Origin of the sequence: Haloplanus vescus (assembly GCF_900107665.1) — an archaeon.
In the GTDB taxonomy this organism is placed as follows: domain Archaea; phylum Halobacteriota; class Halobacteria; order Halobacteriales; family Haloferacaceae; genus Haloplanus; species Haloplanus vescus.
This window is the reverse complement of the sequence record NZ_FNQT01000003.1, coordinates 272,098-326,475: the sequence shown is the minus strand read 5'-3', so window position 1 is coordinate 326,475 and position 54,378 is coordinate 272,098. Positions and strand designations below refer to the sequence as shown.

Below are 54,378 nucleotides of genomic sequence, written 5' to 3'. Positions count from 1 at the left end.
TCGAGCGCGCCGTGGCGAAGCTGACACTCCTCCTCGACTTCGAGGCTGATGTGAACCTCGTAGTCCTCGGGGTCGGCCTGGAGGTCGCCCATGTTGTGCTGTGCAATCTTGGAACCGGGAACGCCCGTGATGTACTCTCGTCGCGTGTACGAGGGCTTGTCGATCTCCCGGTACATGGAGGCAGGCTTGTCGGACATGGTTACTTGTCAGAATCGAAGCCGAGGCGGTGAATAAAGCCTTCGATGCCGTACGGCGGCTGTAGCGCCCGTACGCCCACCGACGCCGTTGCGTTCGCGTCGGCGAATCACCCGGTGCTCTTCATCCCCGCTGCGATGCCCTTGACCGTCAGGCGGAGCGTCCGCTCCTCGGAGGGCGACCGCCCGTCGCGGTCCAGCAGCCGTATCTGGAGGAGGTTCAGCGGGTCGACGTACGGATTCCGCCGCTCAAGGCTCTCGCGGAGCCACTGACGCTGGAGGGGGTCCTCACGCTCCGTGATGTCGAGGACGAGGTCGACGGCGCGAGCGTGTTCATCGCGGATACGTGGGAAGAACCGCTCGCGGAGGTCCTCCGGCGCGAGCGACGCGTACTCCGCGGCGATTTCCATGTCCGTCCGCGTCATCGCCTGCGCGGCGTTGTCGAGGGTCGTCCGGAAGAAGGGCCACCGCTCGTACATCCGCTGGAGGGTGTCCATCGACCCACCGTCGTCGAGGTAGGCGTCGATGCCCGTCGCCACGCCGTACCACCCGGGGATGATACACCGGGACTGCGTCCACGAGAACACCCACGGGATGGCGCGGAGGTCCTCGACGGTGCGCTCGCCGGACCGCGAGGCGGGACGCGAGCCGAGGTTGAGGTCCTCGATGACCGTAATCGGCGTCGCCGTCTCGAAGTAGGGGATGAATCCCTCCGTTTCGAGGAGGTCCTGATACGCCGTCCGTGCCGCCGCCGACATCGTCTCCATGGCCTCGGTCCACGCGTCGGGCGTCTCCTTGATCGGCCCCTCCATCGACTGGTAGCGCGCGCGAGTCTGCGCGTCCAGCATCCGTTCGAGGTTGCGTTCGGCGATGCGTGGGTTGCCGTACTTCTCCGCGATGGCCTCGCCCTGTTCGGTGAACTTGATCTGTCCGTTGACCGTCTCGATGGGGAGCGCGAGCATCGCCTCGTGCATCGGGCCGCCGCCCCGCGAGATGGAGCCACCGCGGCCGTGGAACAGGCGCATCTGCACGTCGAACTCGTCGGTGATACGGGCGAGACGACGCTGGTTCCGGTAGAGACTCCAGTTCGCGGCGAGGAAGCCGTTCTCCTTGTTGGAGTCGGAGTAGCCCAGCATGATCTCCTGGGTGTTGTCGCGGCAGTCGAGCGCCGCCGCGTACGCGTCGTTCTCGAACAGCGTCCCCATGATGCGTCGAGCACCGTCGAGGGCGCGTTCGGTCTCCAGCAATGGCACCACGTCGAGCCCGCTGTGCTCGGGGAGAGAAACGACGCCCGCCTGATCGGCGAGGAAGAGGACTTCGAGCACGTGGCTCGGCTCCTCGGTCATGCTGATGCAGTAGGTGTCGATGGCGTCGGTGCCGTATTCGCGCTGCCAGCGCCGGAGCGCCTCGAAGCGCTCACAGACCCGCGCCGTCGTGTCGCTCACGTCGCCCGGGCTGGCGATGTCGACCACGTCGGCATCTTGCATGATGGCCTCCGTGAGTACCTCGACGCGTTCGTCCTCGTCTCGGTCGCGGTAGTCGATGCCCTGTGCCGACAGCAACTCGTCGACTGCTTCGGTGTGGTTTTTCTGGTGGTCGCGCAGGTCGAGGCTGGCGAGCGAGAAGCCGAACGTCTCCACCTTCCGCACGAGGGGGTGGACGTAGGCGTCGGCGATGGATTCGGCGTCGTTGAGGCGGAGGCTCTCGTCGATGGCTTCGAGGTCGTCGACCAGTTCGTCGGGGTCGTCGTAGCCGCCGGGGCGAACGTCGTCGACCCGTTCCAGTCGCTCGCGCATCAGTTTCAGCTTCTGTCGGTAGAACTCGTGGGGGTAACGCTCCTGGGCCTCGCTGGAGACTTCCGGGAAGCGCTCGCGGTCGGCGAGCAGGGACGACTCGAACCGCTCGCCGGGCGTAATCCACGCTGCGTCCTGGCTCAGGATGCCCGAGAGCCGCTTCAGTTCGGCGCGGTAGCGGTCGAGGACGACCGACCGCTGGCGGTCGAGCGTCTCGGTCGTCACGTCGACGGTGACCGCCGGGTTGCCGTCGCGGTCGCTGCCCGCCCACGAGCGGAACTCGAAGAGTTTGGGCACGTCCACCTCGGGGTAGGCCTCCGAGAGCGTCTCCTCCAAGTCGGCGTACACCTCACCCACCACGTCGAAGAGGGTGTTCTCCAGATACCACTGGACGTTGCGCGCCTCGTCCTGGGGTTCGGGAGCGCGGTCACGGACGTGGGGCGTCTGCCAGAGACTCGTCACCTCGGCCTCCAACTGGTCCCACGACTTCCGGCGCTCGGAGTCGGTCAACCGCCGTTCGTCGAGCGATTCGAGGAGCGTGGTGATGGTCCGGAGTTTGGCCTTGATGGTCTTGCGGTTGGCCTCCGTCGGGTGCGCGGTGAACGTCGGCTGGATGAGCACGTCGTCGAGGACGCGCTGGACCGTCTCGGCGTCCGCGTCGCGTTCGACCAGCGAGGCGACCGTCTCGGTCTGACTGTCCTCGATGCGGCCCTCCTGTTCGTCACGGCGGATGGCGCGGACGCGTTCGCGCTCCTCCGCGAGGTTGATGAGTTCGAAGTAGGCCGTGAACGCACGCGCCGTCGCGCCTTCGAGTTCGGGGTCGAGCGAGTCGAGCGTCTCGCGAAGTGGTTCGCGCGACGGGAGCGAGCCGTCGCGGTAGTCGATGGCTGCCGTGCGGAGGTCCTCGACGGCCTCGAAGGCCTCCGTGGAGGATTGCGCCTCCAGTACGTCACCGAGAAGGGTGCCGAGTTCGCGGACGTCCTGACGGACGGTCCGGTGATGGAGAGTCATGTAGTCATGTGTGCCCGTACCACGTACATTAAACGAACGGATAGCGCAGGACGGGGGGACTAGCCAGCGTCCGTCGCGTCGGCCGGCGGCCGGCCCGTCGTGGGGTCAAGCGCGACGAACTCCAGACCCTCCTCGTCGAGCAACGACTTGGCGCGGTCGGTGACGGAGGGCGCGACGAGGACGCCCCGAATCTCGCGTCCCGATCCGAACTCGCGTTCGAGAGCGTCGACGTACCGCCGGAGCTGGCCGACGGCGTCCGGCCCGACGCGCCGCCGCTTCAACTCGACGACGACCGGCCGGCCGGCGTCGTCCTCGCCGAAGATGTCCATCGGCCCGGCGTCCGTCTCGCGTTCGGTGGCGAGCGGTTCGAATCCGGGTTCGATGCGACTCGGAGTGGCGAGGATGTGCTCTTTCAGGTCGGCCTCGCTCCCCTGCAAATCGAGTTCGTCGGGGTCGGTCACGTCGTAGGCGGCGAGGTGGTGGACGCGTTCGAAGCGCACGTCGAGGAGTTCCTCCGGCGACCGACGGACGCTCCGGACGCGCAGGCGGCCGTCGCGGACGCTGGCGAAGTGGTCACAGCCGGGCGGTTGCCAGTTGACGGGGGTCCGCCCCTCGTCGGTGTGGACGAGCGCCGAGCCGTCGGGTTTGAGGAGGAGGAGCCGGTCACCGGGGCCGAGGCTGCTCGACGCGCGCCCGTCGTACTCGACGGTGCACCGACCGAAGACGGTGACGAGGTCACCGCGCTGGAAGGCGTCGTCGAGGTGGGTGAGCGCGTCCCGATGGGCGGGCCGGTGAAGCGTCGTGACCGACATCGATTGCCCGCCCCTACGCCGTCGGTGCACAAAAGGGGCGCGTCGCGGAAACGACCGTCACGGCATAAAAGCACAAATAGTCGCCACCCGTGTATCCGTCGAATGGGGCTGTTCGAACTCATCGCGGACGTCGACGACGAGGAGAAGACGCTGACGGTCTTCAACCCCGACGCGGGCGTGCCAGCGGCGCTTCGCGAACACTTCGCCGACCGCAACATCACCATCGAGCGCGCCGCGTCCGAGGCCGGGCCGCGGAACTACGCAGTGTTGAGCCGCGGCGACGAGTTTCTGGCCGCGCTCGACGTGAGCGACGTGCTCGCCGAGCGACCAGGCGTCGAACCGGGGTTCACCCGCGAGACGTACGACGTGGTCCTCGACGAGCTCGACGAGACGATGTTCACCTCCTACGACACCCAGCGGATGGTGGCGGCGTCGAAGGAAATCGAGGACCGGGCGTGGCGCGGGGCCGCGGGTGAACTCCACGCCGGCTTCCAGACCTGCGGCCGGTTCGCCTCGCAGGCCGAGGCGTACGACGACATCGCTCGGCACGGCACGCTCTCGGTCCACGTCTACGCCCACCCGGAGGGGAGCGAGGGCGTCGACCTCCCGACGAGGCCGACGCTCCACAAATCGACCGCGACGGAGATACGAGACACGTGGTTCGTCGCGTACGACGGCGGCGGCGTCGACACCGCGAAGTGTGCGCTCCTCGCGGAGGAACGTGCCGAGGGGTCGTTCTACGGCTTCTGGACGTACGACCCCGAGACGGTCGACGCCATCATCGACCACCTCCGGCACACGTATGCGTGCCCGGAAGGTGCGGCGACGGACGGCGGCGCAGACGACCCGCGTGACGACGACTGACCGACCCCCGTTCTCGGAAGGATTTTACCCGATTCGGTCGAGGGTGGGCGTATGGACACGCGCGTTCTCGACGACATCACCGTCGTCGACCTGACGACGTTCGTCACCGGCGGATTCGCGACGCTGATGCTCGCCAACCAGGGTGCGGAAGTCATCAAGGTGGAACGCCCCGAGGCGGGCGACGACAACCGACACTCCGGCCCGCCCTTCGTCGAACCCGACGCCGACTACGACGGGCCGGGGAAGACAGCCGACGAAAACGGCGAATCCCCCTACTTCTGGACGATAAACTACGACAAGTTGAGCGTCGAGTTCAACCTCAAGACCGAGTCGGGGCTGGAGGCCCTGTACGACCTCGTCGCCGAGGCGGACGTGGTCATCGAGAACTTCCGGCCCGGAACCGCCGAGCGACTCGGCGTCGGCTACGACGACCTGCGGGACGTGAACGACGACCTCATCTACTGCTCCATCTCCGCGTTCGGCGAGACGGGGCCGTGGAGCAGTCGCCCGGGCTACGACCTGCTGGTGCAGGGGACCAGCGGCATCATGAGCGTCACCGGCCCGGAGGACGGCGACCCGGTGAAGGTTGGCCTGCCACAGACCGACCTCATCACCGCCATGTGGGCGGCCTTTGGCGTCGTCGGCGCGCTCTTCCGCCGCGAGCGCACCGGCGAGGGCGACCGAATCGAACTCGGGATGCACGACGCCGCGCTCCCGTGGCTGACCAAACAGGCGGGCAAGGCGTTCGTCGGCGAGGAACCGACGCGGATGGGGACCAAAGACCCCGTCCTCGCGCCGTACCAGACCTACCCGACCGCCGACGGCTACCTCAACGTCGGCTGTGCGAACCAGAAGCTGTGGGGCGAACTCTGCGAGGCGGTCGGGCGCCCGGACCTCGCCGACGACGACCGCTTCGCGTCGAACCCCGACCGCGTCGAACACATGGACGAACTCGAAGACGAACTCTCGGAGGTGTTCCGCGAGCGCACCACCGACGAGTGGGTCGAACTGCTGGCCGAGGACCACGGCCTCCCCGTCGCGCCCGTCTACGACGTGCCGACGGCCCTCGACAACGAACAGACCGACGCCCGGGGCGTCGTGCGCGAAATCGAACACCCGGCGCTCGGCACCGTGCCGGTCATCGAACACCCGCTCAACTACGAGAACGCGTCCGCTGGCTTCGACGGCGCACCGCCGCTTCTCGGCGAGGACACCGAGGCGATTCTGGGCGAACTCGGCTACGACGAGGGTGACATCGACCGCCTCCGAGCGGACGGCGCGATTCCGGACCGCTAGAGTCGGTCAGCGAGGTCCGACGCGACGGTTTTCGTCGTGGAGTCGCCGCCCAGGTCGGGCGTCCGCGGCGCGTCGTCGTCGGCCAACTGCTCTGTCACGGCGTCCCACAGGTCCGCGGCGGCGGCGTCCTCGCCGAGGTGGTCAATCATAAGCGACCCGGAGAGGACGGTCGCGAGCGGGTTGGCGACGCCCTCGCCCATGATGTCGAACGCGCTGCCGTGGACGGGTTCGAACATCGACGGGTGGTCGCGGCCGGGGTCGATGTTCGCGGAGGGGGCGAGGCCCATACTCCCCGTGACGATGGCGCCGATGTCGGTGAGGATGTCGCCGAAGAGGTTCGAGCAGACGACCACATCGAAGTCGTCCGGGCGGCGCACCATGTCCATGCTCGCGGCGTCGACGAGGAGGCGTTCGACCTCTACGTCGGGGTATTCCTCGCTCACCTCGTCGACGATGTCGTCCCAGAAGACCATCCCGTGCGCTTGGGCATTCGACTTCGTGACGTTCGTCAGATGCCCGGAACGCTCCGTGGCGGCCTCGAAGGCGGCGCGGACGATGCGCTCGGTGCTCCGACGGGTGTAGACCGCACTCTGGACCGCCACCTCGTTCTCGAAGCCGGCGTGTTCGCGGCCGCCGATGTCGGCGTACTCGCCCTCGGTGTTCTCCCGGAAGACGAGGATGTCGATGTCGCCGCCCGAATACCCCTTCAGCGGGCTATCGACGCCGTCGAAGAGGACGGCGGGACGCTTGCAGATGGACTGGTCGAAGCCCTTGCGGATGGGGAGCAAGAGGCCGTTGAGCGTGACGTGGTCCGGCACCTCGGGGTGGCCGACCGCGCCGAGGAGGATGGCGTCGTGGGATTCGAGCGTCTCGAGGCCGTCGTCGGGCATCATCGCACCCGCGTCGAGGTAGCGTTCGGTCCCCCAGTCGTAGCGGGTGGTCTCGATATCGAATCCGTGTTCGGTGGCGACGTCGTCGAGGAGCGGCAGCGCCGCGTCCACGACTGTCGGTCCAATCCCGTCGCCAGGGATGAGCGCGATGTCGTACGACATGCCCGAGGCGTCACAGGACGCACACAAAAAGGTGCAATACTCGACTCGTCGACGCGCCGGTGGGGTCAGTCGTCGCCGCCGCCGGCGCCCGAATCGTCGGGCGGCCCGGCCGAGTCACTCGACCCGCCCGCGTTCCCGGAGCCGTCGGATTGGCTGCCGTCGGCGCCGTTCGACTCGTCGGCGTCGTCCGACTGCCCCGGGGCGTCGTCCGCGCCGTTTCCGGACCCGCTGGCGTCGTTACTGTCAGCGCCGTTTTCAGCGCCATCAGCGTCGTTTCCGTCGCTAGCGCCGTCTCCGCCGCCGGCGTTGTCGGCGCCGTCACCGTTCCCAGACCCACGTTCCGTCGTATTGCCGTTCGCCTCGTCACTCGAATTGCCGTCGGGGCCGTTCGACCGGTCTGTCGGGCGCTCGTCCGCGTTGCCCGACGCCGACCCGTTCGACGAGCGGTTGGCGGGGCCTCGGTCCTCGGGCGCAGAGCGAGTGGCGTTGCTGGCGTTCTCGGGTCTTGATCCGGCGTCCTCGGGCGGGCCGCGTGTGGACTCGTTCGCTGCGGGCGATGCTCGACTGCCGTTGCCGGCGTCACGCTGGGCGTCACCGCGCCCGGGTGCCTCGGAGCGGTTCGCCGGGCCGCGTGCGCTCCCGTTACCCGCTATCTCGCGGGCGATTTCGGCGACCTCCGGGCCGTCGAGTTCGCTCGCGTTCTGTCGGAGGCGGTCTATCTCCGTTCGGTTCACGCCCTGGGATTCGAGCGCTTCGTCTGGCAAGTCCCGCGCGAGTCGTTCGTTCGAGTCGAGCTGGCGCTGGAGGGACTGCACCTGCGTGGCGGTGACGGCCATCCGCGCTCGGTACTCGCCGCGAGAGATGTTGCCGGCCTCGCGGGCCTCGCGGAGCTCGGCGCGCGTCTCGCGGAGCGTCTGGAGGCGCTCCCGGGCGGCGTTGAGGTCCGTCGCCACGACGGCCGCCTTCGACGCGTTGGAGTCGGCGCGAGCGACACGGGACTGGAACGTCCGCTGGTCCATTTCACCGTCGAGTTCGGCGCCTTGGACGCCGACGACGCCAGCGAGTCGCTGTCCGGGGGCGAGCGACTCGTTCGCTTCCGAGTCGTTCGACGCCGAATCGTTCACCGTCGCGCCATCACTCGTCTGCTGCCCGACGTACGCTCCGTCCTCGCCAGTCGTCGCCGCTGGCGCACCGAGTGCCGACGCGGGAACCGCCACCGCGCCGACGACGACGGCGACGACGAGGGCGAACACGAGAGCGTCCGGAGGGTCTCGTCTCATCATGAACGCTCTAGGTGTGACGACCCAATAAACTACGACGAATCTCAAGCTGGTTTAATCCGGATTAAGCCGGTACAAGGCGTGCCTGAAGGCCCGATGGCGGTCGGTCGCTACTCGTCCTCGTCGTCGGGGAGTTTCAGCACGTTCTCGCGGCCCAGTCGGAAGCCTTCGAGGTCACCCTGGTCGCGCAGGTCACGGAGGATTTGACTCGTGCGCGCCTCCGTCCAGTCGAACGCCTCGACGATTTCCTGTTGCTTGACCCGCCCGCCCTGCTCGCGGACGAACCGGAGGACGCGCTCCTCGTTGCTCAGGAGGTCCTCGCGAGCCTCGGGCGGCGCCTCGTCTGGGTCGGGGGAGCTCGACTCCGGTTCGGTGTCGGCGGTCGGCGCGGCCGCATCGTCGGCGCTCTCGCCGTTGGATCCGAACCGGCCGCGGTAGCGCCACGCGACGGCGCTGCCGACGAGGAGGAGGAGGCCGACGCCGACGAGGGGAAGGAGCGACCCGGGGCTGGACGGGCCCTCGGGACTCGCCGCCGAGGCGGGGCGGAGGACGACGCTCGGCTCACCGGAGACGAAACTCGTCTCGGCGCCGCGCCAGACGACGGCGCCGTCCCGGCGCTCGTCTGGCTCTGGTGTCGCGTCGGCCAGCGCGTACGAACTCTGCCACTCGACGACGAGCCGGGTCCGCTGGTCGAGGAAGAGCCCCTCGATGGCGTCGCCGACGCGGAGGGTGTCGCCGTCGACGGCGGCGAACTGCTGCCACTGGAACGAGTAGACGACGACGCCGTACTCCGGCGGCGTTCGGGTCTCCGCGCGCACCTCGAAGTCGGTGGCGGACATCTCGCGCTCGGTGGCGTTCTCCGCCGCGGTGACCGTCGACTGCATCCGCGCGGCGAAGCGGTCGGAGAAGTTCGACGGGCTCGACTGGATGTCCGACTGGAGCGACTCGAACGCGTCGGTCGTGTTCTCGTCGTCGAGGCGGGTCCAGTACTGGACGGTCCACGTCGCGGACCCGTTCTCCTCGACGGAGACGATGAGGCGGACGGAGTCCGTCTCGACGTCTTGCTGGTGGACGCCCCCACCGCCGAACTGCGCCGGCGACGACGGCGACGACGCGAGCGACCCGACCGCCGACGTCGCGACCAACAGAAGCACCGCGACGGCCGTGGCAGTCACGAGCCGACCTGGCGAAGGCGTCGACATCTGAGTGGGCGTGCATTTTCCCCCGTCGTAGATAGGTCTTGCCGCTCGGAACAGTCCCGAGTCCCACCACCGATAAATATCAGCTGCTTGTACGCACGAACGTGACACACGCTTCGACTCCGTCGCCGAACCGTACCGCCCACGCGCCGCACCCTGTGGAGGTGAGCGACGCGTGAGCCGCAAACGCGCGCCCGTCTCGCCGCCGGTCGGACTGACGGTCGCCGGGAGCGACTCGGGTGGCGGGGCCGGCATCCAGGCCGACCTGAAGACGATGGAGGCCCACGGCGTCTTCGGCACGTCCGTCGTCACCGCCATTACCGCCCAGAACACCGTCGGCGTCGAACGCTCGCACACCCTCCCGGTCGACGAGATTGCGGCGCAGTTCGGCGCCGTGCAGGCCGACTTCGACATCGGCGCGGTCAAGACCGGGATGCTCGCGACGGCGCCCGTCATCGAACTCGTGACGGACCGCGTGTCGTCGGTCGAGGCGCCGGTAATCGTCGACCCGGTGATGGTGGCCGCGAGCGGCGACCGACTACTCGACCCCGCCGCCGAGGACGCCTATGCGGACCTGATTTCCGAGGCGACGCTCGTCACGCCGAACGCCGACGAGGCCGCGGTGCTGACGGGCGTCGATATCTCGGCGGAGACTGACGCTAATCCCGCCCGCGAGGCCGGCGAGGAACTGGTCGAGATGGGCGCCGACGCAGCGCTCATCAAGGGCGGCCACGTCGAGAACGACGACGACTGGGTCGTCGACACGCTAGTGCTGTCGGAGGGAAGCGACGAACCCCTCGTTCGCACCTTCGAACACCCGCGGGTCGACACGGACGCCACCCACGGCTCGGGGTGTACGCTCTCCAGCGCCATCGCCGCGCACCTCGCGCACGGCGAGACGCTGAACTACGCCGTCGACGCCGGCACGTCGTTCATGCAGCGAGCGATTCGGTACAGCTACGACGTGGGCGACGGCCCGGGCGCGGTACAGCACCTCGCGGCGCTCCGGGAGGCGGCCGACCGCCACCGGACGATGACGGACGTAGCGGAAGTCGTCGAGGCACTCGTCGACCGCGACGTGTCTCGGCTCGTCCCCGAGGTGGGGATGAACGTCGTCGGCGCGACGGCGTACGCGGAGGCAGTCGGCGAAACCGCCGCCGTCGAGGGGCGAATCACGCGCACCCTCTCGGGGGTCGCTCCCAACGGCGGCGTCCGCCTCGGCGCCTCCTCGCACGTCGCTCGCTTCCTCCTCGCGGCCCGGGAGTTCGACCCCGACCTCCGTTTCGCCATCAACTGCCGGTTCGACGACGAGACGGAGGCGGCGACGGCCGCGCTCGACGGCCCGGTGACTGAGTACGACCGCGCGGACGAACCGGAGGACGCGAGTGGAACCATGGGCTGGGGCGCCCGGCAGGCGTTCGGCGAGGTGGCCGACGACGACCCCACGTCCGTCGCGGTGCTCGACCGGGGCGACGTGGGCAAGGAAGCCATCGTGAAACTCGTCGCCGAGACGCCCGAGGAGTTGGGTGAGCGCGTATTCACGCTCCTCGACGCGGTCGAAGACGCGTAACGGCGGACCCACAGCGTTTTACTCGCCGACAGCCCGGGTGTGGATATGAGCGCCGATGGCATCGTGGGGGAGTTTCTCGCCCTGAAATCCGAGACGGACGCGGACCTGCTGGCGATGCAGTGTGGCGATTTCTACGAGTTCTTCGCGGAGGACGCCGAGTTCGTGGGTGACGAACTCGACCTGAAGGTGTCGGAGAAGTCCTCCCACGGGTCGACGTATCCGATGGCTGGCGTGCCCGTCGACGACCTGACGCCCTACCTCAAGGCACTGGTCGAACGCGGCTACCGCGTCGCAGTGGCCGACCAGTACGAGACCGAGGACGGCCACGCCCGCGAAATCACGCGCGTCGTCACGCCCGGCACCCTACTCGAGACGACCGACCCGGCGGCGCAGTTCCTGGCGACGATAACCCGCGTCGACGGGCGCTACGGTCTCGCCCTCGCCGACGTGACGACCGGGGAGTTCCTCGTGACGACCGCGACGGCCGAGAGCGACGTGGTGGCCGAGTGTCACCGCTTCGACCCGGTCGAGGTGGTGCCGGGCCCGACAGTCGACGCGGACCTCCTGGACCAGATTCGCGAGGGCACCGACGCGACGGTGACCGACCACGACGACTCGGCGTTCGCCCCCGGGCGCGCCGAGCGAACCCTGCGCGAGCAGTTCGGCGAGGCCGCCCTCGACAGCGTCGGCCTCGACGACCGGGCGGGCGTCGCCGCCGCGGGTGCGCTCCTCACCTACGTCGAGGAGACGGGCGTGGGCGTCCTCGACGCGATGACGCGCCTGCGTGCTTACGACACCGACGACCACCTCAATCTCGACGCGACGACCCAGCGAAATCTCGAACTCACGGAGACGATGCACGGCGGCAGCGACGGGTCCCTGCTCGGCACGATAGACCACACCGTCACCAGCGCCGGGCGGCGTCGCCTCCGCGAGTGGCTGACGCGCCCGAGTCGAAACCGGGCCGTCATCGACCGCCGCCTCGACAGCGTGGCGGCGTTCACCGAGGCGGCACTCGCCCGTGACCGCGTGCGTGAGATTCTGGACGACGCCTACGACCTAGAGCGACTCGCGGCGCGGGCGACGAGTGGGAGCGCGGACGCCTCGGACCTGCTCGCGGTCCGGGAGACGCTGGCGCTACTTCCGGCGCTCGCCGAGGCAATCGAGGACTCCCGCCTCGCCGACTCGCCGCTTGCGGACATCGTCGCCGACCCGGACCGGGAGGCGGCCGCGAGCCTGCGGGCGGAACTGGACGAGGCCCTCGCTGAGGACCCGCCGGGGACGGTGACCGAGGGCGGCCTCATTCGGCGCGGCTACGACGCGGAGCTCGACGACTTGCTCGACCGCTACGAATCGGCCCAGGAGTGGCTGGACAATCTCGCGGGGAGAGAAAAGGAGCGGACGGGCATCACCCACCTGCAGGTCGACCGCAACAAGACCGACGGCTACTACATCCAGGTGGGGAAGTCGGAAACCGGCGCCGTCCCCGACGACTACCGCGAAATCAAGACGCTGAAGAACTCGCGGCGGTACACGACCGAGGAACTCGACGACCGGGAACGCGAGGTGTTGCGACTGGAGGAGGCCCGCGGCGAGTTGGAGTACGACCTCTTCACAGAGTTGCGCGAACGCGTCGCGGCCCACGCCGACCTGTTGCAGGCGGTGGGGCGGACGCTGGCGACGGTGGACGCGCTGGCGTCGCTGGCGACGCACGCGGCGAGTCAGGACTGGTGTCGACCAGCGGTGGTCGAACCCGGACCACTGGTCGTCGAGGCGGGGCGCCATCCGGTCGTCGAGACGACGACTGACTTCGTGCCCAACGACGTGGACCTGCGCGAGGACCGCGGATTCTTGCTCGTCACCGGCCCGAACATGAGCGGGAAATCGACGTACATGCGACAGGCGGCGCTCATCGTCCTCCTCGCGCAGGCGGGGAGTTTCGTCCCCGCGCGGTCGGCGACGGTGGGCGTCGTCGACGGCATCTACACCCGGGTAGGTGCGCTCGACGAGCTCGCCGGCGGCCGGTCAACGTTCATGGTCGAGATGAGCGAGTTGAGCAACATCCTCCACTCGGCGACCGAGGACTCGCTGGTCGTCTTGGACGAGGTGGGGCGGGGCACCGCCACCTACGACGGCATCTCCATCGCGTGGGCGACGACCGAGTACATCCACAACGAAATCGGCTGCAAGTGTCTCTTTGCCACTCACTACCACGAACTGACGGCGCTGGCGGACCACCTGCCGCGGGTGGAGAACGTCCACGTCGCCGTGGCGGGCGACGGGGACGACGAGGACATCACGTTCCTCCGCACCATCGAGGACGGGCCGACCGACCGGAGTTACGGCGTCCACGTCGCGGACCTCGCGGGCGTGCCGTCACCGGTTGTCGACCGCTCGCGCGACGTGTTAGACCGCCTCCGCGAGGACCGCGCTATCGAAGCGCGCGGCGCGGAGTCGGGCGGCGAGACGAAACAGGCCGTCTTCGACCTGAGTTCGGGGGGATTCCGCGAGGGGTCGGAGGCAGAACCCACGGAATCCGACGGCGGCGAACTCGACCCGGCCACGGAGTCGGTGCTCGACGAACTCGAGGGCACGTCGGTCGCCGAGACATCGCCGGTCGACCTCATGGCGCGGGTTCGGGAGTGGCAGGAGCGTCTGGAGGAAGGGGAAAAGTAGTCCGGAAGGCCACAGACATATTCCGGAGGCGGCCGACATGTCGCCTATGGCATCAGTTGCAGTAGTCGGTGGCGGCCCTGCGGGACTGAGCGCTGCGCTCTTCGCGGCGAAAAACGGCCTCGATGCGACCGTCTTCGACACGGACGAGACGTGGATGCACAAGGCCCACCTGTTCAACTACCCCGGCGTCGGCTCCATCGGCGGCAGCGAGTTCATGGGCGTCCTGCGCCAGCAAGTCGACGACTTCGGCGTCGAGCGCGAACAAGGGACGGAGGTCACGAGTGTCTCGACCGACGGCGACGGCTTCACCGTCGCCACCGAAGACGGCGACCACGACGCCGACTACCTCGTGTTGGCGACGGGCGCCGACCGGAGTCTCGCCGGGGACCTCGGCTGTGAGATGACCGACGACGGCGTGGTGGACGTGAGCGTCGAGATGGAGACGAGCGTCGACGACGCCTACGCGACGGGCGCGATGGGCCGGAGTGAGGAGTGGCAGGCCGTCATCGCCGCGGGCGACGGCGCCGCCGCCGCGCTCAACATCCTGACCAAGGAGAAAGGCGAGCACTACCACGACTTCGACGTGCCGGCGGACGCGTCGGAGACGTTCGGTGCGATGGCCGACGACGAAGCATAAGCCGACCACGTCTCCGTCGCGGACCGAACCTACAAACCCTCCGCGCCCGTACGGACGGGTATGACTCTCGCCGACGAGCCGTGTGAAGCGTGTTCGAGCGACGACGACCCGCTCACGCCCGAGGAGTACGAACCGTATCTGGCCGACGTGCGCTCGGACGTGTGGCAGGTCGTCGATGCCCACCACCTGACCGGCAACTACGAGTTCGACGACTTCCGGGATGCGTTGGAGTTCACCTACGAAGTGGGCGAACTCGCCGAAGAGGAGTGGCACCACCCCGATATCGAGCTCTCGTGGGGCGCGGTGGAGATACGGATGTGGACCCACAAAATCGACGGCCTCCACAAGACGGACTTCGTGATGGCGGCCCGGATGGACCGCATCTACGAGGCGTACGAACCCGAGGACTGACCGCGCCATCCCAGCCCTTTTCCCTTTAACAGCCGACAAACAGACATGGCTATTACTGAAGGTGACACCGTCACCATCACGTACACCGGTCGACTCGACGACGGAACCGTCTTCGACACCACGGAGGAGTCCGTCGCCGAAGAAGCGGGGATGCTGGAGGAGCAGCCCGAGCGCGAGTTCGAGCCCATGCAGATCGAGGTGGGCGCGGGCAACCTCATCGAAGGGTTCGAGGCGGCGCTCATCGGGATGGACGTAGACGAGGAGAAGACGGTCACCATCCCGCCGGAGGAGGCCTATGGCGAGGCGGAAGGCGACCGAGTCCGCGAGTTCCCGCGTAGCGACTTCGAGGAGATGGTCGGGCAGGAGCCCGCCGAAGGGATGCAGGTTCGAGCGCAGGGCGGCGCGTCGGGCACCGTCGTGAGCGTGAGCGACGACACGGTCGAAGTCGACTTCGAACACCCGCTGGCTGGCGAGACGCTGACGTTCGACATCGAAGTCCACGACATCGAGTAGCGACCCGACCGTGGCGTTGATGGTGGGTCCCGTCATCGTGTGAGTCGTGAGCGAGACGCCGACCATCCACGCCTTAGACGACGCGACGGTCCGCCGAATCGCCGCCGGTGAGGTGGTCGAACGCCCCGCCAGCGTCGTGAAGGAACTCCTCGAGAACAGTCTCGACGCCGACGCCTCCCGCGTCACCGTCGCCGTCGAGGGCGGCGGCATCGAGGGGATTCGCGTCCGCGACGACGGGGTGGGCATGACGGCCGACGACCTCGAACGCGCCGTCGAGGAACACACCACGAGCAAGATCAGTTCTGGCGACGACTTGGCGGCGGTTGGCACCCTCGGCTTCCGAGGCGAGGCGCTCCACACCATCAGCGCGGTGTCCCACATGACCATCCGGTCGCGCCCCCGCGACGGTGGACGGGGCCACGAACTCACCGTCGAGGGCGGCGACGCGGGCGAAGTGACGCCCTCGGGGTGTCCGCCCGGGACCGTCGTCGAGGTGACGGACCTGTTCTACAACACGCCGGCCCGCGAAAAGTTTCTCAAGACGCCGGCGACGGAGTTCGACCACGTCAACCGCGTGGTCACGCAGTACGCCCTCGCCAACCCCGACGTGGCGACGACGCTCGAACACGACGGCCGCGAGGTGTTCGCCACGGAGGGGACCGGCGACCTCCAATCGACCGTGCTCGCCGTCTACGGCCGCGAAGTGGCGTCCTCGATGGTCGAAGTGGACGCCGACGATGCGGCCGGACCAGTCACGTCGATTTCGGGGCTGGTGAGCCACCCCGAGACGACGCGCGCGGGCCGGGAGTACCTCTCGACGTTCGTCAACGGGCGCTACGTCACGGCGGGGACGCTCCGCGAGGCGGTGCTCGACGCCTACGGCGGCCAACTCGCGCCGGACCGCTACCCCTTCGCCGTCCTCTTCGTCGAGGTGCCGCCAGACGCCGTCGACGTGAACGTCCACCCCCGGAAGATGGAGGTGCGCTTCGACGACGAATCGGGAGTCAAATCGGCCCTCACCGACGCGGTGCGGTCGGCGCTCCTCGACGACGGACTGGTTCGCTCCTCGGCCCCGCGCGGGCGGTCCGCACCCGCGGAGACGGAAATCGACCCCGAGACGCCGGCACGGGAAGCGGTGGGCGGCGAGGGCGTGAGCGTCGACGAGGAGAGGGATGTGGACGACGAGAGCGAAACCAGCAGGGACGCAACTGACGAAAACGGAACCAGCGAAGACAGCGAGGATGACGATTCGACGACCCGACCGACGGCGACGAGCGCCGACGCGTCGGCGAGCGAATCGACGACACAGACGCTGGACGAGGCAGTCGGCGAGTCGGACGCGTCGCCGACGGTCGATACCGGGCCAGAGGTGTCGACGACGGCCGAGCGAGTTCGGTCGGCGAGTGAGAGCGATACGAGCGGGGACGGAAGCGAGATAAGCGCAATCGAACGCGACGCGGACGCGACTGCCGAGGACTGGCACGCCGGCAGCGTCACCGGCCCGACGGACCAGCGGACGCTCGACGGCGAGACGGCGACGCCGGACCGCGGCTTCGACCGCCTGCCCTCGATGCGGGTGCTCGGCCAGTTCGACGACACCTACGTCGTCGCGGAGACGCCCGAGGGCCTCGTGTTGGTCGACCAGCACGCGGCGGACGAGCGAATCAACTACGAGCGATTGCGCGAGGCGATGAGCGGCGATACGCCGACCCAAGCGCTGGCGGAGCCGGTCGAAATCGAACTCACCGCGCGGGAGGGGGCGCTGTTCGACCGCTTCCGCGACGCGCTGGCCGAACTGGGCTTTCACGCCGACCGAATCGACGACCGGACCGTCGAGGTGCGGACGGTGCCGACGGTGTTCGACGCGACGCTCGACCCGTCGCTGCTTCGCGACGCGCTGACGGAGTTCGCGGAGGGTGCGGCCGGCGAGACGGTCGACGCCGTCGCCGACGAACTCCTCGCGGACCTCGCCTGTTACCCGTCGATTACGGGCAACACGTCGCTCACTGAGGGGTCGGTCGTCGACCTGCTGGACGCCCTCGACGACTGCGAGAATCCCTTCGCCTGCCCGCACGGGCGCCCGGTCGTCGTCGCTTTCGACCGCGACGAAATCGCCGACCGGTTCGAGCGCGACTACCCCGGGCACGCCGGGCGACGGGCCGAGTGACCCGGAGGCGCACCTTTTTGCGCCGGTCGGACGAACGGCGACCGTGACCGATTTGGTGACCGTCGGCGAAGCGACGCTTCGGTTCTCGCCGCCGCGGGGCGAGCGCATCCAGACCGCACGGGAGTTCGCAGCCCACGTCGACGGGCCGGAGAGCAACGTCGCGGCGGCGGCAGCGACGCTTGGCCTCGACGCCGCGTGGCTCTCGAAACTGCCCGACACCGCGCTCGGTCAACGCGTCGTCGGTGACCTGCGCCGCCACGGCGTCCGGACGGGCGTCGCGTGGACCGAGGAAGGGCGGACCTCGACGGCCTTCGTCGAACGCGGGGCGACGGCCGGGGGGACGACCGTCGCGGACCGCGAGGACGCCGCCGTCACGAGCATGACGCCCGCGGACGTCCCGCTGGGCGTGGCCCGCGAGGCCGAGACGCTGTTCGTCAGCGGTGCCACCCCCACGCGCTCCGAAGCCCTCTTCGAGACGACGGCGCGACTCCTCGACGTGGCGGGCGACGCAGACACGACGCGGGCGTTCGACACCCGATTCGGGGCGACCGACCTCAAACCCGACGCGGCCCGAGACGTGTACGACCGACTGCTCGAGGACGTGGAGGTCTTGGTCGTCGACGAGTCGGACGCCGACGCGGTGTTCGGCCTCGACGGCGACGTGGTACCGGCGGCACACAGCCTGCGGACGCGCTACGACTGTGAGACGGTGGTAATCACCCGCGACGGCACGGACCACCCCACCGTCGGCGTCGCGGGCGAGTCGATATACGAGGTGCCGCCGTTCGAGAGCCAGACGCGCGACCCGGCTGGCGTCCACGACGCGTTCGTCGGCGGCTTTCTCGCCGGCCGCCACCGCGGCGCGAACGTCCGCGAGGCGTTGCGCGACGGCGCGGCCACCGCGGCGCTCAAGCGCACCGTCGTCGGCGACGCCGTCGTCGGGTCGCGCCGCGACGTAGAGGAGATTCGCGAGGAGTGAGACCTATGCGTACGGAGCACCGAGAGCGAGTATGTCCGACGACGTGAGCGTCGAAATCGAAGTGGACGTGGAAATCGACAGCGAGGAACTCGAGTTCGAAGCGGACGACCGCCGCGAAGTCGAAGCCGAACTGGACGCCGAAGGCCTCAGCATCGAAGTCGAAGCGGAAATCGAGAAGCGCTGAGGAAGCGAGAGGCTTATTCTTAGGCTCACCTAATTCGCCGGTATGGACGAGCCGGTGCGGGTCACGGTCACGGACGGGGACGAAGACGAAGTGGTGCGCATCGACGACACCGAGGGCGCCGTCGAGGCCGGCGACGCGACGTTCCGCTTCGACGTGGGCGGGACGGCGCCGGATCCCGAGGATTCGACCGCCGAGGCGACGGCCGACGAGGCGACACGGCGACACGTCGCCCCCGTCGACGACGTGCCCAGCGACGGGACGCTCCGGTTCGAGGCACGCGCCGGGCGCCGGGGAGTTGACGGCATCCTCCAGCGGACCGACGAAGGCGTGATGGCGTGGGAGAACTCCTGCCCACACAAGCCGGAGGTCCAGCTCGACCGCGGCTTGGGCGCCCTCGTTGACGGCGACCAGCTCGTCTGTCACGAGCACGGTGCGCGGTTCAACTGTGACGACGGGTTCTGCACGCGCGGCCCCTGCCGCGGCCGGTCGCTCACCCCCATCGACGTGACCGTCCGCGACGGCGACGTGATTCTCACCGACGAGCGGTTCGAATCCGGGCAGCGACTGGACGCGTAGCCCAGCGCAGTTTCACTGCTGGCGAACGAAGTGAGCCAGCAGGTGTTTTTCCCCACCTTTTTGCGAGGAGTGGTTCCCGCAGCGAACGAAGTGAGCGAGGAAACCCGACGAAGTAAAAAGTGGAAGCATGCCGCCTCCCCGATTTGAACGGGGGAGAATCGACCACAGTCGGCCGATTTCGTGCTTCGTTTGCGTTTCGGAGTCAACACATGACGTACGAAACGCTCGAACCCATCTCACCCGCTGAGGCAAAGGAGATGTACCTCAACGCGCGGAAGCACGAAGTATCGCAATCGACTCTCGACGGGTATCACTACCGACTCAAACACTTCATCCGATGGTGTGAGAACGTCGAAGGCCTCGACAACATGAACGACCTCACGGGACGGAAACTGCAACAGTTCAAAACGTGGCGTCGTGACGACGGCGACCTCAAACCCATCACGCTCGAAGGCAACCTCGACGCCCTTCGTGTCTTCATTCGATGGTGCGAATCCATCGATGCCGTCACCGAGGGATTACACGATAAAATCGTGATGCCGGCGTTAAAGAAACACGACGAACAGGCGAACGGCATTCTCGACGGTGACGATGCTGACGAACTCCTCCCATACCTGCGACGCTTCAAGTACGCCTCTCGTCCGCACGTTATTCTCGAAATTCTCTGGCAGACGGGGATGCGTCTCGGGGCACTGAAATCCATTGACGTTGACGACTACGACGGCGAAAACAAATCACTCCTCCTCGAACACCGTCCCGATATGGGTACGCCCCTGAAGAACGGCGAGGAAGGGGAACGTCTCGTCGCGTTGACCGCGGAGACGTGCCGCGTAATCGATGACTGGATTGACCACCATCGTCACGACGTGACCGACGACTACGGGCGTGAACCGATACTGACGACGGAGAATGGTCGGATGCAGGCGTCATCAATTCGCGATGCAGTGTACTTCGTCACTCGTCCGTGCTTCTACGATGCTGATTGTCCTGTCGGTCGTGACCCCAACGAGTGCGAAGCAACTGACTACGGACACTATAGTAAGTGCCCTCCGAACGTGAGTCCTCATGATATACGTCGCGGGTCTATCACACACCACTTGTCTGAGGATGTCCCTGAAAAGGTCGTGAGTGACCGAATGAACGTGGGCATGGACGTGCTGGACAAACACTACGATAAGCGTTCAGAGCAGGTGAAAATGGAACAGCGTCGGGGATATCTTGAAGATTCGTAATTCCTCAGGACTCCTTCTTTTCGTTGGCGAGCCGTCGAAGAACCTTGCGTGCTTGTCGTTTCCCGGGGGGTGTCAATGCAACCGTAGCAGTTGGTCCTCGACCTCGACGGTCGAAATAACGGTCCCCCTCACCCTGATACATATTTGCCATCCCAGACGAAGAAACATTCGAGAGTTCAAGAGCATCCTTCAAAACCCCAGATTTCACGCGGTCTTTATCATAGCATTCGTGCCACAAATAGAGAAGAATTAACGAAGCGACTCGTTGTCGGTCGGTCTGCCTTTCGCCGATATCCTCAAACTCATCAACATATATAACCGGGAAATCATCGCCGTCAGAATCGACATATAAGAAGTCCTTCAGATTAGTAACCGAGAGCTGTAATTCCGAAGCAATTGAACCGAGCGCAGTTGAGTCGGGTTCCTCTTCATCCTCTTCGTTTCTCTCTCCATCCTCGAATTGGTCCAAAGAAACGGTTCCAGTTTTGTCTGATTTCATCTCCGCAACCTCTGATTCGACACCTATCTCCTCAAATTGCTCTTGATGGTTTTCAAGAAATCGAAGAAGGTCTAGTATCTCATCCTGGTAATTCTCGTCGTCTCGAGCGTGTATTTCGACGGTTAGCGGACCATACTCGAATGTGACAGTTGTTTCCATAGTCTGATTCATCCTGTGGAACGCTCCGAGCATAAATTCTTTGCAGAGATATTCTATATTCCTGCTTCCTCGGGAAATTTGAAACGTCAAATGTGGTCATAGAACCCGTCGATTGTGGAAATATAGGCTGAAATGCTGTCTATCGGGCGTTTCAGGCACATTCTCCCGTTTCAAAGAACATCAGTCGGATATCCAGATTCACGATATTTGCATTTCAAACGTGAGCAGAAAGGTTTGGGTTAACCTAGAACTTCTCAATTTTGCGGAGCGTGCGGGGAAATGCTTATATGCCGGGGGTCCCACTTTGTGACCGAACGCCGGACTTCCCGGTCGACGATAGGTCAAACGAAGTACGATTCGGCCCGCGCGGTTCCCTGGCAGGTTCCGCGGGCCGAGAGGAGGACAGCCCCACCAACGCCCCCGTTCGGCCGCAAGGATTCGGGGCCCCCGCGACAAGGGAGGCTATCGGGGCTTATGCCAGTCTTTGGCCGCCCTGACGAAATAGTTTTCTCTTGTCGCAGACGGCCGAGCGCCCCATCACATGAGCTCGGTTACCGACTCACGTTCCGACGACGAACACACACCGTGGGACGAACTCACCACGGCACGACAGCGAGTAGCACAGACAATCGCCCACGTTCACGGGCCCCAGACGTTCAACCGTCCCGACCTCCGCGAAGACGTGGAGGGTTCCGATACCATCGAGGACGTCATCGACGATAAGGAGCGGGTTCTCACTTCGTTGAAGTACACTCGTCTCCTAAACGACCTCGTCGAGGACGGATACCTCGTGAAGGAGTTCCAGGGTGGGACGAACCCCATCATTCTGGACATCGAGTACGACTCGGAGCGCGACACGCGGAACGCCGCTCCGTGGGGTAACACCAGCGCCCTTCACACGCTGGTGGCCCAAGTGTGTGACCGCGAAGGAATCACACGTGACCTACTCGATGAAGTCGGGAATCCCTACGACTTCAACGAGGTCAAGCACAAGGTGAACGAGGCTGTGGGACGGACAGTCCTCCAGCCGTACGCCGACCCGAGCAAGTACCGTTTCACGAAGGAAACGTACTCGCTCGTGGCTGAGAAGAACAAGGCGTCGGACGACGAGGAGTAGGCCCACACGGGCCTCCGTTTCGATTTTTTGCAGTCAGGAGACATCGTTCGCGTATACCGGCAGTTCACCGAGAACCTCCGTATCATAGTCGAACGGACTCGGGAGTTCGTCAACGAAGGCTCGCACGAATCCCGTAGTTCCCGGTTCGACCATTACCTCGGCGTCGGCGTGAACTGTCTCGCCGTCCTCGTTCTCGTAAATCGTAGGGACGAGCACGGGGATGCCCTCCTCAAGATATTCCTGCGAGACGTTTCTCAGCACCTCGCTCTCCGTGTCCAAGTTTCCGTTCGTGTCTATCGTCCCGACGACTTCACCGCGCTCGTGATTGAGTATCTCGACCTCAACGACCTCCTGCTCGTCATCGGAGTCATCCTCGTTGCCAGCGTTTGCCATTCCCTCAGCCACGGCCCGCCCGAAATCCTTCTCCATCCACTCCGCTATCTCAGCGGCGTCAGCATCGGGACCGGGACGTTCGGGCCGTTCTGAGTCGTCCATGCGTTGTAGTATTTCTCCTGACTGGATTTAGTCGCTGGTGATGGTATCCTCTGTATCAAACGCCCACAGCGCCATGTCGAGCGCACGGAGACTTACGTCGTACTCGTTTGAGAGTGCCCAACACGCTCCGAGGTATATCAAGTACTCCTCGACGGTCGGGTCATCTGAGAGTTCCTGCGTGAGATACCCCGTCTCGTACAGTACGCGCCATGCCCGCTCGTCAATCACGGTAAACCGGTCCGGATTGATGAACAAGAGAATCGCTGACGCGACGGGGACACCGACCCCGCTCAACGACGTGAGTGACTCGACCTTGGTTCGGATGTTCGACTCGTGAACTGCTCGTTCGATATTGTCTCGAATGACTGCGTCGTCGTTGTTGCGGAAGTAACGGAGAACGGGTTTCTCGAACGCTTTACCGACTTTCCACTCAATTATCCACTCTATGTCTTCTTGCGACCACGTTCCTTCCTTGAACGCAGTAGGCAACGATTCGAGTTGAGCAACTTCATCTTCGTACAAATCCTCGGTCTCTGCGTACAACACCTCCTTCTGTTCGAGTATGCGCCGACCTAAATCCATTACCTCCTACTGAATCTCTCTATTCACTTAGTGTTAACCACAAAAATTCGTATCTATCAAAATTATTTCTCGTGTCTATAACCACATTTTGACACTCCCTCATGCATCCTAAACCCGTACTATCGCTATTAAATGCGACCACGGGTTGACTGGATGACACAGGCAGACGAGCGTGTTCTTGAGTTTTTACACGAGAAGGATATTGTCGCCTCGCCGACCGTGATTGCCGCGAATATCGATTACACCGCTGAATACATTTCGCGTCGATGCCGAAAACTCGCTAATTCGGGCCTTCTACAACGGATTGACCCCTCAAACTACCGACTTACTGACCTCGGACGACGGTTTCTTGACGGCGAAGTTGATGCCGAAGAGGTCGAATGAGAGGGATGGTCGAAATATCAATAATGGAAAGTTTAGACTGGTCGCAGGTACACGTCAGTCAGTATCGTTGGAACAAGGTCAGCAACCGTTGAACCCGTCTCTATCTGTTAGTTATATATCCAGAGTAGTGTCCTATGCTACACGTTTGACTGTTTTGTGAACGCACGTACCCGCTGCCGGTCTAAACTTTAAAAATACTACACTTCATATCACTGGTCAGGAAAGGCGAGGTTCTCCGGCCAAGCGAACTCGGAGTCAAGTTCGATAAATTCTGCTTGTCCTCCCTGTACGGTTTCGTTGTATTGACGTGCAACACCGAGCGAATCTAACGTCTTCATTCGGTCTGTCGCCGTCTCGTGTGCGACATTAAGTCGATTCTGCACCTCTCGTGTTCGCATACGCCCGCTCGGCCCTAATTGTAGAAGTTCGCGTAAGAGGCAACGACGCTTTTTCGGAACGGTACTCAACGCAATCCGCGCGCAAATATCTAAGTCGTCAGTAGTGACATGGTCTCGACCGTGCAGAAGTGCGTGCCCTCTCGCAATATTCTTCACCATATCCGTTACACGCCCGGGAGCCTCCGGTTCAGAAGTCTCCCCTAGGGGAGCGCGAGCGTGAAGAATGAGCCTCGATAGATATATTAACCCCTCACCGACTTCCTCTCGCGGAGTCGCAGCCCACTTGACGCCATTCGCACCCCTGTTATCGTTCCATAGGTCGGTGAGGAAATTTTGAACCGATTGTGTAATCTCATTCACTTTTTGTCCGTACTCACGTTCACTGAAGATAATATCACGATAGACCTCTTCACGGTTGTCGCTGCTCGGCATTTCAATAAACATGAACCGATTTCCGGTGTGGCCCATCATTTCCCAGTCCTTCTGCTTGAGAGGAGTAGTTGCCCCGATGAAATTGAATCGGTAATCACCTTCATATCCACGGCGACCATGCGTTCCTGAATCGCTCGTGAATCCCTGTCCGTCCATTACACGAACCAGCCGTGCCATCTTCTCCTTCCTGACGCCCCAGTCGCCCCCGAACCAGTTCGCCATTTCGGGGTTCAGTAGCGTTTTGTGCTTGATTCGAGGCAGAAGGTCGTCTTGCGATAACTCATCTTCGTCTCTCGAGGCGTCGTGACTCACGAACGAAGCAGGGGTAACGTCGTCCGACCGATAGAATTGCGAGTTTACACCTTCAAATGGGCGTAATGCCGTACTCTTTCCTGCTCCTGACGGGCCTTCGATAATCAACCCGAAACAACTCTCGATACCGTCTATGAACAGGGTCGCATGAACGGACATCACGGCCTCGATTACGTGCCACATCCGTTCGTCGAAGTTGTCAAGTACGGTACTACGAACACCGTACTCGTCTATGTCCACTTCAGGACCGGTACTCGTCGTGGTCTCTTCGTCCGACAGTCCCCACGTCATAGCGATTCACCTCCGTTGACGACAAGGCCTAGGTGAATTGAACTCGAAACGTCGTGTGCATACCCGGTTCTCTCCATTGTTTACTCCTCCAGGTGCTCCTGTCGGTACTGCTCCATCAGGTCGCGGAGCACGTCGTCGTAGGTCTGTCCGCCTGTCTTCAACGCTCGAAGGTTGTCGCGCGTCTTCGATTCGAGCGCAATGGTGGTTCGTTCCATTGCATAGCATTATACGAATTAGACCCGCCTGTAGCACCGGTTCTAAAATAGGGGTGTTCTCTGGATACACATGTGTCGTGGTACAAGATAGCAAGCCTGAGTCAGCACAACCGTAGGTAAATATCTTATAGGACTGTCTCGTGTCGTAGATTCACGTCTCTGCGCCCGAAGGACCACAACGGCAGGAAGACAGGGACAATTGTAATGAACGCGAGCATACCCCTCGCTCTTTGGTCTCGCCGAAGTGAACACAGAGTCAACAACTTGGACTAGTGCAGAGACAGGTCACGAAGAAAGAAAGAGAATATCTATATCGACAATTCATCGGATTTCGGAATAGAAAATTCTCCACCAAACCTACCAGCGACTCCTCCGAGCGTCGTGACGTGTCAGTCAGATATTGCCAACAATGTGGTGCAGAGCTTGACGACGATACCTCGTACTGTCCTGAATGTGGGACCGCAGTCGGGGACGACTACGAGACGACCGATAACGCGACCTCGATAGAGAACGATTCGTGGGACTGGTCTGACCCCTACGGACCGTTTCAGTCGCCTCGTCGCGCTCTCGGGACGGTCAATCTACTCGGTGTTGTGACCTTCCTCTTCGCAGTGGTAGGTAATGCGCTCGGGTATCCAATCACCGTACTTCCCGAACCTCTACCTATCGCGTTGTTCCTGTTCTGGTTCGGTATCATCTTCTTCGGGTTCCCACTGTGGGTGCTACTGCACGTCTCTGATAACGTGCTCGGATTCTTGAAGCAGGGATAATTCCGAGCGTAGAGACGACAGCAGACTCGTTGTTCTCGGGAGGCAGGTTTTATCGGATACATCGTGGGTGCCGGTGAGACGAACAGGGAGAGACCGTCGTGTCTTTGCAGAGACGCGAAAGCAGGCATCCCGATGACTTTGGAATGTTGAACACCGGCCGCATCACATATTTCAAGTAGTATATGCGAGCAATACACATTCCCGGCGAGGCTCGACTCAGGGATTGCTATCCGTTCCAGTTTGAGCACCGCTTTGTGACTCAGATGTGGAGGTAGACGCTCGAGTATGGTCAATATAGAATAGAGAACAGACAGTAAAGAGAAGAAGACTGAAAAGTCCGAAAGAAAAAATCGCCGCCATTGTAGCGATTGTAGCGTTAACTATTGGCAGAGTTGTGCTACCAAGTTGAAATAGATTAACACGGAAGAGCCACATACTCATACCCCAACTCACAATACTTCCATACCCAAAGTACATCGCCGCATCGCAAGAACGATGATACAGTTTGGCGGCTCTCAATGTGCTTGACCAGTCGTGAACATCGGCTGGAGTTGCCGTATCTGCACTTTCAACTTGTGCAGTCACAAAATTGACGAGGCGGTCGGCGTAATTCTGTATACCATCGTATATTTCATACCGAAACCCAATTAGCACGCCGAGAGTGGTAAGGGGAAGAGCGAATACTTCAACAAGAAGAGATATGTCAATCATAGGTTACACGTGTTCTATCTCATCATCGTCGTCCTCATCATCAGCACCCGCTAATGCTGCACCAAGTACGCCACCGATAACTGCCCCTACAGGACCTCCAACGGCTGCACCGAAAAGCGCCCCACCTGCCCCTCCCATTGTCTGTTTCTCTTCTTTCGATAACTTCTCGTGGAACTCTTTCTCAACACGTCCACTCCCACCACAGGTCGGACAATTTTGAACACCTCTCTCATCAGTAACGACGGTACCGTTCCCACTACACGTAGGACATTGTTTCCAATCCGGTTCATTACTCATTGACTTCTAGTACGAGGAGTACATCAATAAGAGTTAAGCAGTAGTTCTCCATCACTGTGAGGCGCTATAGTGTTCGTCGTCATAAGACACGGATATCTTTCCTTCGGCAGTGTCGTCTATATGCGTGTCCGGTAGGCGACCATCGTACCCGTTTGAGGACGTCCGGTTCAGTTTGTCCTATCGTTCATATGCGTCAGCATCTTAGCGACGAGTATGCGGCGCAAGATTAACCTCTCCATGGGTGGCAAAGTCGTAATCAACATCTGCCGATACCCTGACGGTTGGGTTGACATGGTTTGACCAGACGAATAGACGCACGCTTCACATTCACTCGGTTCCGGAATTATACCATACTGGCCTACGTCGAATCTCACGAAACGCAAGCAAGCGCGAGGTCGCGTGCTGTGACGGGGGCAAATCTCCCGGCAATTTCCCGTCGAAGTTGGGTCAATCGCAACGCTGTGGAGTGATTGTGGTTCGACCCGCAACAAGTATGCCGCCTCCCCGATTTGAACGGGGGACAGCTCGATCTTCAGTCGAGTGCTCTCCCAGTCTGAGCTAAGGCGGCGCACTTGCGACGAGGAGAATGGAAGCCAAAAGGATTTCGTTTCGAACTACGGCACAGCGGAGCTGTCCGCGGGCAGGCGGAGGAGGTCCACCTCGTCGCCGGTGCCGGCGTCTCGTGTCGCCGCGCTGTCGAGAGCGTCGCGGGCGAGCGTCACCGCGGCGTCGAGCGTCGACTCGGGGTCGTGACTCGCTTCGAGGGCGCCCAACGCGAGCGACGCCCCGCTACCGAACGCCGCCACGTCGTCGTCCGTGACGCTCCCGTCGGAGGCGACGGCGCGGAGGCGCGGCGTCCCGGCCTCGTCGGGTGCGGCGACGAGCGCAGACACGCCGAACTCGGCGGCGAGGTCGCTCGCCATCCGCGCGAATGGGACGATTCGAACCGCACCGCGGTCGGTGCGATACGACCGACATTCGGCCTCCAAGCGGTCGACGAACCCGTCCACGTCGTCGCCGACGGCGGCGACGCCGACGCTATCGAACTCGAAGACGTGGCGGCGCGTGCCGCGGACGTGGCCGTCGGTCGCGTGCAGTCGGTCACCCGCGAGAACGACGCCGTCGACACACGCGAGGCCGAGAACGGTGCTCATGCGAGAGGGTCACGGCCGAAGGGAAGTAGGCGTGTCGCCTAGTCGACGAGGTCGGCGACGAGCGCCTCGGGGTCGAACCGTTCGAGGTCCGAGTAGGTCTGCCCGGTGCCGAGGAAGAGAACGGGCTTGCCGGTCACGTGCGCGACGGAGATGGCGGCGCCGCCCTGCGAGTCGGCGTCCGCCTTCGTCAACACTGCGCCGTCGATTTCGGCGGCGTCGTCGAACTGCTGGGCGCGTTCGACCGCGTCCTGTCCGGCGACGGCCTCGTCGACGAAGAGCGTGAGGTCGGGGTCGACCACGCGGTCGATTTTCTCCAACTGGGCCATCAGGTCGCTCGACGTGTGGAGTCGGCCGGCGGTGTCGCCGAGGACGACGTCGATGTCGTTGGCCTCGGCGTACTCGACGCCGTCGTAGATGACGGCGGCGGGGTCGCCGCCCTGTTCGTGAGCGATGAGGCGCTTGCCGAGCGCCTCGGCGTGTTCGCGAATCTGTTCGTTGGCACCCGCGCGATAGGTGTCGCCGTTCGCGAGCACCGACGAGTAGCCCCGCTCTTCGAGGTAGCGCGCCATCTTCGCGATGGTCGTCGTCTTGCCGACGCCGTTGACGCCGGTGAAGACGATGGTGACGGGTTTGTCCGCCTCGGCGATGCGCTCCTCGAAGTCGAACTGGCCGACGCTGATGACTTCGACCAGCGCGTCGCGAAGCGCGTCCTGGACGAGATTGCCCGTGCTCGCCATCTGGGATTTGGTCTCGCCGACCAGATTCGAGCGGACGTTGTCGAGGATAGCCTCGGCGACACCCATCTCCACGTCGCTTTCCAGCAACGCCATCTCGAGGTTCCAGAGTGGCTCTTCGAGGTCCTCCTCTTCGAGGACGACCTTGCCGGTGGCGAATGCCTTGGCTCGCTGGAGTCGGCTGGGGCTATCTTCCGAGTCGTCGTCGCTGGTCTGCTCGGAGTCCGACGCCGCCTCGTCCTCGGTCGTCGGTTCGGCTGGTTCGGCGTCGATTTCTGCCTCGGTCTCGTCGACTTCGGCTTCGGCATCGACGTCGGCTTCCTCGGCGTCTGCACTCTCTTCGACGTCGCTTCGGAAGCTGTCCAGTTTGTCCTTCAGTCCGTCGAACATCGCCCGCTATTCGTCGTCCTGCTGTTGCTGCATCTGCTGCATCTGCTGTTGCTGCATCTGCTGTTGCATCTGCTGGGCCTGCTGTTCGATCTCCTCGCTCTCGGATTCGAGCTCGGAAATCTCGTCCTGGACATCGTCGACGCGGTCGTCGAGCAGGTCGCGTTTGCGTTCGAGGGCGTCGACGGCGTCGTCCTCGTCCTGTTCTGCGGCGTAGCCACCGCCGAGGTCGACGATGACCTCGTCGATGTCCTGAATCTCCGCGCGGAGGTAGGCGCCGCCACCGAGGGGCACCTGCACGGTCGAGCCGCTATCGAGCGTCTCGATGGCTTCGACGGCTTCGTCGATTTCGGCCTGCTCGTCGCGGTAGCCCTCGATTTCGTCTTCCAGCTCTTCGATTTCCTCTTCGATGGCTTCGAGCTCCTGAGAGAGCTGCTGGAGTTGCTGCTGACCGCCACCACCCATCATGCGGCGCTCACCTCGCTAATATCGATCTGGGTGCGCTTGAGGCCGTGCTCGCTCCCGAGCTGCGTGAACGTTCGCTCGCGTGCGACGTTCTCGTTGGGGGCGTCGATAGTCTTCTCGAAGTCACGGTGACCGGTGCGGTCCTGAAAGCGCCCGCTGACGGCGAATTGACTCATGTAATGGAAGGTCGTGAGGAAGCGGGAAGTATCTTCCTACTGGCGGTCGACGTAGCCGAGCGTCTGCTCGATGCGACCGAGCTCCGGGCCGGTGGTATCCGTCCCGACGACGTACCCCGAATCGTTGGCGACGAGGCCGGAGCCGACGAGCGGCGCGCCGTAGTTGACGGTGCCGATGTCGGCGGGCACGTCGAGGGTGTCCTCGACAGCCTCCAGTTCCGGTTCGCGGGATTTGGGGTGACAGAGGACGCCCTCGTTGGTCGCGACGGCCGCGGTGCCGACGGTACGCACGTCGGCGAGGTCGCCGCGCTCGACGGGGACGTCGAGTGCCGATTTGACAGCCTGGACGGCCTCGCGCCCGAGGTCCGGGTGGACGTACGCGCCGTAGTCGTTGGCGAGAACCACGTTGCCGGCGGCGTTGATGCGGCCGGGGAGTGGCGTCACGGGCAGTCCCGTCGCCTCCTCAATGGCGTCCATCTCGCGGTCGGTCGCGCGACCGGAGACGAGGATACCGTGCTCGTTGCCGGTGGCGAGTGCGCCGATGGTGCCGGAGCCGCCGACCGTCGTCGTCACTGGTTCGACGTCGAGTTCCGCCGCGATGTCGGCGACGGTGTCGGCGTCGGCGTCGGAGCGAACGAGCAGGCAGTCGTTGGTCGCCCGGGCGAACACCCCGACGTACGACGAGCCGGCGAAGGAGGCGCGTAACACGTTAGTCTGCGATCTCGGCTTCGACGATCGGTTCCCCGTCCTCGGCGAAGCGCGCGGCGCGGACGCGGAGCTTGCTCGGCGGGTTGCTCCGGCCCTGCTCCCAGACCGCCTCGTTGATGTCGGTGTCGAGGCGAACGTCGTCCTCGTCGACCTTGAAGTGCTTCGCGAGGTGCTCGCGGACGAGCGTCATGGCGCGGTCGGCACGCTTGTTCGACGGTGCCGCCTTGGCGTCGCGGAGCGGGACGGTGACGACGCGCTCCTCGAAGTCGTTGGCGCTCATTTATTCGTCCGTGTTGTTACGGCGCCAGTTGCGCCGCTTGGGGTTTCGCGTCACCTGTCGGTCCGTCTTGAGCATGACCCAGGCGGGAACGCGGCTGTTCTGTCGCTCGAGCTTGGCGAGACGCTTCTTCTTCGCCTTCGATTTCTTACCCATAGTGGCCATCTCTACCCGACCGGCGCATAAAATCTTGTTTGTTCGCCGGTGCCGGGGCGATTGGCGCGAAATCGGGGAGCGACGACCGGACGGCGATTCGATATAGCGAAATGAGATTTATCACCGCAGATTGGTCGAACGACTGGGCGACAGATTTCGCGTCCGAACAGAGCTACAACGGTCGAATTCGGTCGTTCAGTCGAAACCGTCCCACGAGAAACGCTCACGCGGTCGAGGTTGTCTACGGCGCGGCGACGCGCGAACGGCACCAGCCGAAGTGTTCGTAACGCGACGCCCGCCAGACCCCCGCAGTCGAAGCCGGTGCCGACGCGGACACGACGCTTGCGGGATCGACTCGTTCGCGGTACGCCACACTCGGACTCTCGACGCCAGCGACACCGGTGGTGACCGCCGAATCGACGCGTCCGCGGCGACGGCACACGCGACTCCCCGGGTTTCACGGTCGAGACTCCGTCTCCCGGCAAGTATCCGTGAGTCGTAAAATCGGCCAGACCACCCTCTATAAACCACATGTCGCTATACCGAATTCGGCGGTCGAGAGAATACTCGGGACGAACGAGAAGCGACGGCGACACTACGTGCCGAGCGGAATCCGCGCCACGGTGCGGTAGGACGGTCCGTCGTCGGTGAGCGTACTCTCGGTGAGACGGAGTTCCGAAACATCGAGGCGACCGACGGTGGGGTCGGCGTCGCGGACGACGCGCGTGACGGCGTCTTTCCCGCGGGCGTCGCTCATCCGCGCCAGCGTGACGTGGGGCGTGAAGTCGTGGTCCGCGGGGTCGAAGCCGAGCGCCGTCAGTTCGCGTTCGATCGCCTCGTGGAGGCGAGCGAGTTCGGGGCCGCCCTCGCGGACGCCGGCCCAGACCACGCTGATGTAGTCGGGCGAGGGGAAGACGCCGAAGCCACCGACCGTCGCGGTGAACGGGTCGACGTCGGCGTCGGTGACCGCCGTCATGAGCGCCGCCTGTATCTCGTCGAGGCGGTCCGGGTCGGTGTCGCCGAGGAACTTGAGGGTGACGTGGGCGTTCTCGGGGGCGACGAAGCGCAGACTCTCGGCGTCGGGCAGACGGGCTTGGGCGTCGGCCACGCCGTCCGCGAGGCCGTCGAGGTCGACGCTGACGAACAGGCGCATGGGCGAACTGAGTCCGCGCGCGGCCTAAGTTGCTGTGACGCAGGGCTTAACCGACCTGACACCGAAGTCAGACTATGGACGACGAACGCCCTCACCAGTTCTCCGAGGGGCAAGGGTTCGACGAGGACTACGAAGAGTTCTCGCTCGACCCGCCCGAACTCTCGGTCGACCCGTCGCAGGTCGACCCCGTCGACTCGCGGGTGTTGACCGACATGCTCGACGAGCGCAACATCGGCGCGGACCAGGTCGACACCGAGGAACTCATCGACGTCGGCCTCTCGTATATGGGCATCAATCGCTTCGAGGAGGCGACCGAGACGTTCGAGCGAGCGGCCCAGTTCGCGACCGACGACGCCAGCGAGCAGGAAGCGTGGGTCAACAAGGGCGCCGCACACGCCGAGTTGGAGGAGTACGACGAGGCGGTCGGCGCCTACGAAGAGGCACTCGCCATCGGCGACGACACCGAACACGCCGCGTCGGCGCACACGAACCTCGCGTACGCACTCTGGGAGTGGGGACGGACCGAGGCCGCACTCGAACACGCCGAGCGAGCCGTCGAGGTCGACCCCCGCTTCGCGCAGGCGTGGTACAATCGCGGGTTCTTCCTCGCGGAGCGCGGCCTCCACGAGGAATCCATCGACTGCTTCGACAACGCCATGCGCCTCGGGATGCAGAACGCGGCGGTCTTGGAGGAGAAAGCCCGGGCACTGGAGGAAGCCGGCCAGACCGAAGAGGCTGAACGCGTCCAAGAGCGGGCCGAGGAACTGCGCGAGGAAGTCGAACGCGAGCTGATCGAGGAGCACGGAGACGCGGATGCTGGTCCGCGAGCGTGAGACACCGGAGGGACTGCTCGTCGCCGTCTGCGACGAGGAGTGTCTCGGCGAAACCTACGACGACGGCGACGTGTCGCTGACGGTCACCGAGGAGTTCTACGGCGGCGAAGAGAGCGACGCCGACGAAGTCGTGGACTCGCTCACGCGCGCGTCGGTCGCCAACCTCGTCGGCGAGGAGTGCGTGACCGTCGCCATCGAGGCGGGACTGGTCGACGAGGAGCGTGTGCTGGATCTGGGCGAGGCGCTCCACGCCCAGTTGCTCTGGCTCTAGCCCGTAATCGAGCCTTCGAGTTCTTCGACGTCCGAGAGCGGGCCGACGCGGACGTAATGCGTCTCACCGCCGTCGCCGGTCGGTTCGATGCGGAGCCAGTACGACTGGTCGAGGTCGAGGTCGAAGACGACGGAGCCACTTTTCGAACTGTCGGACAAGACAGTCGTCGTGGCGATGGACTGCACGTCGATGCGGTCGTCGTCGGCGACCATCGGCGACGCCTCGTCGTCGAGGTAGCGAATCTGTGTCTCGTTCCACGCGATGAACCGGTTGTTCGGGAAGGAGATAGAGTCGTCCTGCGGGTTCGAAAGTTCGAGGACGACGATGAGGAAGCTGCCGTCGGCGGTGGCGTAGTTTGCCTGTCCACCGATGCGAGGCGTCCGGAACAGGTTGGTGATGCGGTACCCAATCTGTGACCCCTCGGCCCCGACGGTGAACGACTCACCCACCTCGTGGGTCGGCCCGTCGGGGCCGGGCGTCGCCGTCGCCGTCGCGGTGTCCGTCGCGGTCGGTGCCTCGGTCGCTGTCGCCGTTGCCGTCGCGGTTTCGGTGGCGGTAGCCTTCGCAGTCGGCTCCGCGGTCGCGTCGCCGCCGCCCCCACCACACCCGGCCAGCAGGCCGGCGAACGCGGTTCCACACGCTGTCAGTAGTCGTCGACGTTCCATGCACCGACACTAGCGAGCATTATAAATAAAATGTCGGAGGTGTGGAAAGATGAAACACCGAAGGGGTGTTATCCCTTCGGGCCGTAGCCGCGCCCAATGGGAGTGCAGGAATCGTATCCGATCGACGTGGAGGCCATCCGGGCCGACTTTCCCATCCTGAATCGACAGGTGGGGGGCGACCCCGAAACGCCCGGTGAAGGGGCCGACGACGACACGCCGCTGTACTATCTGGACAACGCCGCGACGAGTCAGACGCCGGACCAGGTAGTCGACACCATCAGCGAGTACTACCGCGGCTACAACGCCAACGTCCACCGCGGCATCCACCAGTTGAGCCAGGAGGCGTCGGTGGCCTACGAGGAGGCCCACGACACCGTCGCCGACTTCATCGGCGCCGACGGGCGCGAGGAAATCGTCTTCACGAAGAACACGACCGAAGCCGAGAACCTCGTCGCCTACGCGTGGGGCTTGAACGAACTCGGTCCGGGCGACTCTGTCGTCCTGAGCGAGATGGAACACCACGCGTCGCTGGTGACGTGGCAACAGATAGCCAAGAAAACCGGCGCCGAGGTGCGCTACATCCGCGTGGACGACGAGGGCTACCTCGACATGGACCACGCGGCCGAACTCATCGACGACTCGACGAAGCTGGTGTCGGTCGTCCACATCTCGAACACGCTCGGGACGGTCAACCCGGTGGCCGACCTTGCCGACATGGCCCACGACCACGACGCCTACATCTTCGTCGACGGCGCGCAGTCCGCGCCCACCCACCCGGTCGACGTGAAGGCCATCGACGCCGACTTCTTCGCGTTCTCGGGGCACAAGATGTGCGGCCCGACGGGTATCGGCGCCCTCTACGGCAAGGAAGCGATTCTGGAGGAGATGGAGCCGTATCTCTACGGCGGCGACATGATTCGCCGCGTCACCTACGAGGACTCGACGTGGGAGGACCTGCCGTGGAAGTTCGAGGCGGGCACCCCCTCCATCGCGCAGGGCATCGCCTTCGCCGCCGCGGTGGAGTACGTCGACGACATCGGGATGGCGAACGTCCGGGCCCACGAGGAGCTCCTCGCGGAGTACGCCTACGACCGCCTGACCGAGTTCGACGAAGTGACCATCTACGGCCCGCCGGGCGACGACCGGGGCGGCCTCGTCGCGTTCAACGTCGACGGCGTCCACGCTCACGACCTCTCCAGCATCGTCAACGAACACGGCGTCGCCATCCGCGCCGGCGACCACTGTACGCAACCGCTCCACGACAAGCTCGGCATCCCCGCCTCCGCGCGTGCCTCCTTCTATATCTACAACACGCGCGAGGAAGTCGACGCACTCGTCGATGCCGTCGACGACGCACTCGAGCTGTTCGCGTAACTGGCGCGATTCGATTTTTCTCAGTCACTCCGCGACGGCGAGCGACGGCGCTGTCGCTGGCGGCGTAGCGGTCGAAAAAACGAGTCGGTCGAATCGGGGCGATGCGGTGGGGGAAGTCGGTGAGGTGGTGAGGCGCGCGCCGAACTTACATCGCGCCGCCCATGCCACCCATACCGCCCATGCCGCCCATGCCGCCGCCCATACCGCCGGCGGGGCCGCCCTCGTCGCCGTCGTCGTCGCTGCCGCCGCCCTTGAGGTCGCCAGCAGCGATGACGTCGTCGATGCGAAGGATCATGACAGCGGCCTCGGTGGCGCTCTCGATGGCCTGGGTCTTGACGCGGAGGGGTTCGACGACACCGTCTTCCTCCATGTCGACCACGTCGCCGGTGTAGGCGTCGAGGCCGGCCGAGAGGTTACCCTCGCTGTGGCTCGCGCGGAGTTCGACCAGCGAGTCGATGGGGTCGAGACCGGCGTTCTCAGCGAGCGTGCGCGGGATGACGTCCACGGCCTCGGCGAACGCCTCGACGGCGAGGGCCTCGCGGCCGTCGACGTCGTCGGCGTAGTCTCGCAGACCGAGAGCGAGTTCTGCCTCGGGGGCACCGCCGCCGGGCAGGACCTTGCCGTCTTCGAGGGTCGTGCGAACGACGCCGAGCGAGTCGTCGACTGCGCGCTCGACTTCGTCGACGACGTGCTCGGTCCCACCGCGGAGGACGAGCGTGACGGACTTGGCGTCGGGGGTGTCCTCGACGAAGATGCGCTCGTCGCCACCGATGTCCTTCTGGGCGACGGAGCCGGCGAAGCCGAGGTCGTCCTCGGTCAGGTCGTCGACGGAGCCGACGACCGTGCCGCCGGTGGAGCGAGCGAGGCTGGTGAGGTCGCTGTCCTTCGCGCGGCGGACGGCGAGGATGCCCTCCTGGGCCAGGTAGTGCTGGGCCATGTCGTCGATGCCGCTACCGACGAAGACGACGTCGGTGCCGATGTCCTTGAGGTGGTCGACCATCTCTCGCAGCTGCTTCTCCTCCTGGTCGAGGAACTGCTGGAGCTGGTCGGGGTCGGTGACGTTGACCTCGGCGTCGATTTCGGTCTCCTTGACTTCGAGCGCGCCGTCGATCAGCGCGATGTCGGCGTCCTCGACGGCGTAGGGCATGCTGTCGCTGACGCGCGTCTTGTCGACGATGACGCCCTCGATGAGCTCGGAGTTGTCGATGGAGCCACCGACGACCTTCTCGATGGAGATGTTGTCCGTGTCGACACTGTCGTCGTCGCGCACGGCGAGCACGGCGTCGACGAGCAGGTCGGCGAGCGTGTCCTTCGCGTTCTCGGCGCCCTTGCCCGTCATCGCGGTCGACGCGATTTTGACGAGCGTCTCGCGGTCGTCCGGCGAGACGTCGATGGCGTTGGCTTCGAGAATTTCCTTTGCCTTCTCAGCGGCGCTGCGATACCCTTGGGCCAGGGTCGTCGGGTGAATGTCCTGGTCGATGAGCTCCTCGGCCTCGTCGAGGAGTTCGCCTGCAACGACGACGGCCGTCGTGGTGCCGTCGCCGACCTCGTCCTCCTGAGTCTCGGAGACTTCGACGATCATGTTCGCGGCGGGGTGGTCGATGTCCATCTCCTTCAGAATCGTGACGCCGTCGTTCGTGACGACGACGCTCCCGCCGGAGTCGACGAGCATCTTGTCCATCCCTTTCGGACCGAGCGTGGTCCGTACAGATTCGGCCACGGCCTTGCCGGCCGTGATGTTCATCGTCTGGGCGTCCTTGCCCTGTGTTCGCTGCGAGTCCTCGCCGAGAATGATCATCGGCTGACCCTGCTGCATTCGCTGAGACATAATCACTCATTGATTGATTGTGATTCTATAAAAATGTTACGCTACAGTGTGTGCAGCACCCTCACGCAGTCATGCGATTATCCAAATTCGGGGGTGATGCGTAGACCGGGGGGATATCGTTGCGGTATACCGTACCAAGCGGTACGTGGTACCAAGGCTCGACGGTCGCGCGACGGGCGGAAAAATCGGCGGCGTCAGTTCGAGGGCTGGAGGTCTGCGTTGCGCGTGAGTTCGTTGTGCTTGCGTTCGAGGTAGCCGTAGACTGCGCCGTGGGGCGCGCCGTCGAGCAACATCTCGGCGGCCCGGCGGACGGCCTGTACCTCCTCCGGTTGGCCGATGACGCCGAGGGTCGTCCCGTAGATGACCACTTCGGCGCCCGACAGTTCCTCCATCAGTTCGCGCGTCCGGCCGTCCTCGCCGATGAGGCGACCCTTCTTGCGCTGGAGGTCGTTTTTGTTTCGCGTCGCGTCGTCGATGTCGATGAGGTCGAACATCCGCATCTCGTCGTCGAGCAGGGAGAGCGCTGCGTCGGGGCGGAACCCGCGGCCGATGGCGCGTACGATGTCGGGCGCGACCATCGCGGTGACGGGGTCACCCGTGGCGTCGATGGCGACGCTCCCGCTCTCGGAGTCGATGTCGAGGCGGACCTCGGCGCGTCGCTCGATTTCGCGCATCGTCTCGCCACCCTCGCCGATGAGGACGCCGAGACGGTCCTGTGGGACCTTTACGTGCTGCATAGGTGACCTATCGGGCGGAGCGATTTAAGCGTTCTCGCTCGCGGATTCCGACGCCTCGCCCGTCACGAACGCGCGGAGGTCGTCGGGGTCGACATCGAGTCCCTGTCGCGTGAAGAAACTCGCCACGTTGCGACAGTCTCGGTCGAGGAAGTCGTCGGCGTTGGGGTGGTGGACCGTCGCCGCCTGCCCCATATCGATGACGACCAGCTCGCCGTCGTGGATTATCAGGTTGTACTCCGAGAGGTCGCCGTGAACGAGGCCGGCGTCGTACAGGCGCCGCATGTACTCCCGGACCACCTCGAAGGCCGTCTCGGGGTTCTCAACCGACACCTCGGCGAGTCGGCGGGCGCGGTCCTCCACCAATCCGACGAGTTCCATCACGAGGACGTTTCGCTCGACAGCGATGGGTTCGGGGACGCGAACGCCCGCCTTCCGGGCCCGGCGCAGGTTGGCGAACTCCTTTTTCGTCCACGCGAGGACGACTTCCTTCTTGTTGGAGCCGATGCCCTCGAAGCGCGGGTCGCCCTCGAGGTACTCGCGCATGTGCTGGAAGTTGGAGGCGTTGATGCGGTAGATTTTCACCGCTACGTCGGTGTCCTCGGCGCCAAGCGCCTCGTAGACGTTGGCCTCCTTCCCGGTCGAAATCGGCCCGCCGAAGGCGTCGATGTAGCCGTCCTGAACGAGTTTGTAGATGGCCGCGAAGGTGGCGTCGTCGAACACCGACTGCTCGACTTTGAACTGGTCGGCGTCTTTCAGCCGCTTGCGAAATTCGGCAAACTTGCGGTCCCGTTTCCGAGCGATGCGGTCGGCTTCGGTATCGGAGACGTCGATTTCTTCCCACTCGTCGCCGAAGTCCTCGCCCTCGCCTTCCGCCGGGTCGAGCAGGCCGTACTCCTCTGTCATCTACACGTACGTACGCAAGCGAGCGGGAAAAGGGGTGTTACTCGATGTGGCCTTCACGGCGCAGCTGGTCTGCCTCCGATTTCTCGTAGCGCCACGCGATATCGGCCTTCTCGTCTTGCCAGTCCCAGGGTTCGACCAGCACCACGTCGTCCTCACGGATCCAGATGCGCTTTTGCATCCGACCGGGGATGCGAGCGGTGCGCTCCGTGCCGTCTGCACAGCGCACCTTCACTCGATTCGCACCGAGCATGTCTGTCACGACGGCGAACACCTCGTCGTCGTCGGGCATCCGCAGGTCCGTGCGCCCGCCGTTCTCGTTCTCGCTCATGGGCGGTGTTTCGAGAGCGTGCGGTTTAACTTCTGCGAGGACGCGTCGCGGCCGGACTACGCTTGGAGCTTTTCACGCCCGGGCGCGATGAGTTCATCGAGGTACGTCGCCAGCGCGCTCTTGGCGTCCGCGGGATGCAGCTCGCCCCCGTCCAGGTCCGCCGCCAGCGACTCGTAGTCCTCGTACTCCAGGTCGCCGCCGTACTCGTCCGGGCGTTCGACGACCACCGTGTCGAAGCGAGGGAAGACGTGGTACTCGAAAATCTGCAAGACCGGATTCTCCCGTTCGTTTCCGTCCTCGTCCGGTTCGGGGTCGCGACTCGGCGGACAGAACGCCGCGTTCACCTTCTCCTCGATGTCCTCGGGCGAGTCCTCCATGGAGATGGAGACGCCCTCGCTGGAGGACATCTTCCCGACGCCGCTCTGGAGGTCGGCGATGAGCGGCGTGTGCAGACAGGTAGGCGCCTCCTCGCCGATCTTCGGCAGGGTGTCGCGAGCGAGCATGTGGACCTTGCGCTGTTCCATCCCGCCGACCGCGAGGTCGACGTCGAGGTAGACGATGTCGAGCGCCTGCATCAGCGGGTAGACCGCCTGCGACACCGTCACCGTGTCGCCGCTCTTGATTTCGGACATCGCGCGCTCGGCCCGCGAAATCGACGTTTCCAGTTCCAGCGCGTGCAGGTCGAGGGCGTACTCGCGGTCGAACTCGAACTCCGAGCCGTAGAGGAACTCCGTCTGCTCCTCGTCGAGGCCGTACGCGAGGAACTGCTCTTTCATCCGCTCGGCCGTCTCGCGAATCTCCTCGAAGGTCCCCTTGCCGTTGAGATAGGCGTGGACGTCCGCGAGCAGGACCGTCACCTCGAAGCCGGCGTCCTGCAGGTCCATCAGCTTCGTCGCGGTGAGCATGTGACCGATGTGGAGCACGCCCGACGGCTCGTAGCCGACGTACGCGCGTTTCCCCTCGGGGTCGTCGGCGAGTTCGCGTCCCTCCGCCTCGGTGACCACCTCGGTCGCGTTCCGAGTGATCTGCTCGTAGACGTCCATACCCTATACCGCGGGAGCAGGGAAATATGGCTTCTGCTATCGCCCGTGGCGGGCGACGAGCGACATCTCGCCCGCCTACGAGCCGGGCAGGATGTCACCGAGCGCCGCCCCGATGCTCATCGGGACGAACGCGACGACGACGTTCGCGAGTGCGAGCCACGGCTCCGCCCAATCAATCCGTCCCCACCCCGTCAGGAGGAGCGTCGCCATCACCGCCGACACGCCGAGGACACCCGCCAAGCGCCGGGGAATGAGACCGAGAATTGGGTGGTGGACGCGCACGTCCTGAAAGTCGGCGACGTAGATGATGCCGATGACGAGGCCGATGGCGAACACCACCGACCCGACGAGCAAGAGCGGGCGGGGGGCGAGGAAGGCCCCCACCTCCTGCGTGCCGCCCTCGACGGCCATCGGAATCCCGAACAGCAGGCTCCCGAGGAGCGCCTCGGCGAGGTCGGCGCGGTCGTAGCCCCGAATCACGCGCCCGAACGGGCTCAGCGCCGTGCTCGCGGCCATCGCGACCCGCATCGTCTCCCGGACCTGTTGCCGCGACGCGTCGTCCTGAACGATGTCTTCGAGTTCCTCGAGTTCGTCGAACAGGTCGCCCATATCGGGGTCCTCGTCGACGTCTGATTCGGCCTCCACCTCACTCATACCCGTTCCGTGACACCCGAGGCCCAAAGCCGTGGGGGCTCAGTCGCCGCTTTCGGCCCGGTGTTCGCTGATTATCTGGTCGACCATCTCCGATTTCTGCTCGCGAGAGCGCTCGTCGGCCCGGCGCTCCCAGTCGTCGATGGCCGCCACCACCTCGCTCTCGCGGGCGACAGCGAGCTCGTCCACCTCCTGAATCGTCACGTCCGACGCGGGCGCGACGGGGATGTCGTGGTCGAAAAGGACCTGGTCGGCAACGTCGGAGAGGTTGCCGTCGCGGAGGACGATTCGCGGCGCCGTCTCCGCGAGTCGCTGTGCGGTGGAGCGCCCGGCGCCGCTCGCGTCTCGGAGATACACCACGTCGCCCGCCGCCAGCCCGTAGGCCTCGTCGGCCGCCGCGATGGCGTCCCGGGTGAACTGCTCGATGACCTTCACCGGCACGAGGTCACGCCCCTCGGACACGTCGGTGAAGTTGGAGTGGTCGAGTTTCCACAGCGTCTTCAGGCGCTCCAACTTCGATTCGAGTTCGTCGGCGCGTTCGCGCTCGTCGTCGAGTTCGCGCTCCAGACGCTCCGTCTCGCGTTCGAGGCGGTTGACTTCGCGCCGTTCGCGCGCCTCGCGGCGCTCCTCGCGCCGCGCCTCGGAGAGCTCCTCCTCGAACTCCGCGATGCGCTCGTCTTTCTGCTGAACCGTCGCTTCGAGGTCCTCGACCTGCGATTCCAGACGCTCGACCTGCCGTTCGAGGCGCTTGATGCGGCGCTCCTCGGGCGTGAGTTCGCGCGGTTCGTGGGTTGACTCTTCCTCCTCGCTCTCGTCGTCGCCGCGCAGCTCCTCCAAGACGGCTTCGACAGAGGCGTCGCCGGAGACGACGCGGTCGATGACTTCGCCGCGGTCGAACTGCGGGGGCACCTTCTGCGTGATGCGCTCGAACCGGTCCTCGTAGGCATCGAACGCGAACAGCGCCGCCGCGAGAGCGTCTCGCTGGTGGTCGTTGTCGTAGGTGTGCTCGCGGGTGCGGTGGAGTTTCTCGTCGACGGGGAGGTCAGAATCCGGCTCCCAGCCGTCGGCGTCGAAGCTCCGCCGGAACTTCTCGACCGTCTCGGGCATCGGTTCCACGTCCGCGGCGACGACGACGGGGCGCCCGCGTTCGACCAACCACTCGATGACGCCCGCGGTGTCGGCGGTGCGGGTCGAATACACGTCGAGCACCTCGCCATCAAGGGAGACGACGGCGGCGGCCGTCGTCGTCCCGGGGTCGATGCCGACGATGACGCGGTCACGCCGCTTCACCAGCGGTTCGAACTCGATGCCGTCGCGGCGCTCGCGCTCGATTTCGATTCGCGTGTCGCCCGCGCGCTCCCGCGACACCGGGAGGTCTTCCGGCGCCGCTTCGACGGTGAAGACGGCGTTGGCGTAGCCGCCGTACTTCTCGGTCACGTCGCGTTCGTACGCCAAGTTCGCCTCGTCGAGTGCGGCCTCCACGTCGCGGGCGCGGCTCTTGACGTTGCCGTGGATGCGCCGCGTGTAGCGGTCCTGACTCCAGCCGCCCTTCCCCGTCGAGCGCCCCCGTGATACCTTGACCGTCGTCGTGTCGGCGAAGGCCGTCACCTCGTGGCCGACGTTCGCCGCCGCGAGGCGGGCCGCCGCCTCCGCCTCCTTCATCGGCTTCTTGCCGTAGGGGACGCCGTGTCTGGAGGCGACACGAGAGAGCGGCTCCGGGCGTTCCGCGCCCGTCACCTGCACCAACCGAGTGCCGTCGGGGAGCCACCGCAGGAATCGCACCAGGTCGTCGTGGTCGGTGGCGAGTTCGTAGACGTTGTCCGTGGCGAGAATGGCCGGTTCCTCCCGGTCGACGAGTCGCCGGAGTTTCCGGAACGACACCACGTCTCGGTCGACGTTCTCGCCGTCGTAGGCGACGACGGCGTAGGAGGGGGCGTCACCGCGGACGTCGCCGCTCTGAACGTCGACACCGAACACTAGCGCGTCGAGCGCACTCGTCCGGGGGTTCACACGCGAAATTGGGGGCCGCGAAATAAATACTCCACGGCGCGGGGGTTCAGACGACGGCGACGAGGCCGACGGTCACGACTGCCGCGAGGGCGACGCTCACGACGGTGATGCGGAGGGCGTAGAGCTGGTCGTCGTGGTGGTCAGCGGGGTCGCTCACCGTCCCTTTGGTCCCCCCGCTCTCGCCCGAGAAGTCGTACTTGCCGAGGAGCGCGAGCGAGACGCAGAACGACTCGTAGGCCTGCAACGCGAACTCGAACGCCAGCGCGAGCGGGGCGAAGACGCCGACCAACAGGAGTCGCGGGAAAGCGTCGAGGAGATACGCGACGACCATCCCGACGGCGACGAGGACGGCGACGGCGGCGTAGGCGGCCCGCTGGAAGCGTTGGCGCCGACCGATGTTGCACTGGGCGGGCTGGTAGCTCACAGCGATACGAGGGCGCCGAATCAGTTGTGTGTTCTCATTCCGGCACTGGGATATCGATGGTCTGCCCGTCGCTGGCGACGAAACAGTCGCCGTCGAACACCTCTCGGGCCTCGCGTTCGAGGCGCTTCCAGTCGGCGGCGTAGCGCGAGGAGACGTGCGTGAGTGCGAGGCGGTCGACGCCAGCGCGGGCAGCGAGTCGCCCCGCTTCACGAGCGGTCGAGTGCCCCGTCTGGCGGGCGCGTGCGTCCTCGTCGTCCGCGAACGTCGCGTCGTGAATCAGGAGGTTCGCGTCGGCGGCCGCGTCTTCCACCGCGTCGACGGGGCGGGTGTCGCCGGTGTAGACCAGTCGACGGCCGGGGCGGGAGTCACCCACCACCTGTTCGGGGTGGACGACTCGGCCGTCGTCGAGTTCGACCGACTCCCCCTCGTGGAGGCGGCCGAACTTCGGCCCGACGGGGACGCCGAGTTCCTCGGCGTGTTCCCGGTCGAACCGGCCGGGTCGGTCGTCCTCGACCAGCGCGAATCCCATCGAGCGAGTGCGGTGGTCCGTCTGGACGGTCCGCACTTCGAAGTCGTCGCCGGCGTAGGCCACCGACCCCGGCGACACCTCGTGAATCCGGACGGGGAAGCCGGGTTGGTGGCCGCCCGCGTGGACGAGGTCACGGATATCCTCGCGCGAACGTGGTGGGACGTGAATCGCCAGCGCGTCGGTGCGGTCGTTGAAATCGAGGGACTGAACCAGCCCCGGCAGGCCGAGGATGTGGTCGCCGTGGAGGTGCGTGACGAAAATGTGCGAGATGTCGAACCCAGTTCCGTAGCGCATCATCTGGCGCTGGGTTCCCTCGCCGCAGTCGAACAGGAGGCGTTCGCCCTCGCGGTTCACGAGGACGGCACTCGGGGCTCGCTGGGTCGTCGGGATGGCCCCGCTGGTACCCAGAAACGTCACGCGCATCGACATACGCCGAGGTGGGGGCGGGGACGGTAAACCCGTGTCGATGCGCGGCCGGGACAGCAAGCTTTGTACCCGGCGGTCGGCTAGGGGCGCGTAATGGACGCGCCGTTGTGGACGGAGACACACACCCCGTCGCTCGGGGACCTGCCACAGGACTCGGTCCGTGACCGCCTCGAGCGAGCGGTCGACGAACCGATGAACCTCGTCGTGCAGGGACCGCCGGGGTCGGGCAAAACCGCCGCGGTCCGGGCACTCGCCGACACGGCCCACGACGACGCGAACGACCTCGTCGAAATCAACGTCGCGGACTTCTTCGACCGGACCAAAAAGGAGATTCGCGAGGACCCCCGCTTCGCCCAGTTCCTCTCCGGGCGCTCGCGGATGGCGAAACGCGACATGATAAACCGCGTGCTGAAGGAGTCGGCGAGTTACGCCCCCGTCTCGGGCGACTACAAGACCATCGTCCTCGACAACGCGGAGGCGATTCGCGAGGACTTCCAACAGGCGCTCCGGCGCGTGATGGAGCAACACCACCGGACGACGCAGTTCGTCCTCGTCACCCGCCAGCCCTCGACGCTCATCGCCCCCATCCGTTCGCGGTGTTTCCCGGTGCCCGTTCGGGCGCCGACCGCCGCCGAAATCGAGACGGTGCTCGAACGGATTCTCGACGCCGAGGGCGTCGACTACGACGACGACGGCGTGGAGTTCGTGGCTGGCTACGCCGACGGCGACCTCCGGAAGGCGATTCTGGGCGCGCAGACGACGGCGATGGAGACGGCGGAAGTCACGATGACGACGGTCCACGAGACGCTCGCGGACGTGGGTCACGACGACGCCCTCGCCGAGGTCTGGGACGCAACGGCCGCCGGCGAGGTAACCGACGCCCGCAAGACGGTCGAGACGCTGCTTGACGACGAGGGGTACGACGGCCAATCCCTGCTCGTGGACTTGCTCGAGACGGCCCAGAAGCGCTACGACGGTGACACACTCGCTCGACTCCACCGCCTCGCGGGCGATATCGACCACGACCTGGTGACGGGGTCCGACGACCGCCTCCACCTCACGCATCTGCTGGCGACGTGGGCCCAGCGCGCGGAGGCCTGATGCTCCCCGCACTCGCCCCCGGAACGCGACGGTTCGCCCTCCCGCCGCTGGTGGCGGCGCTCCCCCTCGCCGTCGTGTCGCCGCCGCTGGGGGCGCTGGCGCTCGCGCTCGGCGGGTTCGTACTCTACTTCTTCCGCGACCCCGAGCGGTCACCGCCACCGAACGGCGTCGTCTCGCCCGCCGACGGCCGCGTCTCCGTCGTCCGCGAGGAGGAGGGACGCATCCGCGTCGGCGTGTTCATGAACGTCACCGACGTGCACGTCCTCCGGGCGCCGCTGGCGGGGCACGTCGAGTCGGCCACGCACCGCCCCGGCGCGCACCGCCCCGCGTTCACCAAGGACTCAGAGCGCAACGAGCGAGTTGACGTGGCCCTCGACAGCCACGACGTGTCGATGATAGCGGGGTGGTTCGCCCGGCGCATCTACCCCTACGTGACCGCAAGCGACGACGTCGAGCGCGGCGACCGAATCGGCCACATCGCCTTCGGGAGCCGTGCGGACGTGCTCTTGCCGCCGTCGTACGACCGGGAAGACGTGCTCGTCGAGACGGGGGAGCGAGTCCGGGCGGGCGAGACGGTCGTGGCGCTCGAATCGGCGTAAGCGGTGCGTTCGTACGAACGACCGCCGCAACCGGGGCATTGGATAACGTTAAATGCGCCGCCCCCCAGTATCAAAAGTATGTCAGACAACTCGACTCGACGGCGATTCCTGCGTGCGGCTGGTGTAACCGGCGTTGCGGCACTCGCTGGCTGTAGCGGTGGCGGTGACGACGGAAGCGCCGATACCCGACTCTCGTGGCACGCTGGCGGGACCGGCGGGACGTACTTCCCGCTCTCGAACGAGTTCAAGTCGGTCGTCGAGGCGAACTCGGACTTCACGCTGAACGTCCAGTCGACGGGCGCGAGCGTGGAGAACGTCGGCAGTCTGTCGAGCGGCGACGCGGACTTTGCCCTGATTCAGAACGACATCGCGTACTTCGCCAAGAACGGCACGGGCATCGAGGCGTTCCAGGGGAACGCCGTCGAGAACTTGCAAGGCGTCGCGACGCTCTACCCCGAGACCATCACCGTCGTCACGCTGGCGGACACGGACATCACGCAGCTGTCCGACCTGTCGGGCGCGACCATCAACACCGGTGACCTCGGCTCCGGGACGCAGGTCAACGCGCTCCAGATTCTCGACGCGGTGGGCATCACCGACTTCGAGGAGCAGAACGCATCCTTCTCGCAGGCCGCAGACCAGCTCCGAAACGGCGACATCGACGCGGCGTTCGTCGTCGGTGGCTGGCCCGTCGGCGCCATCGAGGACCTCGCGACGACCAACGACCTGCAGATCGTCCCCATCACGGGCGAGAACCGGCAGGCAGTGAAAGACGCCGCCTCCTGGTTCGCGGACGACACCATCCCCGCGGGCACCTACTCCGGCGTCGAGGAAGCCGTCAACACGGTGGCCGTGCAGGCGATGATCGCCACGCGGTCGGGCGTCCCCGAGGCGACGGTCGAGGAAGTGACCGCCGCCATCTTCGACAACGTGAGCGACCTCTCCATCAAGACGGACTTCATCAGCCGAGACTCGGCTCAGGACGGCATGTCCATCGAACTCCACCCCGGCGCCGCCGCGTACTTCGAGGCCTAATCCGGCTACCCCCCACTCGTCGAGCGCATGAACCGACGCTACGTCGTCGCGTTGCTGGTCGTGTTGGCCGCCGTCGCTCTCGGGAGCGCCGCCGCAACCGAGCAGCGAGTGCTCGTCGTCGAGGACGCAGAGACAGGTGAGACGTATCTCGACGTGCCCGTCGAGAACGGCACCGTCGTCGCCATCGAGTACAACCACAGCGTCGAGAAGACCCGCGTCTACGACGAGTACACGGTCCGGGGCGACAGCCTCGAAATGACCCGCATGGAGTTCGAATCGTACGGCTGGGGGCTTCCGAGCCGTGCGAACGTCACGCGTGAGAACGGGACCTTTATCTACGACCCACCGGGGAGTTACGAGCGACTGACGGTCGCGCCCGGACGGGTCGCTGGGCACACGCTCTACGTCGACGACCGGACCTACGACCTCGTCGCCGTCTCGGACGGTCGGTCGGTGACGTTCTCGATACAGCACCGGTCCGGGCTCACGGCCCTCCTCTGGAGCAAATAAATGACCACTACCGACGAACCCGACGATCCGACTGACGAGCAGACAGCCGAGGACGCCGACGCGATTATCCAAGAGATAGAGCGCAAACGCTCGCTGACCGGGTGGGCGACAGTCGCCGTCGCCGCGATCGGCATCGCCTTCTCCGTCTTCCAGATGTGGCTCGCTGCGAAGGGGTTCGTCCTCGCACTCGACGTGCCCGTCCTCGGCCGGATCGAGTTCGTCTCGCTCCAACTCCTCCAAATCAACGCCATCCACGTCGCGTTCGGGCTCGTCCTCGCCTTCCTGCTCTATCCGTCGAGCACCGGCGGCGGCCCCATCGCGTCACGCTGTATCGCGCTCGGCGGCGCCGTCGACGACCGACTGGGGCGTGACCACCCGCTTTCGAGGGCCGTCCACGCTGTCGGCGGCGCGCTCCGGTGGGCGTTCGTCGACCCCGACCTTGACCGCGTGACGCCGTTCGACCTCGCACTGATTCCCGTCGCCGTCCTGTCGGCGGCCTACTTCGTCACCGACTTCGAGGAGATTCAGCGGATGCGGGCGCTCGGCCTCGAAGCCGGCCGGCCGATTCACGAGGTGTTCACGTTCCTCGACCCCATTTCCGGACTGCTCGGTCCGCTGGCCGACACGTCCTACGCGATGGTGCTCGGCGTGGTGGGCGTCCTCCTCGTCCTCGAAGCGACGCGGCGGGCGATCAGCCTCTGGTTGATGCTCATCGTCGCCGCGTTCATCGTCTACGCGCGCTTCGGCGTGCTCATCCCGCAGGACGCCGCCTACGTGGGCGTCCTCTCCATCCCCGAACTGTCGTGGCCGTCGATAATCCAGAACCTCTGGTACAACACGGAAAACGGGGTGTTCGGCATCCCCGTGACCGTCTCCGTGCAGTTCATCTACATCTTCATCCTCTTCGGCGCGTTCCTCGAGATGTCTGGCGCGGGCAAGTGGTTCATCGACCTCGCGTACGCGGCGACGGGGACGCGCCGTGGCGGCCCGGCCAAAGCGTCGATTCTCGCCTCCGGCTTCATGGGTACCATCTCCGGGTCCTCGATTGCGAACACGGTGACGACGGGCGCGTTCACCATCCCCCTCATGAAGAAGTCGGGGTACAGCCCCGAGTTCGCGGGCGGCGTCGAGGCCTCCGCCTCCTCCGGCGGTCAGATTCTCCCGCCGGTCATGGGCGCGGCGGCGTTTCTCATCGTCCAATACACGGCGACACCATTCGCCAACGTCATCGTCGCTGCCACCATCCCCGCCATCGTCTTCTTCTTCGGCGTGTGGGTGATGGTCCACTTCGAGGCGTCACGGCTGGGCATCGGCGGCCTCGACGCGGAGGACCTCGTCGACATTCGCTCGCACCTCCAGAGCGGGTGGTTCTACCTCGTCCCCATCGGCCTGTTGCTCTACTACCTCATCGTCGAGCGCCTGTCGGTCGCCCGGTCGGCGTGGTTCACCCTCATCGCCGTCGGCGCGCTCATCGCACTCGTGGCGGCGTACAGCGACGAGACGCGGGGGCGACTCGGCGCGCTCGTTGCCGGCCTCTTCCTCGCGAACGTGCTCTCGCACTACGTCGCGGGCGTCGGCCCCATCGCCGCCGTCGCGGGCGCGGGCGTCGGTGGGCAACCCATCGGCGCGGCGTTCATGGCGGCGCTCGGCCGCCTCGGCGGTATCAGCATCGTCGCGGGCGTCCTCACGCTGGCGACGCATCCCTTCGTCGACGCGCCGTTGCTGGAGTTCGACGACGCCGTCGACGACGCAGCGCGGACGACGGCCACGGCGATAGGGAACCCGCAACTCGCCGGGAACGGCCTGCATCGGCTGGGCGTCTTCGCGGGCAAGTCGATGGAGAGCGGGGCGCGGACGGCCGTGCCCGTCGTCATCGCCGTCGCCGCCGCGGGCATCATCCCCGGCGTCATCAGCGTCTCGGGACTCGGGCCGAACCTCGTCGCCCTCATCGAAGCCGTCGCGGGCGGGTCGCTCGTCCTCCTCCTCCTCGTTACCGCCGTCTCCTCCATCCTCCTCGGGATGGGGATGCCGACGACGGTGACGTACATCATCCTCGTCTCGCTGTTGGCGCCGGCGCTGACGGCCTTCGGCGTGCCCGAACTCGCCGCACACCTGTTCATCCTCTACTTCGGCGTCATCGCCGACATCACGCCGCCGGTGGCCGTCGCAGCCTATGCTGCGGCTGGCGTCGCCAAATCCGACGCCTTCCAGACGGGCATCGAGGCCTTCTCGCTCTCGCTGAACAAGGCCATCGTCCCCTTCGCGTTCGTCCTCACGCCGGGCCTCGTCCTCCTGCGCGAGAACCCCAACTCCGCGGAGCTCGAAATCGGCGAGAAGTATCGCGTCCTCGGCACCGCGGACCTGTTCGACGTGGCCTACGTCGTGCCCGAGGTACTCATCCCGGTCGTCGGTCTCTTCCTCGGCGTCGTCGCGCTGGCGGCGACGGTCATCGGCTACGTCTACGCGCCGGTGTCCCGCGCCGAACGCGTCGCCTTTGCGGTGAGTTCCCTGCTCCTGATGGCGCCCGGCCTCGGCGTCCGGGGCGTCCTCGACGTACTCGGCGTCGTCGGCATCGGAAGCGGGGGCGGCGACCCGGTGTCGCTCGGCGTCGAACTCGCGCTCCGCGGCGTGGGGCTCGCGCTCTTCGTCGCGTTGCTCCTCGGTAACCGACGGCGAGAGACGGGGCCGAGTGAGCCGACCGCGGACTCCGCGGCAGAGGCGGCGTAACTACCGGTCGAGGAGGTGGACGTGGCGCGTGAGCGAGCGGTGGACGCGCCGCTCGAACGTCGTCTCGACGGTCCAGCCGGCGTCGTGGGCCGTCTCGGCCCACGAGCGGTCGGCGACGACGACGGCCCGCGGGGCGACCCGCGCCGCCTCCGCGAGCGCACCGGAAACGAGGTCTTCGAGCGTGTGGCGCGCTATCTTCGACTGCCGACCGTAGGGAGCATCGAAGACGACGCCGTCGACGGCATCGTCCGCGAGGGGGAGCGCAGTCGCATCGCCGCGGAGGCAGTGAAACGGCGTGTCGTCGAGATACGCCCGGCAGTTCTGGCGGGCGCCACGGACCATCTTCTGCTGGGCGTCGACGCCGACGGCGCGGGCGCCGACCAGTCCCGCCTCGATGAGCGTCCCGCCGGTGCCACACATGGGGTCGAGCAGGGTCGCACCCGGGGCGGCGCCCGCGAGGTTGGCGAAGGCACGGGCGTCGAGTGGGGCCATGCTCCCCGGTTGGAAGAAGGGGCGGTCGGTGGGGCGACGGTCGCCGTAGTCGCGGGCGCTCTCGGCGACCAGCCACCCGAGGAGGCAGGTGTCGCCCGCGAAACACGCCCGGAGTTCGTGGTCGGGGTCGTCGAGGTCGACGGCGAAGCCGCGGTCGACGAGCGCCGACCCGAGTTCGCGTTCCGCGCGGCGGGTGTCGACGCCGGCCGTCGAACGCACGTCGCGTGCGCGGACGGCGACGGTGCCCGAGCGGTCGAGGGTGGCGGCGTCGAGGAGCGTCCGGGCGGCGGCGACGCTTGCCTCGCAGCGCCCGAGGAGGCGGCTGGCGCGGTGCGTGTAGGCGAGCGTCCGGAGGCGGTCGGCGTCGACGCCGCGGGCCGTCGCGAGGCCGGGCGCGACCACCTCGACGGCCGAGGCGGCGCAGGCGGCTTCGCGGGCGGCGAAGGCGTCCTCCTCGCCGGCGAGTTCGAGACCGTACACGCTCACCCGTCGGCCCGCCGACGGCATGAGGCTACCGAACCGCTACTCGGCGACCATCCCGACGAGCGCGCCACCACCGCCGGCGAACAGTGCGGGATAGACGAGGCCGGCGAGGACGACGGCCAGAAGCAGGTCCGGCCCGCCGCTAACGTCGCCGACGGTCACCTCGAACAGGAACGTACCGACTATCGACAAGAGGAGATACGTCGGGAGCGCGGTCAGGCCGACGCGCACCCCGTCGGTCGGCGTCGTGGCGCCGCGATACCGGGCGAGTGCGACGCCGGCGGCGAGAAGCAGGCCGACCGGAATCACGTAGAGGAGGACGGTGAATCCCTGCTCGCCGCCGACGAAGCTGGTCGTCCGACTGCCGAGGAAGGGGATGTTCTGGAAGACGGTGTCGACGAAGTGAGCGTTGAAAAACACCCAGCCCACCAGCTCGTAGGTGGCCGAACCGTCCCCGAACGCCTCGATGACCCGTTGCAGCGCAGACTCGCGAATGTCGGGCGCCACGAGGAGATAGGTGAAGACGTAGCCGAGCACCCACGCGGCGACCCCGGACAGGGCCCCCGCTGCGAGCGGCAGTGAGTCGCTGACGGTATCGTTTGCTGACATGACTAGGTGGGTGGAGTGCCCGACCGGGTAAATAGCCGTGGGCCGAACCCCGCCACCAATCTTTTTAAACCTTAAATACGACACTTAAGTCGTCTCATGACCGATCCCAAGGAGACGATCAACATCGAGAACGTGGTTGCTTCTACCGGTATTGGACAGGAACTCGACCTCCAGAGCGTCGCGATGGACCTCGAAGGCGCGGATTACGACCCCGAGCAGTTTCCGGGGCTGGTGTACCGAACGCAGGAGCCGAAATCCGCCGCGCTGATCTTTCGCTCCGGGAAAATCGTCTGCACGGGCGCGAAGTCGACGGCCGACGTACACGAGAGCCTCCACATCGTCTTCGACAAGCTCCGCGAACTCCACATCCCCGTCGACGACGACCCGGATATCGTCGTCCAGAACATCGTCACGAGCGCCGACTTGGGGCGCAACCTCAATCTGAACGCCATCGCCATCGGCCTCGGTCTGGAGAACATCGAGTACGAACCCGAGCAGTTCCCGGGACTGGTCTATCGACTCGACGAACCCGACGTGGTCGCACTCCTCTTTGGCTCGGGCAAGCTCGTCATCACGGGCGGGAAACAGCCCGACGACGCCAAGGAAGCGGTCGACGTCATCGTCTCTCGACTCGAAGAGCTCGGCCTCTTGGGATAGTCGACGCGGATGGTCCCCTCGCTCGCATTACAGACGTCCGTCGGCACGGCGACTCCCCTCGCCGTCGCCGGCACCGCGGCGCTGTTCGCGCTCTTTCTCTCCCTGACCGCACACCTCGCGGCGCGAAACGTTCTCGGTGACGTCCCCGTTCGCGACGCCTTCCTCGTGGGCCCGCTTCCCGCCGCTATCGCCGTCGTCGCCGCCGCCCTCGAACTCCCGTCGCTGCCCGCCGTCGCCCTCGCTCTCGCCGTCGACGCGCTCCTCGTCCGGACCGTCTACGACCTCGACCGACGCCTGACGGCCGGCGTCACCCTCATCCACGCCGTCGTCAGCGTCATCCTCGGGAGCATCCTCTTCAGTCTCTACGTTCTCGCGCTGTCGGCACCGGGCTAACTACATCGAGGGCGTCGCGCACGCTCCGGACGGTGAGCGTCCCGAGGACACAGGCGACGCCGAGGACGACACCACTCGTCGCAGCGCCGGCGTCGCCCGCAAACAGCGCGACGACGTAGAGTACGAGGCCGAGTCCGCTCCCAGCGGTGAGCACGGTATCGGCGGCTGCGAGCGGCGAATCGAGGGTCAGCCCCAGTCCGAGAGTGCGGGTACTCATACCACACTCTTTGGTCCCTATTACCACATAATTTTCGTATACGTTCATTACATACCTTAGTTAAAATATCGAGCGTTGCGGGCGATGGAACGAATCTGGACGCCGATACGGGGCGAGCCGAACCGCTCGATTCGGGGACAGCCAACGATAAACCGCCACCGACGCACGGGTGGGGCATGGGACTCCGAGCAGTCGTGTGGAACGCGGCGGAGCGTCGTCCGCGCGCACCAGTCCGACTCTGTGTGCTGGTCGTCGTCGCCGTCGCACTCGTCGTCGGAACGGACCTCGTCGCGCGAGTCGCCGCCTCCGGCGTCGGGGCGTGGCTGACGGCGACGGTGGGCGACGCCGCGGCCCAGACCGTCGGCAGCGTCGCGAGCGTCGTCGTCTCGGGCGTGGCGCTCACCCTCGCCGTCGTCCTCACCGGCCGGTACGTCGACCGGCGACGACTGCGCGATTTCGGCTTCCGAATCGACCGCGACTGGTGGCTGGACTACGGGTTCGGCCTCGCGCTCGGCGCCACGTTGATGACGCTGGTCTTCGCCGTCGAACTCGCGGCGGGGTGGGTCCACATTACTGGAACCCTCCAGCCGCGGGGCGGCTTCCTCGTTCGCTTCGGCGGCCTCGTCGTCGCGTTCGTCGCCGTCGGCCTCTACGAGGAGCTCCTCCTGCGGGGGTACGTCCTGACGAACGCCGCGGAAGGGCTGGCCGGCCGCCTCGGTGACCGCGGGGCCATCGCCTCGGCGACTGCTTTCTCCTCGCTCCTGTTCGGCGTCGCCCACGGCAGCAACCCGAACGCGACGCTCGTGAGCACGGTTGCCATCGTCCTCGCGGGCGGGATGCTGGCGACGGGGTACGTCCTGACCGGCGAGCTCGCGATTCCGGTCGGCCTGCACACGACGTGGAACCTGTTTCAGGGCGGCGTCTACGGCTTCAACGTCTCCGGCATCGGCGTCGGGGCGAGCGTCGTCGCCGTCGAACAGAGCGGCCCGCGCCTCCTCACCGGGGGCGACTTCGGCCCCGAGGCGGGACTGGTCGGCCTCGGTGCGATGGCCGTCGGCACCCTCGCCATCGCCGGGTGGGTGCGCTGGCGGACCGGCGACGCCGGACTCGCGTCGTCGATAACGCTACCGGAGGTACGAAACAGAGAACGAGACGCCGACCGCTGGGAACCGACGCCGGACGAGCCGTGATTACTCGACGAGCCGCTCGATTTCG

The 54,378-nt window shown here is 65.5% G+C and carries 60 protein-coding genes and 1 tRNA gene (2 of these 61 cut by a window edge); 26 read left to right on the top strand and 35 right to left on the bottom strand.

Features of this window, described 5'->3' with window-relative positions:
* The 3 genes from BLU18_RS11690 to nucS all read right to left on the bottom strand — a co-directional run.
* Positions 1-197, bottom strand: partial view of a 50S ribosomal protein L16 gene (locus BLU18_RS11690; RefSeq protein WP_092635250.1) — the 5' end (the start) only. The gene continues 334 nt to the left of window position 1, outside the view; only the first 197 of its 531 coding nucleotides appear in the window; it begins with the start codon at positions 195-197; its stop codon lies off the left edge, out of view.
* A gap of 107 nt (positions 198-304) precedes the next feature.
* Positions 305-2,998, bottom strand: a complete 2,694-nt coding sequence (gene ppc, locus BLU18_RS11685) for a phosphoenolpyruvate carboxylase (RefSeq protein WP_092635248.1) — start codon at positions 2,996-2,998, stop codon at positions 305-307.
* A gap of 59 nt (positions 2,999-3,057) precedes the next feature.
* Positions 3,058-3,810, bottom strand: coding sequence for an endonuclease NucS (gene nucS / locus BLU18_RS11680; protein WP_092635246.1), 753 nt, complete (start codon positions 3,808-3,810; stop codon positions 3,058-3,060).
* Positions 3,811-3,912: 102 nt separating this feature from the next.
* Here nucS and BLU18_RS11675 point away from each other — a divergent pair, with 102 nt between their 5' ends.
* Together BLU18_RS11675 and BLU18_RS11670 are read left to right on the top strand one after the other, a co-directional pair.
* Positions 3,913-4,674 carry a DICT sensory domain-containing protein gene (locus BLU18_RS11675; protein ID WP_092635244.1) on the top strand — a complete coding sequence of 254 codons (762 nt, stop codon included), beginning with the start codon at positions 3,913-3,915 and terminating at the stop codon, positions 4,672-4,674.
* Positions 4,675-4,725: 51 nt separating this feature from the next.
* Entirely contained in the window at positions 4,726-5,970 is a 1,245-nt protein-coding gene (locus BLU18_RS11670) for a CaiB/BaiF CoA transferase family protein (RefSeq protein WP_092635242.1), read from the top strand.
* On the opposite strand, the gene BLU18_RS11665 is transcribed toward BLU18_RS11670, so the two are convergent.
* The 3 genes from BLU18_RS11665 to BLU18_RS11655 form a co-directional block, all read right to left on the bottom strand.
* Complete coding sequence (locus BLU18_RS11665; protein ID WP_092635240.1) at positions 5,967-7,022, bottom strand: isocitrate/isopropylmalate dehydrogenase family protein; 1,056 nt, start codon at positions 7,020-7,022, stop codon at positions 5,967-5,969. The two genes, BLU18_RS11670 and BLU18_RS11665, sit on opposite strands and share 4 nt — an antisense overlap.
* Positions 7,023-7,087: 65 nt before the next feature.
* A complete protein-coding gene (locus BLU18_RS11660; protein ID WP_092635238.1) occupies positions 7,088-8,305 on the bottom strand; it encodes a DUF7096 domain-containing protein in 1,218 nt (405 codons plus the stop codon).
* Between the two features lie 107 nt (positions 8,306-8,412).
* A complete protein-coding gene (locus tag BLU18_RS11655) occupies positions 8,413-9,477 on the bottom strand; it encodes a helix-turn-helix transcriptional regulator (RefSeq protein ID WP_245697947.1) in 1,065 nt (354 codons plus the stop codon).
* Positions 9,478-9,676: 199 nt separating this feature from the next.
* Here BLU18_RS11655 and thiD point away from each other — a divergent pair, with 199 nt between their 5' ends.
* The 10 genes from thiD (at position 9,677) to BLU18_RS11610 (ending at position 20,446) form a co-directional block, all read left to right on the top strand.
* Positions 9,677-11,071 carry a bifunctional hydroxymethylpyrimidine kinase/phosphomethylpyrimidine kinase gene (thiD, locus tag BLU18_RS11650; RefSeq protein WP_092635234.1) on the top strand — a complete coding sequence of 465 codons (1,395 nt, stop codon included), beginning with the start codon at positions 9,677-9,679 and terminating at the stop codon, positions 11,069-11,071.
* Positions 11,072-11,116: 45 nt separating this feature from the next.
* Complete coding sequence (mutS, locus tag BLU18_RS11645; protein ID WP_092635232.1) at positions 11,117-13,747, top strand: DNA mismatch repair protein MutS; 2,631 nt, start codon at positions 11,117-11,119, stop codon at positions 13,745-13,747.
* A gap of 46 nt (positions 13,748-13,793) precedes the next feature.
* A complete protein-coding gene (locus BLU18_RS11640) occupies positions 13,794-14,384 on the top strand; it encodes an NAD(P)/FAD-dependent oxidoreductase (RefSeq protein ID WP_092635230.1) in 591 nt (196 codons plus the stop codon).
* A 60-nt stretch (positions 14,385-14,444) separates the two neighbouring features.
* The gene (locus BLU18_RS11635; RefSeq protein WP_092635228.1) at positions 14,445-14,795 is read left to right on the top strand and encodes a 4a-hydroxytetrahydrobiopterin dehydratase; all 351 of its coding nucleotides are present in this window, start codon (positions 14,445-14,447) and stop codon (positions 14,793-14,795) included.
* Positions 14,796-14,840: 45 nt separating this feature from the next.
* Positions 14,841-15,308, top strand: a complete 468-nt coding sequence (locus tag BLU18_RS11630) for an FKBP-type peptidyl-prolyl cis-trans isomerase (protein WP_092635226.1) — start codon at positions 14,841-14,843, stop codon at positions 15,306-15,308.
* A 46-nt stretch (positions 15,309-15,354) separates the two neighbouring features.
* The gene (gene mutL / locus BLU18_RS11625; protein ID WP_092635224.1) at positions 15,355-17,475 is read left to right on the top strand and encodes a DNA mismatch repair endonuclease MutL; all 2,121 of its coding nucleotides are present in this window, start codon (positions 15,355-15,357) and stop codon (positions 17,473-17,475) included.
* A gap of 43 nt (positions 17,476-17,518) precedes the next feature.
* Positions 17,519-18,454 (top strand): sugar kinase, encoded by a 936-nt coding sequence (locus BLU18_RS11620; RefSeq protein ID WP_176791237.1) that lies wholly within the window; start codon positions 17,519-17,521, stop codon positions 18,452-18,454.
* Positions 18,455-18,485: 31 nt separating this feature from the next.
* Entirely contained in the window at positions 18,486-18,638 is a 153-nt protein-coding gene (locus BLU18_RS14935; RefSeq protein ID WP_176791236.1) for a hypothetical protein, read from the top strand.
* Positions 18,639-18,680: 42 nt separating this feature from the next.
* Positions 18,681-19,214 (top strand): Rieske (2Fe-2S) protein, encoded by a 534-nt coding sequence (locus tag BLU18_RS11615; protein ID WP_092635220.1) that lies wholly within the window; start codon positions 18,681-18,683, stop codon positions 19,212-19,214.
* Positions 19,215-19,423: 209 nt separating this feature from the next.
* On the top strand, positions 19,424-20,446 hold the full coding sequence (locus BLU18_RS11610) for a tyrosine-type recombinase/integrase (RefSeq protein WP_092635218.1): 1,023 nt from the start codon (positions 19,424-19,426) through the stop codon (positions 20,444-20,446).
* Positions 20,447-20,450: 4 nt separating this feature from the next.
* Here BLU18_RS11610 and BLU18_RS11605 read toward each other — a convergent pair whose 3' ends face one another.
* Positions 20,451-21,104 (bottom strand): hypothetical protein, encoded by a 654-nt coding sequence (locus BLU18_RS11605; RefSeq protein WP_092635337.1) that lies wholly within the window; start codon positions 21,102-21,104, stop codon positions 20,451-20,453.
* Between the two features lie 541 nt (positions 21,105-21,645).
* Here BLU18_RS11605 and BLU18_RS11600 point away from each other — a divergent pair.
* Positions 21,646-22,221 (top strand): hypothetical protein, encoded by a 576-nt coding sequence (locus BLU18_RS11600; RefSeq protein WP_176791235.1) that lies wholly within the window; start codon positions 21,646-21,648, stop codon positions 22,219-22,221.
* Between the two features lie 33 nt (positions 22,222-22,254).
* On the opposite strand, the gene BLU18_RS11595 is transcribed toward BLU18_RS11600, so the two are convergent.
* A complete protein-coding gene (locus BLU18_RS11595; RefSeq protein ID WP_092635216.1) occupies positions 22,255-22,716 on the bottom strand; it encodes a hypothetical protein in 462 nt (153 codons plus the stop codon).
* A 27-nt stretch (positions 22,717-22,743) separates the two neighbouring features.
* Positions 22,744-23,298 carry a hypothetical protein gene (locus tag BLU18_RS11590; protein WP_092635214.1) on the bottom strand — a complete coding sequence of 185 codons (555 nt, stop codon included), beginning with the start codon at positions 23,296-23,298 and terminating at the stop codon, positions 22,744-22,746.
* Between the two features lie 132 nt (positions 23,299-23,430).
* Here BLU18_RS11590 and BLU18_RS11585 point away from each other — a divergent pair, with 132 nt between their 5' ends.
* On the top strand, positions 23,431-23,682 hold the full coding sequence (locus BLU18_RS11585; RefSeq protein WP_092635212.1) for a MarR family transcriptional regulator: 252 nt from the start codon (positions 23,431-23,433) through the stop codon (positions 23,680-23,682).
* A 209-nt stretch (positions 23,683-23,891) separates the two neighbouring features.
* Here BLU18_RS11585 and BLU18_RS11580 read toward each other — a convergent pair whose 3' ends face one another.
* Together BLU18_RS11580 and BLU18_RS15195 are read right to left on the bottom strand one after the other, a co-directional pair.
* Positions 23,892-25,115 carry a hypothetical protein gene (locus BLU18_RS11580; RefSeq protein ID WP_092635210.1) on the bottom strand — a complete coding sequence of 408 codons (1,224 nt, stop codon included), beginning with the start codon at positions 25,113-25,115 and terminating at the stop codon, positions 23,892-23,894.
* Between the two features lie 80 nt (positions 25,116-25,195).
* Positions 25,196-25,330, bottom strand: a complete 135-nt coding sequence (locus BLU18_RS15195; protein ID WP_281241039.1) for a hypothetical protein — start codon at positions 25,328-25,330, stop codon at positions 25,196-25,198.
* A gap of 272 nt (positions 25,331-25,602) precedes the next feature.
* On the opposite strand from BLU18_RS15195, the gene BLU18_RS11575 reads away from it, so the two are divergent.
* A complete protein-coding gene (locus tag BLU18_RS11575) occupies positions 25,603-26,100 on the top strand; it encodes a zinc ribbon domain-containing protein (RefSeq protein WP_092635208.1) in 498 nt (165 codons plus the stop codon).
* Positions 26,101-26,814: 714 nt separating this feature from the next.
* On the opposite strand, the gene BLU18_RS15045 is transcribed toward BLU18_RS11575, so the two are convergent.
* The 10 genes from BLU18_RS15045 to thpR all read right to left on the bottom strand — a co-directional run bounded on the left by BLU18_RS15045 (position 26,815) and on the right by thpR (position 32,318).
* Positions 26,815-27,108, bottom strand: a complete 294-nt coding sequence (locus BLU18_RS15045; RefSeq protein ID WP_218124092.1) for a hypothetical protein — start codon at positions 27,106-27,108, stop codon at positions 26,815-26,817.
* 494 nt (positions 27,109-27,602) lie between these two features.
* Positions 27,603-27,676, bottom strand: a tRNA-Phe gene (locus tag BLU18_RS11565).
* A gap of 46 nt (positions 27,677-27,722) precedes the next feature.
* Positions 27,723-28,262, bottom strand: coding sequence for an Ntn hydrolase family protein (locus tag BLU18_RS11560; protein ID WP_092635206.1), 540 nt, complete (start codon positions 28,260-28,262; stop codon positions 27,723-27,725).
* 38 nt (positions 28,263-28,300) lie between these two features.
* Positions 28,301-29,386, bottom strand: coding sequence for a signal recognition particle-docking protein FtsY (ftsY, locus tag BLU18_RS11555; RefSeq protein ID WP_092635204.1), 1,086 nt, complete (start codon positions 29,384-29,386; stop codon positions 28,301-28,303).
* Between the two features lie 6 nt (positions 29,387-29,392).
* A complete protein-coding gene (pfdA, locus tag BLU18_RS11550) occupies positions 29,393-29,848 on the bottom strand; it encodes a prefoldin subunit alpha (RefSeq protein WP_092635202.1) in 456 nt (151 codons plus the stop codon).
* Positions 29,848-30,024 (bottom strand): 50S ribosomal protein L18Ae, encoded by a 177-nt coding sequence (gene rpl18a, locus BLU18_RS11545; protein WP_092635200.1) that lies wholly within the window; start codon positions 30,022-30,024, stop codon positions 29,848-29,850. Before rpl18a ends, pfdA begins: the two co-directional genes overlap by 1 nt.
* A gap of 36 nt (positions 30,025-30,060) precedes the next feature.
* Positions 30,061-30,732: a translation initiation factor IF-6 gene (locus BLU18_RS11540; RefSeq protein ID WP_092635198.1), complete on the bottom strand. Its 672-nt coding sequence runs from the start codon at positions 30,730-30,732 to the stop codon at positions 30,061-30,063.
* A 1-nt stretch (position 30,733) separates the two neighbouring features.
* On the bottom strand, positions 30,734-31,012 hold the full coding sequence (locus BLU18_RS11535; RefSeq protein ID WP_092635196.1) for a 50S ribosomal protein L31e: 279 nt from the start codon (positions 31,010-31,012) through the stop codon (positions 30,734-30,736).
* Positions 31,013-31,165 carry a 50S ribosomal protein L39e gene (locus tag BLU18_RS11530; RefSeq protein ID WP_092635194.1) on the bottom strand — a complete coding sequence of 51 codons (153 nt, stop codon included), beginning with the start codon at positions 31,163-31,165 and terminating at the stop codon, positions 31,013-31,015.
* A 595-nt stretch (positions 31,166-31,760) separates the two neighbouring features.
* Positions 31,761-32,318 carry an RNA 2',3'-cyclic phosphodiesterase gene (gene thpR, locus BLU18_RS11520; protein ID WP_092635190.1) on the bottom strand — a complete coding sequence of 186 codons (558 nt, stop codon included), beginning with the start codon at positions 32,316-32,318 and terminating at the stop codon, positions 31,761-31,763.
* 74 nt (positions 32,319-32,392) lie between these two features.
* Between thpR and BLU18_RS11515 the strand changes: the two genes are divergently transcribed.
* Positions 32,393-33,151 carry a tetratricopeptide repeat protein gene (locus BLU18_RS11515; RefSeq protein ID WP_092635189.1) on the top strand — a complete coding sequence of 253 codons (759 nt, stop codon included), beginning with the start codon at positions 32,393-32,395 and terminating at the stop codon, positions 33,149-33,151.
* Complete coding sequence (locus BLU18_RS11510) at positions 33,132-33,422, top strand: DUF424 domain-containing protein (protein WP_092635187.1); 291 nt, start codon at positions 33,132-33,134, stop codon at positions 33,420-33,422. Before BLU18_RS11515 ends, BLU18_RS11510 begins: the two co-directional genes overlap by 20 nt.
* Here the strand turns inward: BLU18_RS11510 and BLU18_RS14610 are convergent.
* Positions 33,419-34,087: a hypothetical protein gene (locus BLU18_RS14610; RefSeq protein ID WP_176791234.1), complete on the bottom strand. Its 669-nt coding sequence runs from the start codon at positions 34,085-34,087 to the stop codon at positions 33,419-33,421. The genes BLU18_RS11510 and BLU18_RS14610 overlap by 4 nt on opposite strands.
* Positions 34,088-34,189: 102 nt before the next feature.
* Between BLU18_RS14610 and sufS the strand changes: the two genes are divergently transcribed.
* Positions 34,190-35,461 (top strand): bifunctional cysteine desulfurase/selenocysteine lyase SufS, encoded by a 1,272-nt coding sequence (gene sufS, locus BLU18_RS11500; protein WP_245697952.1) that lies wholly within the window; start codon positions 34,190-34,192, stop codon positions 35,459-35,461.
* 145 nt (positions 35,462-35,606) lie between these two features.
* Here the strand turns inward: sufS and thsA are convergent, their stop codons facing one another.
* The 9 genes from thsA to rnz all read right to left on the bottom strand — a co-directional run bounded on the left by thsA (position 35,607) and on the right by rnz (position 44,337).
* Positions 35,607-37,259, bottom strand: a complete 1,653-nt coding sequence (thsA, locus tag BLU18_RS11495) for a thermosome subunit alpha (RefSeq protein WP_092635183.1) — start codon at positions 37,257-37,259, stop codon at positions 35,607-35,609.
* 224 nt (positions 37,260-37,483) lie between these two features.
* Positions 37,484-38,026, bottom strand: coding sequence for a KH domain-containing protein (locus tag BLU18_RS11490; protein WP_092635181.1), 543 nt, complete (start codon positions 38,024-38,026; stop codon positions 37,484-37,486).
* A gap of 24 nt (positions 38,027-38,050) precedes the next feature.
* Positions 38,051-38,929, bottom strand: coding sequence for a serine/threonine-protein kinase Rio1 (rio1, locus tag BLU18_RS11485; RefSeq protein ID WP_092635179.1), 879 nt, complete (start codon positions 38,927-38,929; stop codon positions 38,051-38,053).
* A gap of 37 nt (positions 38,930-38,966) precedes the next feature.
* Positions 38,967-39,257, bottom strand: a complete 291-nt coding sequence (gene eif1A / locus BLU18_RS11480) for a translation initiation factor eIF-1A (RefSeq protein WP_092635178.1) — start codon at positions 39,255-39,257, stop codon at positions 38,967-38,969.
* A 56-nt stretch (positions 39,258-39,313) separates the two neighbouring features.
* Positions 39,314-40,300, bottom strand: coding sequence for a tyrosine--tRNA ligase (locus BLU18_RS11475; protein WP_092635176.1), 987 nt, complete (start codon positions 40,298-40,300; stop codon positions 39,314-39,316).
* Positions 40,301-40,375: 75 nt separating this feature from the next.
* Positions 40,376-40,954: a DUF2391 family protein gene (locus BLU18_RS11470; protein ID WP_092635174.1), complete on the bottom strand. Its 579-nt coding sequence runs from the start codon at positions 40,952-40,954 to the stop codon at positions 40,376-40,378.
* 39 nt (positions 40,955-40,993) lie between these two features.
* Complete coding sequence (locus tag BLU18_RS11465; RefSeq protein WP_092635172.1) at positions 40,994-42,961, bottom strand: DUF460 domain-containing protein; 1,968 nt, start codon at positions 42,959-42,961, stop codon at positions 40,994-40,996.
* 46 nt (positions 42,962-43,007) lie between these two features.
* Entirely contained in the window at positions 43,008-43,385 is a 378-nt protein-coding gene (locus BLU18_RS11460) for a hypothetical protein (RefSeq protein ID WP_092635170.1), read from the bottom strand.
* A 34-nt stretch (positions 43,386-43,419) separates the two neighbouring features.
* Positions 43,420-44,337: a ribonuclease Z gene (rnz, locus tag BLU18_RS11455; protein WP_176791239.1), complete on the bottom strand. Its 918-nt coding sequence runs from the start codon at positions 44,335-44,337 to the stop codon at positions 43,420-43,422.
* Between the two features lie 96 nt (positions 44,338-44,433).
* On the opposite strand from rnz, the gene BLU18_RS11450 reads away from it, so the two are divergent.
* The 5 genes from BLU18_RS11450 to BLU18_RS11430 all read left to right on the top strand — a co-directional run bounded on the left by BLU18_RS11450 (position 44,434) and on the right by BLU18_RS11430 (position 50,312).
* On the top strand, positions 44,434-45,441 hold the full coding sequence (locus tag BLU18_RS11450; protein WP_092635167.1) for an AAA family ATPase: 1,008 nt from the start codon (positions 44,434-44,436) through the stop codon (positions 45,439-45,441).
* Complete coding sequence (locus BLU18_RS11445) at positions 45,441-46,040, top strand: protein sorting system archaetidylserine decarboxylase (RefSeq protein WP_092635165.1); 600 nt, start codon at positions 45,441-45,443, stop codon at positions 46,038-46,040. The genes BLU18_RS11450 and BLU18_RS11445 overlap by 1 nt, the downstream gene beginning before the upstream one ends.
* A gap of 78 nt (positions 46,041-46,118) precedes the next feature.
* A complete protein-coding gene (locus tag BLU18_RS11440) occupies positions 46,119-47,075 on the top strand; it encodes a TAXI family TRAP transporter solute-binding subunit (RefSeq protein ID WP_092635163.1) in 957 nt (318 codons plus the stop codon).
* Between the two features lie 27 nt (positions 47,076-47,102).
* The gene (locus BLU18_RS11435; RefSeq protein WP_092635161.1) at positions 47,103-47,585 is read left to right on the top strand and encodes a DUF1850 domain-containing protein; all 483 of its coding nucleotides are present in this window, start codon (positions 47,103-47,105) and stop codon (positions 47,583-47,585) included.
* Positions 47,586-50,312: a TRAP transporter permease gene (locus BLU18_RS11430; RefSeq protein ID WP_092635159.1), complete on the top strand. Its 2,727-nt coding sequence runs from the start codon at positions 47,586-47,588 to the stop codon at positions 50,310-50,312.
* Here the strand turns inward: BLU18_RS11430 and BLU18_RS11425 are convergent, their stop codons facing one another.
* Both BLU18_RS11425 and BLU18_RS11420 read right to left on the bottom strand, forming a co-directional pair.
* Positions 50,313-51,311, bottom strand: a complete 999-nt coding sequence (locus tag BLU18_RS11425; protein WP_092635157.1) for a methyltransferase domain-containing protein — start codon at positions 51,309-51,311, stop codon at positions 50,313-50,315.
* A 15-nt stretch (positions 51,312-51,326) separates the two neighbouring features.
* The gene (locus tag BLU18_RS11420; protein ID WP_092635155.1) at positions 51,327-51,896 is read right to left on the bottom strand and encodes a DUF7978 family protein; all 570 of its coding nucleotides are present in this window, start codon (positions 51,894-51,896) and stop codon (positions 51,327-51,329) included.
* A gap of 96 nt (positions 51,897-51,992) precedes the next feature.
* Between BLU18_RS11420 and BLU18_RS11415 the strand changes: the two genes are divergently transcribed.
* Both BLU18_RS11415 and BLU18_RS11410 read left to right on the top strand, forming a co-directional pair.
* On the top strand, positions 51,993-52,553 hold the full coding sequence (locus BLU18_RS11415; RefSeq protein WP_092635153.1) for a TATA-box-binding protein: 561 nt from the start codon (positions 51,993-51,995) through the stop codon (positions 52,551-52,553).
* A 9-nt stretch (positions 52,554-52,562) separates the two neighbouring features.
* Positions 52,563-52,946, top strand: a complete 384-nt coding sequence (locus BLU18_RS11410; RefSeq protein WP_092635151.1) for a DUF7473 family protein — start codon at positions 52,563-52,565, stop codon at positions 52,944-52,946.
* On the opposite strand, the gene BLU18_RS11405 is transcribed toward BLU18_RS11410, so the two are convergent.
* Complete coding sequence (locus tag BLU18_RS11405) at positions 52,909-53,163, bottom strand: hypothetical protein (protein ID WP_092635149.1); 255 nt, start codon at positions 53,161-53,163, stop codon at positions 52,909-52,911. The two genes, BLU18_RS11410 and BLU18_RS11405, sit on opposite strands and share 38 nt — an antisense overlap.
* Before the next feature lie 176 nt (positions 53,164-53,339).
* Between BLU18_RS11405 and BLU18_RS11400 the strand changes: the two genes are divergently transcribed.
* Positions 53,340-54,353, top strand: coding sequence for a CPBP family intramembrane glutamic endopeptidase (locus BLU18_RS11400; protein ID WP_092635147.1), 1,014 nt, complete (start codon positions 53,340-53,342; stop codon positions 54,351-54,353).
* Here the strand turns inward: BLU18_RS11400 and hisG are convergent, their stop codons facing one another.
* Positions 54,354-54,378, bottom strand: partial view of an ATP phosphoribosyltransferase gene (gene hisG, locus BLU18_RS11395; protein ID WP_092635145.1) — the 3' end only. The gene runs 821 nt beyond the window's last position; the window shows 25 of its 846 coding nt (coding positions 822-846); its start codon lies off the right edge, out of view; it ends in the stop codon at positions 54,354-54,356.

What these genes read in the sequence shown, in the direction of transcription:
- ppc (WP_092635248.1), bottom strand. Translation starts at nt 2,998, where the DNA reads ATGACTCTCCATCACCGGACCGTCCGTCAGGACGTCCGCGAACTCGGC.
- mutS (WP_092635232.1), top strand. Translation starts at nt 11,117, where the DNA reads ATGAGCGCCGATGGCATCGTGGGGGAGTTTCTCGCCCTGAAATCCGAG.
- BLU18_RS11530 (WP_092635194.1), bottom strand. Translation starts at nt 31,165, where the DNA reads ATGGGTAAGAAATCGAAGGCGAAGAAGAAGCGTCTCGCCAAGCTCGAG.
- nucS (WP_092635246.1), bottom strand. Translation starts at nt 3,810, where the DNA reads ATGTCGGTCACGACGCTTCACCGGCCCGCCCATCGGGACGCGCTCACC.
- BLU18_RS11475 (WP_092635176.1), bottom strand. Translation starts at nt 40,300, where the DNA reads ATGGACGTCTACGAGCAGATCACTCGGAACGCGACCGAGGTGGTCACC.
- BLU18_RS11490 (WP_092635181.1), bottom strand. Translation starts at nt 38,026, where the DNA reads ATGCAGCACGTAAAGGTCCCACAGGACCGTCTCGGCGTCCTCATCGGC.
- BLU18_RS11640 (WP_092635230.1), top strand. Translation starts at nt 13,794, where the DNA reads ATGGCATCAGTTGCAGTAGTCGGTGGCGGCCCTGCGGGACTGAGCGCT.
- pfdA (WP_092635202.1), bottom strand. Translation starts at nt 29,848, where the DNA reads ATGGGTGGTGGCGGTCAGCAGCAACTCCAGCAGCTCTCTCAGGAGCTC.
- BLU18_RS11420 (WP_092635155.1), bottom strand. Translation starts at nt 51,896, where the DNA reads ATGTCAGCAAACGATACCGTCAGCGACTCACTGCCGCTCGCAGCGGGG.
- BLU18_RS11665 (WP_092635240.1), bottom strand. Translation starts at nt 7,022, where the DNA reads ATGTCGTACGACATCGCGCTCATCCCTGGCGACGGGATTGGACCGACA.
- BLU18_RS11595 (WP_092635216.1), bottom strand. Translation starts at nt 22,716, where the DNA reads ATGGACGACTCAGAACGGCCCGAACGTCCCGGTCCCGATGCTGACGCC.
- BLU18_RS11605 (WP_092635337.1), bottom strand. Translation starts at nt 21,104, where the DNA reads ATGGAAACAACTGTCACATTCGAGTATGGTCCGCTAACCGTCGAAATA.
- BLU18_RS11535 (WP_092635196.1), bottom strand. Translation starts at nt 31,012, where the DNA reads ATGAGCGCCAACGACTTCGAGGAGCGCGTCGTCACCGTCCCGCTCCGC.
- BLU18_RS14610 (WP_176791234.1), bottom strand. Translation starts at nt 34,087, where the DNA reads ATGGAACGTCGACGACTACTGACAGCGTGTGGAACCGCGTTCGCCGGC.
- BLU18_RS11510 (WP_092635187.1), top strand. Translation starts at nt 33,132, where the DNA reads ATGCTGGTCCGCGAGCGTGAGACACCGGAGGGACTGCTCGTCGCCGTC.
- BLU18_RS15195 (WP_281241039.1), bottom strand. Translation starts at nt 25,330, where the DNA reads ATGGAACGAACCACCATTGCGCTCGAATCGAAGACGCGCGACAACCTT.
- BLU18_RS15045 (WP_218124092.1), bottom strand. Translation starts at nt 27,108, where the DNA reads ATGAGTAATGAACCGGATTGGAAACAATGTCCTACGTGTAGTGGGAAC.
- BLU18_RS11590 (WP_092635214.1), bottom strand. Translation starts at nt 23,298, where the DNA reads ATGGATTTAGGTCGGCGCATACTCGAACAGAAGGAGGTGTTGTACGCA.
- BLU18_RS11580 (WP_092635210.1), bottom strand. Translation starts at nt 25,115, where the DNA reads ATGACGTGGGGACTGTCGGACGAAGAGACCACGACGAGTACCGGTCCT.
- BLU18_RS11400 (WP_092635147.1), top strand. Translation starts at nt 53,340, where the DNA reads ATGGGACTCCGAGCAGTCGTGTGGAACGCGGCGGAGCGTCGTCCGCGC.
- rio1 (WP_092635179.1), bottom strand. Translation starts at nt 38,929, where the DNA reads ATGACAGAGGAGTACGGCCTGCTCGACCCGGCGGAAGGCGAGGGCGAG.
- BLU18_RS11560 (WP_092635206.1), bottom strand. Translation starts at nt 28,262, where the DNA reads ATGAGCACCGTTCTCGGCCTCGCGTGTGTCGACGGCGTCGTTCTCGCG.
- BLU18_RS11440 (WP_092635163.1), top strand. Translation starts at nt 46,119, where the DNA reads ATGTCAGACAACTCGACTCGACGGCGATTCCTGCGTGCGGCTGGTGTA.
- eif1A (WP_092635178.1), bottom strand. Translation starts at nt 39,257, where the DNA reads ATGAGCGAGAACGAGAACGGCGGGCGCACGGACCTGCGGATGCCCGAC.
- BLU18_RS11635 (WP_092635228.1), top strand. Translation starts at nt 14,445, where the DNA reads ATGACTCTCGCCGACGAGCCGTGTGAAGCGTGTTCGAGCGACGACGAC.
- rnz (WP_176791239.1), bottom strand. Translation starts at nt 44,337, where the DNA reads ATGCGCGTGACGTTTCTGGGTACCAGCGGGGCCATCCCGACGACCCAG.
- BLU18_RS11430 (WP_092635159.1), top strand. Translation starts at nt 47,586, where the DNA reads ATGACCACTACCGACGAACCCGACGATCCGACTGACGAGCAGACAGCC.
- BLU18_RS11445 (WP_092635165.1), top strand. Translation starts at nt 45,441, where the DNA reads ATGCTCCCCGCACTCGCCCCCGGAACGCGACGGTTCGCCCTCCCGCCG.
- BLU18_RS11585 (WP_092635212.1), top strand. Translation starts at nt 23,431, where the DNA reads ATGCGACCACGGGTTGACTGGATGACACAGGCAGACGAGCGTGTTCTT.
- BLU18_RS11450 (WP_092635167.1), top strand. Translation starts at nt 44,434, where the DNA reads ATGGACGCGCCGTTGTGGACGGAGACACACACCCCGTCGCTCGGGGAC.
- BLU18_RS11660 (WP_092635238.1), bottom strand. Translation starts at nt 8,305, where the DNA reads ATGATGAGACGAGACCCTCCGGACGCTCTCGTGTTCGCCCTCGTCGTC.
- BLU18_RS11630 (WP_092635226.1), top strand. Translation starts at nt 14,841, where the DNA reads ATGGCTATTACTGAAGGTGACACCGTCACCATCACGTACACCGGTCGA.
- thpR (WP_092635190.1), bottom strand. Translation starts at nt 32,318, where the DNA reads ATGCGCCTGTTCGTCAGCGTCGACCTCGACGGCCTCGCGGACGGCGTG.
- BLU18_RS11600 (WP_176791235.1), top strand. Translation starts at nt 21,646, where the DNA reads ATGAGCTCGGTTACCGACTCACGTTCCGACGACGAACACACACCGTGG.
- BLU18_RS11415 (WP_092635153.1), top strand. Translation starts at nt 51,993, where the DNA reads ATGACCGATCCCAAGGAGACGATCAACATCGAGAACGTGGTTGCTTCT.
- thsA (WP_092635183.1), bottom strand. Translation starts at nt 37,259, where the DNA reads ATGATCATTCTCGGCGAGGACTCGCAGCGAACACAGGGCAAGGACGCC.
- BLU18_RS11670 (WP_092635242.1), top strand. Translation starts at nt 4,726, where the DNA reads ATGGACACGCGCGTTCTCGACGACATCACCGTCGTCGACCTGACGACG.
- BLU18_RS11515 (WP_092635189.1), top strand. Translation starts at nt 32,393, where the DNA reads ATGGACGACGAACGCCCTCACCAGTTCTCCGAGGGGCAAGGGTTCGAC.
- BLU18_RS11405 (WP_092635149.1), bottom strand. Translation starts at nt 53,163, where the DNA reads ATGAGTACCCGCACTCTCGGACTGGGGCTGACCCTCGATTCGCCGCTC.
- BLU18_RS11675 (WP_092635244.1), top strand. Translation starts at nt 3,913, where the DNA reads ATGGGGCTGTTCGAACTCATCGCGGACGTCGACGACGAGGAGAAGACG.
- BLU18_RS11615 (WP_092635220.1), top strand. Translation starts at nt 18,681, where the DNA reads ATGGACGAGCCGGTGCGGGTCACGGTCACGGACGGGGACGAAGACGAA.
- BLU18_RS11410 (WP_092635151.1), top strand. Translation starts at nt 52,563, where the DNA reads ATGGTCCCCTCGCTCGCATTACAGACGTCCGTCGGCACGGCGACTCCC.
- BLU18_RS14935 (WP_176791236.1), top strand. Translation starts at nt 18,486, where the DNA reads ATGTCCGACGACGTGAGCGTCGAAATCGAAGTGGACGTGGAAATCGAC.
- BLU18_RS11610 (WP_092635218.1), top strand. Translation starts at nt 19,424, where the DNA reads ATGACGTACGAAACGCTCGAACCCATCTCACCCGCTGAGGCAAAGGAG.
- BLU18_RS11435 (WP_092635161.1), top strand. Translation starts at nt 47,103, where the DNA reads ATGAACCGACGCTACGTCGTCGCGTTGCTGGTCGTGTTGGCCGCCGTC.
- BLU18_RS11470 (WP_092635174.1), bottom strand. Translation starts at nt 40,954, where the DNA reads ATGAGTGAGGTGGAGGCCGAATCAGACGTCGACGAGGACCCCGATATG.
- ftsY (WP_092635204.1), bottom strand. Translation starts at nt 29,386, where the DNA reads ATGTTCGACGGACTGAAGGACAAACTGGACAGCTTCCGAAGCGACGTC.
- BLU18_RS11425 (WP_092635157.1), bottom strand. Translation starts at nt 51,311, where the DNA reads ATGCCGTCGGCGGGCCGACGGGTGAGCGTGTACGGTCTCGAACTCGCC.
- rpl18a (WP_092635200.1), bottom strand. Translation starts at nt 30,024, where the DNA reads ATGAGTCAATTCGCCGTCAGCGGGCGCTTTCAGGACCGCACCGGTCAC.